Origin of the sequence: Azospirillum picis (assembly GCF_017876115.1) — a bacterium.
Classification (GTDB): Bacteria; Pseudomonadota; Alphaproteobacteria; order Azospirillales; family Azospirillaceae; genus Azospirillum; species Azospirillum picis.
In genome coordinates, this window is sequence record NZ_JAGINO010000003.1 from 339,964 (window position 1) to 396,055 (window position 56,092).

Annotated in this window: 53 protein-coding genes (2 of these 53 running past the window's edge); 26 read left to right on the forward strand and 27 right to left on the reverse strand. The window is 68.7% G+C overall.

The genetic code is table 11. The features are described from left to right. Nucleotides 1–695, reverse strand: the start of a protein-coding gene (locus tag J2850_RS06535; protein WP_209979998.1) for an NADP-dependent isocitrate dehydrogenase. The gene continues 751 nt to the left of window position 1, outside the view; the window shows 695 of its 1,446 coding nt (coding positions 1–695); the start codon lies at nt 693–695; the stop codon falls past the left edge of the window. Nucleotides 696–928: 233 nt separating this feature from the next. Between J2850_RS06535 and J2850_RS06540 the strand changes: the two genes are divergently transcribed. The 4 genes from J2850_RS06540 (at nt 929) to J2850_RS06555 (ending at nt 6,617) form a co-directional block, all read left to right on the forward strand. After that, complete coding sequence (locus tag J2850_RS06540; protein ID WP_246512847.1) at nt 929–3,229, forward strand: SulP family inorganic anion transporter; 2,301 nt, start codon at nt 929–931, stop codon at nt 3,227–3,229. Nucleotides 3,230–3,519: 290 nt separating this feature from the next. Further along, entirely contained in the window at nt 3,520–4,332 is an 813-nt protein-coding gene (locus J2850_RS06545; RefSeq protein ID WP_246512848.1) for a DUF2189 domain-containing protein, read from the forward strand. Between the two features lie 674 nt (nt 4,333–5,006). Continuing rightward, on the forward strand, nt 5,007–5,519 hold the full coding sequence (locus tag J2850_RS06550) for a putative pterin-binding protein (RefSeq protein WP_209980000.1): 513 nt from the start codon (nt 5,007–5,009) through the stop codon (nt 5,517–5,519). After that, nucleotides 5,520–6,617, forward strand: coding sequence for a GGDEF domain-containing protein (locus tag J2850_RS06555; RefSeq protein ID WP_209980002.1), 1,098 nt, complete (start codon nt 5,520–5,522; stop codon nt 6,615–6,617). A gap of 114 nt (nt 6,618–6,731) precedes the next feature. On the opposite strand, the gene J2850_RS06560 is transcribed toward J2850_RS06555, so the two are convergent. Then, nucleotides 6,732–7,925 carry a vWA domain-containing protein gene (locus J2850_RS06560; protein WP_209980003.1) on the reverse strand — a complete coding sequence of 398 codons (1,194 nt, stop codon included), beginning with the start codon at nt 7,923–7,925 and terminating at the stop codon, nt 6,732–6,734. 58 nt (nt 7,926–7,983) lie between these two features. On the opposite strand from J2850_RS06560, the gene J2850_RS06565 reads away from it, so the two are divergent. Then, nucleotides 7,984–8,547: an HD domain-containing protein gene (locus J2850_RS06565; protein ID WP_209980005.1), complete on the forward strand. Its 564-nt coding sequence runs from the start codon at nt 7,984–7,986 to the stop codon at nt 8,545–8,547. A 111-nt stretch (nt 8,548–8,658) separates the two neighbouring features. Next, nucleotides 8,659–10,218: a cytochrome c oxidase accessory protein CcoG gene (ccoG, locus tag J2850_RS06570; RefSeq protein WP_209980007.1), complete on the forward strand. Its 1,560-nt coding sequence runs from the start codon at nt 8,659–8,661 to the stop codon at nt 10,216–10,218. 42 nt (nt 10,219–10,260) lie between these two features. On the opposite strand, the gene J2850_RS06575 is transcribed toward ccoG, so the two are convergent. Continuing rightward, nucleotides 10,261–13,107 (reverse strand): [protein-PII] uridylyltransferase, encoded by a 2,847-nt coding sequence (locus J2850_RS06575; protein ID WP_209980009.1) that lies wholly within the window; start codon nt 13,105–13,107, stop codon nt 10,261–10,263. A 212-nt stretch (nt 13,108–13,319) separates the two neighbouring features. On the opposite strand from J2850_RS06575, the gene J2850_RS06580 reads away from it, so the two are divergent. From J2850_RS06580 to J2850_RS06590, 3 genes are all read left to right on the forward strand, one after another. Then, nucleotides 13,320–13,667 (forward strand): hypothetical protein, encoded by a 348-nt coding sequence (locus J2850_RS06580; protein ID WP_209980010.1) that lies wholly within the window; start codon nt 13,320–13,322, stop codon nt 13,665–13,667. 207 nt (nt 13,668–13,874) lie between these two features. Next, nucleotides 13,875–14,267, forward strand: a complete 393-nt coding sequence (locus J2850_RS06585) for a hypothetical protein (protein ID WP_209980012.1) — start codon at nt 13,875–13,877, stop codon at nt 14,265–14,267. Between the two features lie 138 nt (nt 14,268–14,405). Then, nucleotides 14,406–14,882, forward strand: a complete 477-nt coding sequence (locus J2850_RS06590) for an SRPBCC family protein (protein WP_209980014.1) — start codon at nt 14,406–14,408, stop codon at nt 14,880–14,882. Between the two features lie 134 nt (nt 14,883–15,016). On the opposite strand, the gene J2850_RS06595 is transcribed toward J2850_RS06590, so the two are convergent. Continuing rightward, the gene (locus J2850_RS06595; RefSeq protein ID WP_209980016.1) at nt 15,017–15,535 is read right to left on the reverse strand and encodes a hypothetical protein; all 519 of its coding nucleotides are present in this window, start codon (nt 15,533–15,535) and stop codon (nt 15,017–15,019) included. A 234-nt stretch (nt 15,536–15,769) separates the two neighbouring features. On the opposite strand from J2850_RS06595, the gene mutS reads away from it, so the two are divergent. Further along, on the forward strand, nt 15,770–18,469 hold the full coding sequence (mutS, locus tag J2850_RS06600) for a DNA mismatch repair protein MutS (protein WP_209980017.1): 2,700 nt from the start codon (nt 15,770–15,772) through the stop codon (nt 18,467–18,469). Nucleotides 18,470–18,581: 112 nt separating this feature from the next. Here mutS and J2850_RS06605 read toward each other — a convergent pair whose 3' ends face one another. The 4 genes from J2850_RS06605 to radA all read right to left on the reverse strand — a co-directional run bounded on the left by J2850_RS06605 (nt 18,582) and on the right by radA (nt 23,140). After that, nucleotides 18,582–19,334 (reverse strand): SDR family NAD(P)-dependent oxidoreductase, encoded by a 753-nt coding sequence (locus tag J2850_RS06605; RefSeq protein ID WP_209980019.1) that lies wholly within the window; start codon nt 19,332–19,334, stop codon nt 18,582–18,584. A gap of 78 nt (nt 19,335–19,412) precedes the next feature. After that, complete coding sequence (purF, locus tag J2850_RS06610; RefSeq protein WP_209980022.1) at nt 19,413–20,861, reverse strand: amidophosphoribosyltransferase; 1,449 nt, start codon at nt 20,859–20,861, stop codon at nt 19,413–19,415. Nucleotides 20,862–20,975: 114 nt separating this feature from the next. Further along, on the reverse strand, nt 20,976–21,665 hold the full coding sequence (locus J2850_RS06615) for a CvpA family protein (protein ID WP_209980025.1): 690 nt from the start codon (nt 21,663–21,665) through the stop codon (nt 20,976–20,978). Between the two features lie 53 nt (nt 21,666–21,718). Beyond that, nucleotides 21,719–23,140: a DNA repair protein RadA gene (gene radA / locus J2850_RS06620; protein ID WP_209980027.1), complete on the reverse strand. Its 1,422-nt coding sequence runs from the start codon at nt 23,138–23,140 to the stop codon at nt 21,719–21,721. Between the two features lie 197 nt (nt 23,141–23,337). Here radA and map point away from each other — a divergent pair, with 197 nt between their 5' ends. The 3 genes from map to J2850_RS06635 are packed head-to-tail and all read left to right on the forward strand — an operon-like array spanning nt 23,338 to nt 25,177. Further along, complete coding sequence (map, locus tag J2850_RS06625; protein WP_209980233.1) at nt 23,338–24,147, forward strand: type I methionyl aminopeptidase; 810 nt, start codon at nt 23,338–23,340, stop codon at nt 24,145–24,147. After that, nucleotides 24,144–24,731, forward strand: coding sequence for an NUDIX hydrolase (locus J2850_RS06630; protein WP_209980029.1), 588 nt, complete (start codon nt 24,144–24,146; stop codon nt 24,729–24,731). The genes map and J2850_RS06630 overlap by 4 nt, the downstream gene beginning before the upstream one ends. Then, nucleotides 24,728–25,177 carry a cupin domain-containing protein gene (locus tag J2850_RS06635; protein ID WP_370878906.1) on the forward strand — a complete coding sequence of 150 codons (450 nt, stop codon included), beginning with the start codon at nt 24,728–24,730 and terminating at the stop codon, nt 25,175–25,177. Before J2850_RS06630 ends, J2850_RS06635 begins: the two co-directional genes overlap by 4 nt. 170 nt (nt 25,178–25,347) lie before the next feature. Here the strand turns inward: J2850_RS06635 and der are convergent, their stop codons facing one another. The 4 genes from der to J2850_RS06655 all read right to left on the reverse strand — a co-directional run bounded on the left by der (nt 25,348) and on the right by J2850_RS06655 (nt 29,854). Further along, the gene (der, locus tag J2850_RS06640; protein WP_209980031.1) at nt 25,348–26,742 is read right to left on the reverse strand and encodes a ribosome biogenesis GTPase Der; all 1,395 of its coding nucleotides are present in this window, start codon (nt 26,740–26,742) and stop codon (nt 25,348–25,350) included. Nucleotides 26,743–26,783: 41 nt separating this feature from the next. Further along, on the reverse strand, nt 26,784–28,181 hold the full coding sequence (locus J2850_RS06645) for an outer membrane protein assembly factor BamB family protein (RefSeq protein WP_209980033.1): 1,398 nt from the start codon (nt 28,179–28,181) through the stop codon (nt 26,784–26,786). A 9-nt stretch (nt 28,182–28,190) separates the two neighbouring features. Further along, nucleotides 28,191–28,835, reverse strand: a complete 645-nt coding sequence (locus J2850_RS06650; protein ID WP_209980035.1) for a tetratricopeptide repeat protein — start codon at nt 28,833–28,835, stop codon at nt 28,191–28,193. A 377-nt stretch (nt 28,836–29,212) separates the two neighbouring features. Next, on the reverse strand, nt 29,213–29,854 hold the full coding sequence (locus J2850_RS06655) for a response regulator transcription factor (protein ID WP_209980037.1): 642 nt from the start codon (nt 29,852–29,854) through the stop codon (nt 29,213–29,215). Between the two features lie 911 nt (nt 29,855–30,765). Between J2850_RS06655 and J2850_RS06660 the strand changes: the two genes are divergently transcribed. Next, nucleotides 30,766–31,506 (forward strand): response regulator transcription factor, encoded by a 741-nt coding sequence (locus J2850_RS06660; RefSeq protein WP_246512849.1) that lies wholly within the window; start codon nt 30,766–30,768, stop codon nt 31,504–31,506. A 479-nt stretch (nt 31,507–31,985) separates the two neighbouring features. Here J2850_RS06660 and J2850_RS06665 read toward each other — a convergent pair whose 3' ends face one another. From J2850_RS06665 to J2850_RS06700, 8 genes are all read right to left on the reverse strand, one after another. Next, entirely contained in the window at nt 31,986–32,321 is a 336-nt protein-coding gene (locus J2850_RS06665) for a tRNA-binding protein (protein WP_209980039.1), read from the reverse strand. Between the two features lie 162 nt (nt 32,322–32,483). Beyond that, nucleotides 32,484–32,918 carry a phasin family protein gene (locus tag J2850_RS06670; protein WP_209980041.1) on the reverse strand — a complete coding sequence of 145 codons (435 nt, stop codon included), beginning with the start codon at nt 32,916–32,918 and terminating at the stop codon, nt 32,484–32,486. A 157-nt stretch (nt 32,919–33,075) separates the two neighbouring features. Continuing rightward, nucleotides 33,076–33,738, reverse strand: a complete 663-nt coding sequence (locus J2850_RS06675; protein ID WP_209980043.1) for a TetR family transcriptional regulator — start codon at nt 33,736–33,738, stop codon at nt 33,076–33,078. Between the two features lie 84 nt (nt 33,739–33,822). Continuing rightward, on the reverse strand, nt 33,823–34,305 hold the full coding sequence (locus J2850_RS06680) for a YbaK/EbsC family protein (protein WP_209980044.1): 483 nt from the start codon (nt 34,303–34,305) through the stop codon (nt 33,823–33,825). A 54-nt stretch (nt 34,306–34,359) separates the two neighbouring features. Beyond that, the gene (proC, locus tag J2850_RS06685) at nt 34,360–35,181 is read right to left on the reverse strand and encodes a pyrroline-5-carboxylate reductase (protein WP_209980046.1); all 822 of its coding nucleotides are present in this window, start codon (nt 35,179–35,181) and stop codon (nt 34,360–34,362) included. A 19-nt stretch (nt 35,182–35,200) separates the two neighbouring features. Then, complete coding sequence (locus tag J2850_RS06690; RefSeq protein ID WP_209980049.1) at nt 35,201–35,704, reverse strand: type III secretion system chaperone family protein; 504 nt, start codon at nt 35,702–35,704, stop codon at nt 35,201–35,203. 179 nt (nt 35,705–35,883) lie between these two features. Then, the gene (locus J2850_RS06695) at nt 35,884–36,264 is read right to left on the reverse strand and encodes an accessory factor UbiK family protein (protein ID WP_246512850.1); all 381 of its coding nucleotides are present in this window, start codon (nt 36,262–36,264) and stop codon (nt 35,884–35,886) included. Between the two features lie 129 nt (nt 36,265–36,393). Next, nucleotides 36,394–39,669, reverse strand: coding sequence for an AsmA family protein (locus J2850_RS06700; RefSeq protein ID WP_209980052.1), 3,276 nt, complete (start codon nt 39,667–39,669; stop codon nt 36,394–36,396). A gap of 348 nt (nt 39,670–40,017) precedes the next feature. On the opposite strand from J2850_RS06700, the gene J2850_RS06705 reads away from it, so the two are divergent. Both J2850_RS06705 and J2850_RS06710 read left to right on the forward strand, forming a co-directional pair. Next, nucleotides 40,018–40,200: a DUF4169 family protein gene (locus J2850_RS06705; protein ID WP_209980053.1), complete on the forward strand. Its 183-nt coding sequence runs from the start codon at nt 40,018–40,020 to the stop codon at nt 40,198–40,200. 321 nt (nt 40,201–40,521) lie between these two features. Continuing rightward, on the forward strand, nt 40,522–41,346 hold the full coding sequence (locus J2850_RS06710) for a DUF2189 domain-containing protein (protein ID WP_209980056.1): 825 nt from the start codon (nt 40,522–40,524) through the stop codon (nt 41,344–41,346). Nucleotides 41,347–41,455: 109 nt separating this feature from the next. Here J2850_RS06710 and J2850_RS06715 read toward each other — a convergent pair whose 3' ends face one another. After that, nucleotides 41,456–41,653 (reverse strand): DUF1192 domain-containing protein, encoded by a 198-nt coding sequence (locus J2850_RS06715; protein WP_209980058.1) that lies wholly within the window; start codon nt 41,651–41,653, stop codon nt 41,456–41,458. Between the two features lie 197 nt (nt 41,654–41,850). Between J2850_RS06715 and J2850_RS06720 the strand changes: the two genes are divergently transcribed. The 5 genes from J2850_RS06720 (at nt 41,851) to J2850_RS06740 (ending at nt 45,872) form a co-directional block, all read left to right on the forward strand. After that, complete coding sequence (locus J2850_RS06720) at nt 41,851–42,867, forward strand: NAD(P)H-quinone oxidoreductase (RefSeq protein ID WP_209980060.1); 1,017 nt, start codon at nt 41,851–41,853, stop codon at nt 42,865–42,867. 366 nt (nt 42,868–43,233) lie between these two features. Further along, nucleotides 43,234–43,845, forward strand: coding sequence for a DUF1013 domain-containing protein (locus J2850_RS06725; protein WP_209980236.1), 612 nt, complete (start codon nt 43,234–43,236; stop codon nt 43,843–43,845). A 192-nt stretch (nt 43,846–44,037) separates the two neighbouring features. Beyond that, on the forward strand, nt 44,038–44,634 hold the full coding sequence (locus tag J2850_RS06730) for a UbiX family flavin prenyltransferase (RefSeq protein WP_209980062.1): 597 nt from the start codon (nt 44,038–44,040) through the stop codon (nt 44,632–44,634). A 196-nt stretch (nt 44,635–44,830) separates the two neighbouring features. Beyond that, nucleotides 44,831–45,511, forward strand: coding sequence for a carbonic anhydrase (locus J2850_RS06735; protein ID WP_209980064.1), 681 nt, complete (start codon nt 44,831–44,833; stop codon nt 45,509–45,511). A 103-nt stretch (nt 45,512–45,614) separates the two neighbouring features. After that, entirely contained in the window at nt 45,615–45,872 is a 258-nt protein-coding gene (locus J2850_RS06740) for a hypothetical protein (RefSeq protein WP_209980247.1), read from the forward strand. On the opposite strand, the gene J2850_RS06745 is transcribed toward J2850_RS06740, so the two are convergent. Continuing rightward, a complete protein-coding gene (locus tag J2850_RS06745; RefSeq protein ID WP_209980067.1) occupies nt 45,848–47,671 on the reverse strand; it encodes a tetratricopeptide repeat protein in 1,824 nt (607 codons plus the stop codon). The genes J2850_RS06740 and J2850_RS06745 overlap by 25 nt on opposite strands. Nucleotides 47,672–47,845: 174 nt before the next feature. Here J2850_RS06745 and J2850_RS06750 point away from each other — a divergent pair, with 174 nt between their 5' ends. Next, nucleotides 47,846–48,283: a hypothetical protein gene (locus tag J2850_RS06750; protein WP_209980069.1), complete on the forward strand. Its 438-nt coding sequence runs from the start codon at nt 47,846–47,848 to the stop codon at nt 48,281–48,283. Here the strand turns inward: J2850_RS06750 and J2850_RS06755 are convergent. Next, nucleotides 48,267–48,779, reverse strand: coding sequence for a TIGR02444 family protein (locus J2850_RS06755; protein ID WP_209980071.1), 513 nt, complete (start codon nt 48,777–48,779; stop codon nt 48,267–48,269). The genes J2850_RS06750 and J2850_RS06755 overlap by 17 nt on opposite strands. Nucleotides 48,780–48,804: 25 nt before the next feature. Continuing rightward, nucleotides 48,805–49,899: an ATP-dependent 6-phosphofructokinase gene (locus tag J2850_RS06760; RefSeq protein ID WP_209980073.1), complete on the reverse strand. Its 1,095-nt coding sequence runs from the start codon at nt 49,897–49,899 to the stop codon at nt 48,805–48,807. A 296-nt stretch (nt 49,900–50,195) separates the two neighbouring features. On the opposite strand from J2850_RS06760, the gene J2850_RS06765 reads away from it, so the two are divergent. Continuing rightward, nucleotides 50,196–50,396 (forward strand): YdcH family protein, encoded by a 201-nt coding sequence (locus tag J2850_RS06765; RefSeq protein WP_209980076.1) that lies wholly within the window; start codon nt 50,196–50,198, stop codon nt 50,394–50,396. Nucleotides 50,397–50,530: 134 nt separating this feature from the next. On the opposite strand, the gene J2850_RS06770 is transcribed toward J2850_RS06765, so the two are convergent. Continuing rightward, on the reverse strand, nt 50,531–50,995 hold the full coding sequence (locus J2850_RS06770; RefSeq protein WP_246512851.1) for a group III truncated hemoglobin: 465 nt from the start codon (nt 50,993–50,995) through the stop codon (nt 50,531–50,533). Nucleotides 50,996–51,327: 332 nt separating this feature from the next. Between J2850_RS06770 and purE the strand changes: the two genes are divergently transcribed. The 3 genes from purE to J2850_RS06785 all read left to right on the forward strand — a co-directional run bounded on the left by purE (nt 51,328) and on the right by J2850_RS06785 (nt 54,879). After that, entirely contained in the window at nt 51,328–51,795 is a 468-nt protein-coding gene (gene purE, locus J2850_RS06775; RefSeq protein ID WP_209980238.1) for a 5-(carboxyamino)imidazole ribonucleotide mutase, read from the forward strand. 92 nt (nt 51,796–51,887) lie between these two features. Beyond that, complete coding sequence (locus J2850_RS06780; protein ID WP_209980078.1) at nt 51,888–52,991, forward strand: 5-(carboxyamino)imidazole ribonucleotide synthase; 1,104 nt, start codon at nt 51,888–51,890, stop codon at nt 52,989–52,991. Between the two features lie 175 nt (nt 52,992–53,166). Next, complete coding sequence (locus J2850_RS06785) at nt 53,167–54,879, forward strand: EAL domain-containing protein (protein ID WP_246512852.1); 1,713 nt, start codon at nt 53,167–53,169, stop codon at nt 54,877–54,879. A gap of 222 nt (nt 54,880–55,101) precedes the next feature. Here the strand turns inward: J2850_RS06785 and J2850_RS06790 are convergent, their stop codons facing one another. Continuing rightward, the gene (locus J2850_RS06790) at nt 55,102–55,323 is read right to left on the reverse strand and encodes a hypothetical protein (protein WP_209980080.1); all 222 of its coding nucleotides are present in this window, start codon (nt 55,321–55,323) and stop codon (nt 55,102–55,104) included. Nucleotides 55,324–55,458: 135 nt separating this feature from the next. Continuing rightward, a protein-coding gene (locus tag J2850_RS06795) for a DUF599 domain-containing protein (protein WP_209980082.1) crosses the window boundary here: on the reverse strand, nt 55,459–56,092 show its 3' portion. Its footprint extends 89 nt past the window's final position; 634 of the gene's 723 nt are visible here — the last part of the coding sequence; its start codon lies off the right edge, out of view — the gene reads right to left on this strand; the stop codon is at nt 55,459–55,461.

Here is a 56,092-nt window from a genome sequence, read left to right on the forward strand (position 1 = left end):
TCGCCGTACAGGTTCAGGGTGACGATGACGTCGAAGCGTTCCGGCTGGTCGGCCAGCCGGGCGGCGCCGATGTCGACGATCATGTGGTCGGCCTTGATCTCCGGGTAATCCGCGGCGATCTCGTAGAAGATCTTCAGGAACAGCCCGTCCGTCATCTTCATGACGTTGTCCTTGACGAAGGCCGTCACCTTCTGGCGATGGTTGGACCGGGCGAAATCGAAGGCGTAGCGGACGATGCGCTCCGACCCCGGGCGGGAGATCAGCTTCACCGACTGGATCACGTCGTCGGTCTGCCGGTGCTCGATCCCGGCGTAGAGATCCTCCTCGTTCTCGCGGATGATCACCACGTCCATGCGCGGGTGCCGCGTGCGCACATAGGGATGATAGGACACGCAGGGCCGCACGTTGGCGAACAGCCCGAGCGTGGTGCGGGCGACCACGTTCAGCGACTTGTTGCCGTAGCCCTGCGGCATGGTGATCGGGCCTTTCAGGAAGACCCGGGTGCGGCGGATCGATCCCCAGCCGGCGGCGTCCAGTCCGCCGGGATGGCCGCGCTTGTAGACCGCCTCGCCGGCCGGAACCTCCTCCACCTTGAGCCGCGCGCCTGCCGCGTTCATCACATGCAGCACCGCGTCGGTGATTTCCGGGCCGATGCCGTCGCCTCTCGCGACCGTGATGGGGGTGATGTCACGCATGCACTCACTCCAAGGGGACGCGCGACCGTAGACGGAAACCGGGGGCTTTTTCAATGGTTGGCGGCGGCGGCAAAAAGCGCCGGAAAGCGGCGGCCGGCGCCTTGCGCGGGCAGGCGCCGGACGGGTGGACCGGCCCGCCGCATGTGGTGACCGGATGTTTCTTGCCCTTCGCCGCCAAAACCCGCTCACTGTCCACCCGCCCCCCGCCAGAGACGACGGACCCACGCCCTCCCATGAGCGACGCCGCCTTCGAGAAGACCACGCGCACGCCCTCCCCCGACCATCGGCGCAAGCGGCTGACGGCTTCGCTGATGATCGGGCTGGTCGCCGGCATCGACAATCTCGGCAACGGGCTGGCGATCGCGGCGCTGCTGTTCGCCGGGCCGCTGGCATCGGGCCTCGGCGCCGGGGTCGGCGTGGTGCTGCTCAGTGCCGCCATCCTCGCCCTGCTGGTGGCACTGCGCAGCACCCAGCCGAACTCGGTCGCCCTGGTGCAGGAAACCGGCGTCGCCATCCTGGCCGCCACCGTGGCCGCCATGGCCACCGACCTCGGGGACGCGCCCGACGCGGTCAAGGTGGCGACCGCGCTGGCGATTCTCGGCGGCAGCACGCTGGTCACCGGCGCGTTGTTCTGGCTCGTCGGCCACTTGCGGCTGGGCAAGCTGGTGCGTTTCTTTCCCTATCCGGTCGTCGCGGGCTTCCTCGCCGGGTCGGGCTGGCTGCTGGTGGAGGGCGCGCTGGTCATGATCACCGGCCGGCACGGCCTTGCCGACGGGCTTCCGCGGCTCGCCGATCCGGCCATCGCCGTCACCATGCTGGCGGCGGTCGCGCTGGCCGCCCTGCTGCTGCTGGCGATGCGGCGCAGCGACAGCCCCTTCGCCATGCCGGGCCTGTTGCTCGCCGCCGCGCTGGCCTTCCACGCCCTTCTCCCGGCCTTCGGGCTGACGACGGCGCAGGCACGCGTCTGGGGATGGCTGCCGTCCGTCTCGGAAGGAGCGGCCCTGCGCGTGCCGTTGCCGACGGAGATCCTGGCGCTGGCCGACTGGCACCGCGTGCTGGCGGCGCTGCCGGCCATGCTGTCGGTGGCGGTGCTGGGCATGCTCGGCCTGCTCCTGAACGTCAGCGGCATCGAACTCGCCCAGGGCGAGCACGCGGAAGGGGAGCGCCCTGACGGGGAGCGCGCTGGCGGGGGACAGGGCCGGGGCAGCGATATCGACGCCGATGCCGAACTGCGCTGCACCGGCATCGCCAACCTGCTGGCGGGTGGGATCGGCGGGCCGTCCGGCTATGTCGGGCTGGGGATGACCCTGCTGGCCGGCCGGCTCGGCGCCACCGGCCGCGGCGCCGGGCTTGCCACCGCCGCCACCATCCTGGCCGGCCTGTTCGTCGCCGGCTGGCTGGTGTCGGTGACGCCGGTGTTCCTGACCGCCGGGCTGATCCTGTTTCTCGGCGTCGAGCTGCTTCAGGAATGGCTGTTCGGGGCCCGCCGCCGCCTGCCGCCGGCCGAGTGGCTGATCGTCGCGGCGGTGGTGCTGGCCATCGCCGGGGTCGGCTTCATCGAGGGCCTGGCGCTCGGGCTGGCGGTGTCGCTGGCGATGTTCGTCTACAGCTACTCCCGGCTGCCGGTGATCCGCAGTCGCCACAGCGGCGCCGACCTGCGCAGCCGCGTCGATCGCAGCCCTGCGGCCGGACTGCACCTGACGAACGCCGGCATGGCGATCGAGGCGCTCCAACTCCAGGGCTACCTGTTCTTCGGCACCGCGGAGCAGATCGTCGCCCCGGTCCGCGAGCGGTTGGAGCGGCCGGGCTGGCGGCCTCTGCGCTTCCTCGTCATCGACTTCCGTCACATCAAGGGCATGGACTCGGCCGCCGCCAGCGTCTTCCGCCGCGTCCGCAACCTGCTGGAGGGTGCCGGCGCGGTGCTGGTTCTCAGCGCCCTTCCCCCGGCGGTCGAAACCGCCTTCCGCCGCGGCGGCCTCGATCCCGACCGCGATCCGGCGCTGCGCCGGGCAGCCGACCTCGACCATGCGCTGGAGGCCTGCGAGGACGCGCTGCTGGCCGGCCACGCCGGTTCCGGCAATGGTACGGCCGCCGATGCCCCCCTGCTGCATCACCTGCAGGCGATGACCGGTCCCCACCCGCGCCTTGCCGATGCCGTCGCCGCCCTCGACACCTTGCATCTGCAGCCCGAAGACCTGTTGATCCGCGCCGGCGAGGCGGCCAGCGACGTCTTCATCATCGGGCGCGGCCGGGTGAAGGTGCAGGTCACCCTGCCCGGCGGCCGCCCCTTGCGTCTGCGCACCATGACCGCCGGCGCCGTGGTCGGCGAGATCGCCCTGCTGCTGGGCCAAGCCCGCGGCGCCGACGTGGTGATCGAAACCCCCGCCACCATCCACCGCCTGACCGCCGCGACACTCGCCCGCCTGGAACGCGAGGATCCGGAACTGGCGCTGCTGCTTCATCGCATCCTGGCGACCAACCTGGCAGAGAAGATGACCCAGGCCAACCGCATGATCGAGCAGGCCGCAATCTAGGCACGGCAGTCCCCTCCGCGATCCTGCCCGCCTTGCCGCCCCCTTGCCGGAGAGCAAACACGACACCAGCAAGGCAACAGCCCCCTCTCCCGCGACGCGGGGGAGGGTCGGGGAAGGGGTGAGGCATCGACGCCATTAATACGTATGCCCAGCAATCACCCCGTGCCCTCCGGGTGTAGCCTTCACCATGCGTGTGACCCGATCCGTCCCCCCTGTCCGCCGGATCGAGCCGCCCTGCGACACTACACAGTCCCGCTCCCGTCTCCGGATGGGAAGTAAGGAGTCCGGCCATGGCGCACCGCTGGTACATGCCCGATCATCAAGCCCCGCTGGCCGACATGCTGGTCGTCCCCAGGGACATCCGCATCCGCCCCATCGATGCCGGGATGCTTCTGGATGCCCTGGCGCTCGGCTGGCGCGATTTCCTGGCAGCGCCGACGCAGTTGCTGTTCCTCGGCATCATCTACCCGCTGGTCGGTCTCGTCGCCGCGCGCGTGTCCTTCGGCGGCGATCTCATGCCGCTGTTCTACCCGCTGGTCGCCGGCCTTGCCTTCGTCGGCCCCTTGGCCGCCGTGGGCATCTATGAACTGAGCCGACGCCGCGAGCAGGGCCAGCCGGCTTCCTGGATCAACACGCTGGACGTCCTCCGGTCCAAGGCGATCTGGTCCATCGCGGCGCTCGGGCTGCTGATGCTGACGCTCTATGTGCTGTGGCTGGGGGCGGCGCAGCTCGTCTACGACCATACACTGGGCCGGCTGGAGCCGGACTCGGTTTCCGGATTCACGAACCTGCTGTTCACCACGCCCGAGGGCTGGCAGATGATCGTGCTGGGCAACGCCGTCGGCCTGCTGTCCGCCGTCACCGCCCTGGCGCTGAGCGTGGTGTCGTTCCCGATGATGCTCCACCGCGGTACCGACTGGATCACCGCGATGCAGACTTCGATCCGCGTGGTGATGGCGAACCCCGGCCCGATGATGCTGTGGGGCGCGATCGTGGTGGTGGCGCTGGCACTGGGCTGCCTGCCGGCCTTCGTCGGGCTGGCGGTCGTCATGCCGGTGCTGGGCCACGCGACGTGGCACCTGTACCGGCAGGCGGTGCGTTGACCGCCGCAATCTGATTCTCTGGACGCCTGTCCGGAGGGAACCAGCGATCAATGCGCGACAGGGTCCAGGATTTGCGTGTCGACCGCAGCGATTCAGGGTCGTGGACAGTCAGCCGTTGAGAGCATCTGCCTCCAAGCATCGCAGTTTCGACGTCCGCCAGAAGACCGGCGGGCGCAAAACGCACATTGCGATGGATAGCATTGGCCGATTGCCGATGGTCGACCTGACCACGGCCGACCACTCATTCCGACGGAACGCCGACACTCCCGGGCATCAGGCCCGAGCGTCGTTCTTGGATGCGACCGCCTCGCCGACAGCGTCCATGATCGCAAGAGGTCGATGAACGAGGCCGTGTTCCTTGATGTCCCCGTCGAGCTGGTTCGGCGAGCCGCTTCCGTATCGGGGGGCAAGGCCATGCCCGCGTGCCGGGTGGGTGAGAGGCGTTCGGGTGGGTGAGCTCCTGGAGGCGCCTAGTTCTCGATTACGCAAAGCGGATTGACGTCTCCGACAACGGGTTGCCGCTCGCTATATCCATAGCTTCCACTCCGACGAGCGTACACTTGAAGCAACCGTAAAGCGGACCTGAAAGACTGCACTTATCACATGGTCATATATTCGCCGTCGTGTTATTTCGAATAGTAACGAAATTTCATGGCGAGCGTGGAGAGTCAGCGATGGTGCGTTTTGTCATCACGGCATTTTTCATCGGCGCACTCATGACAAACGTCTCACAAGCCGCCGAAGTTAAAAAGTTATCTACGCCCATACAAATACCGCCGTCGGACGAGGCGGTTCTGATGATCAAGGATTCGGCGGGAAAAACAATATTGACAATGAAGCAGTTGGAAAATTTTCCAATGTATGAAACTCACATGAAAACTTTATGGACACCAGCCAGCACATGGGTTGGCATCAAGTTGGTCGACTTGCTTTCAGCATATGGAGCTCTCTCAAGCGAACGCTTCATTTTTCGAGCTACCAATGAATACAGCATAAGATTGAAACGAGCGGATATCGAGGCCGGCGATCCGATTGTAGCCACGCGCATTAATGGCATGCCTATCGATCCGGAAAATAAAGGGCCCTTGTTCCTCATATGGCCTAAAGTGGCCGAAGAGGTCATGTCCGGGACAGTGGCAGAGTCAGATTGGATATGGTCTCTCAATAAGATCGAGGTCATCCGATAAATGAAAAATAAGGCATTCATAGCTGTTATATTTTATGCCCTGTCATCGTTTTCGATATTGCTTTTTTCTTACCGCAGCATCAATGAAGCAAATAGTATGCGGCCAACGCAACTTTTATCTTTGGTGCATTACGTCGAAAGCCTTGCATCCGATGTTGCACTCTATCGAATAGCCGGCGACCGCATCCCTGCGCAGTCGCCGGGAAGCGTATCATCCATCATCAGAAATACGGAATCGATCAAGTCCGTTCGCGGCGTCTTCCAGTCCTTACCCGATGAACTTCAGAAAGATTTCCAAAGCGTTGAAGAGTATGTTTCACAGCTTCACGATGTCTTGTCTCCCGAGCAGCGGCAGCAAATTGGAGAAGATCTAAATGACTCCGTCAGGCTTCTTGTTGGTTCTATAAATTATTATTCTAACAATGAGGTTGCAAAGCAAACTCGCGAATTGCGACTCTACACGGTCATTTCGGGCACTCTTGCTGCAATCGCCGTTTTGGCGGGTGGAGGCGTTCTTGTTCTCGTCTTTCTTCTGATTAGAAAAAATAAGGAATTGAAAACGCTGGCGACCATGGATGCATTGACGGCATTGCCAAATCGCCGCTCCGCCTACATTCAAGCAGAAACGTTGTTCAAATTGGCGGAGCGAAGCCAAACGGAAGTTTCCGTCGCTGTGGTGGATATAGATCATTTCAAGAAGATCAATGATGGATCAGGGCATCCGGCCGGTGACATGGTCCTGCAGGAAGTTGCACGTATCATTGCGCGGTCTTGCCGCAAAAGCGATGTTGTTGCAAGGCTGGGTGGAGAGGAGTTCCTCATCATCATGCCGGACACCAATAACCTTGGCGCCAATAATTTATGCGAAAAGGTAAGGTCTTCGATCGAGAGTGCACCGATATCTTACTCGGGGACGGCTATACCCGTCACTGTAAGCATCGGCCTTTCAACCAGGGGATCGGAAGACAGAAGCTTCGAAGAATTGTATAAAAACGCCGACAAGGCGCTATACGTCGCTAAAGATGCTGGAAGAAATCGTGTTGTTTCGGCGCAAACCTACACCGGCCTTTCAAGTTTATTGGAGCAAATTACGGTCTGATGGTGGTGAAATTTACATAGCTTCATTTTCCATTTTTTCCTAATAATTCATCATCCTGAAATTTCTGTTTGAAATATATCACGACAGATCGTTGCAACCGGATATTCAGTCCCCTTACCGCACCAACTCGCGCATAGCCCCGTCCAGCCCCTCCAGCGTCAGCGGGAACATCCGTCCGTCCATCAGGCGCTGGATCAGGCGGGTGCTCTCGGTATAGTCCCAGTATTGCTGCTGCGCCGGGTTGAGCCACACCGCCTTGCCATAGACCGACAGCAGGCGCTGCATCCACACCTGCCCAGCCTCCTCGTTCCAATGCTCGACGCTGCCGCCGGGATAGACGATCTCGTAAGGGCTCATGGCAGCGTCGCCGACAAAGACCAGCTTGTAGTCGGCGGGATAGGTGTGCAGGACGTCCCAGGTCGCGATGCGCTCGGCATGGCGGCGTGCGTTGTCGCGCCAGACCCCCTCGTAGACGCAGTTGTGGAAGTAGAAGTGCTCCAGGTGCTTGAATTCGCTGCGCGCCGCTGAGAACAGCTCCTCCACCAGCCGGATGTGGTCGTCCATCGAGCCTCCGACATCGAGGAACAGCAGCACCTTCACCGAGTTGTGCCGCTCCGGCACCATCTTCAGGTCGAGCCAGCCGGCGTTGCTGGCGGTGGCGCGGATGGTGCCGGGCAGGTCGAGTTCGCTGGCCGCCCCGCTGCGGGCGAACCTGCGCAGACGGCGCAGCGCCACCTTGATGTTGCGGGTGCCGATCTCCACCCGGTCGTCCAGGTTCCGGAACTCGCGGCGGTCCCACACCTTGGCGGCGCGGCGGTGGCGGCTCTCCTTCTGCCCGATGCGCACGCCCTCCGGATTGTAGCCGTAGGCGCCGAAGGGCGAGGTGCCGGCGGTGCCGATCCATTTCGATCCGCCCTGGTGGCGGCCCTTCTGCTCGGCCAGCCGCTGCGCCAGCGTCTCCATCAGCTTGTCCCAGCCGCCGAGCGACCGGATCTGCGCCTTCTCCTCCTCGGTCAGGAAGCGTTCGGCCAGCTTGCGCAGCCACTCCTCCGGCAGGTCGGTGACCGGCACCTCCTCGCCGCCCTCCTCCCCTTCGCCGGTCAGGCCCTTGAAGGTGGCGCCGAACACGCGGTCGAAGCGGTCGAGGTTGCGCTCGTCCTTAACCAAGCATGCACGACTGAGGTAATAGAAATCCTCGACGCGGAAGGACGCGGTGCCCCGCTTCATGGCCTCCATGAGCGTCAGGTACTCCGTCAGCGAGACGGGGACGCCGGCCTTGCGCAGATCGAAGAAGAAACTCGTAAACATGAGCGGTCCTTCGCGCGGGTTCTCGGGCGGAGAGTAGCGCCCCAGCCGAGAGAACACCATGAGCCTGCCGAACGCTCCCCTCCTCGACTTCGCCCGCGCGCTGGATTTCGCCGCGCACAAGCACATCGACCAGCGCCGCAAGGGCGTGCGCGCCGAACCCTACGTCAACCACCTGTCGGAAGTGGCGCTGCTGGTGGCGGAGGCGACCGACGGCAAGGACCCGGTCGTCGTCATCGCCGCGCTGCTGCATGACACGCTGGAGGACACCGACGCCAGCTACGAGGAGATCGAGAGGCTGTTCGGGGTCGAAGTTGTCCAGGTCGTCGCCGAGACCACCGACGACAAGCGCATGTCGAAGGCCGAACGCAAGCAGCACCAAATCGACGCCGCCGCCACCGCCTCGCCGCGGGCCAAGCTGGTGAAGCTGGCGGACAAGGTGTCCAACCTGCGCTCGATGGCGCACAGCCCTCCTGCCGATTGGCCGCTGACCCGCAAGGTCGAGTATTTCGAATGGGCGCACGCCGTCGTCGCCGGCCTGCGCGGCACCGATGCGCGGCTGGAGGCGCTGTTCGACCGCGCCTACCACGACGGCCTGGCCGAGCTGCGCGGGCAGACTGCCTGATCCGGAAATCCGGGGCCGATTGACATCGCGCAATGCGGCTCCATCACGGAAGTCTTATGGAGAAGGGACGCAGCAGTATCCAGTGCGCCGTTGCCGGCCAAGGAACACGCCATGTCCCTTCCCCAAGAAGACACCACCCTCACCCATCGCCCGGCCGCGGCGCCGCGTTCCTCGACACCGGGTTCCTCGACACCGGGTTCCTCGCCGCCCGGTTCCTCGCCGCCGGATGGGCATGCGCATGAGGAGCCGGGCCGGCACTGGTACATCGACCGGCCGAAGGTCTATGCCGCCGACGTTCGCGGCCGCTTCCGCCGGATCAAGTGGGCGGTCCTGATCGCCCTGCTGGCGATCTATTACGTCACGCCCTGGATTCGCTGGGACCGCGGGCCGGGCATTCCGGACCAGGCGGTGCTGATCGATATGGTCGGGCGCCGCGCCTATTTCTTCTGGATCGAGATCTGGCCACAGGAGGTCTATTATCTGACCGGCCTGCTGATCCTCGGCGCCTTCGGCATCTTCTTCGCGACCACCTTGTTCGGGCGCGTCTGGTGCGGGTTCGCCTGCCCGCAGACGGTGTGGACCGACCTGTTCATGTGGGTGGAGCGCAAGATCGAGGGGCCGCGCACCCAGCGCATCCGCCTGGACAAGGCCGCGCTCTCCGGGTCGAAGCTGGCGCGCAAGGCCACCAAGCATGCCGCGTGGCTCGCCATCTCGCTGCTGACCGGCGGCGCCTGGGTGTTCTACTTTAACGACGCGCCGACGCTGATGAACGACCTGCTGCACGGCAACCTGACCGGCGGCGTCGCCACCTTCATCGCGCTGTTCAGCTTCACCACCTATTTCTTCGCCGGCTGGGCGCGCGAGCAGATCTGCATCTATGTCTGCCCGTGGCGCAGCTTCCAGTCGGCGATGGTGGACGAGGACACCTTCCTCGTCACCTACGAGGACTGGCGCGGCGAAGGCCGCGGACCGCTGCGCAAGTCGCAGAGCTGGACGGACCGACAGGCCGCCGGCCTCGGCGACTGCATCGACTGCAAGCAATGCGTCCAGGTCTGCCCCACCGGCACCGACATCCGCAAGGGCCAGCAGATCTCCTGCATCGGCTGCGGCCTGTGCGTCGACGCCTGCAACGAGGTCATGGCGCAGATCGGCCGTCCCGGCGACCTGGTCCGCTTCGACACCCAGTCCAACCAGATCGCCAAGATCGACGGCCGGGCGGAACGGGTGAAGCTGGTCCGCCCGCGCACCGTGATCTACTCGCTGATCATGCTGGTGGTGGTCGCCGCCATGGCCATCGCCCTGGTCCTGCGCCCTTCGCTCGACGTCAGCGTGCTTCGCGACCGGGCGCCGCTGTTCGTCACCCTGTCGGACGGCTCGGTGCAGAACGCCTACACCATCAAGGTGCTGAACAAGACCCACGTCGCCCGCAGCTACGCCGTCACCATCGACGGCCTGTCCGGCCCGCAGCTTTCGGTCGCCGGCGACGAGCAGGCCGGGCGCGGCGGCAGCCTGCTGCTGACCGCCGATCCCGACACCGTGGCGACCTACCGGGTCTTCGTGAAGGTGCCGGCGGCATCGGTGACGTCCGGCTCCACCGACATCGCGGTGGTCGCCCGGGACGCAGCGAGCGGCGAAACCGGCAGGCATGCCAGCGTCTTCATGGCGCCCTGATGGCCGGCAAGGCCCTCTGCCCCTGGGCAGAGGGCCTTCCTCTCACGCGCCGCCCGCCTTGACCCGCGTTCGCTTCACGGTCGCGGGCGGCGGCGCCTCGCTGGCCGGATCGTCCAGCGCGTGCAGCAGGCGTTCCCTGATCTTGGCCAGCTTGCCGTCATGCGTGACCTTCAGGCCGAAGACGTCCTTCACATAGAAGACGTCGATCGCCTTCTCGCCGAAGGTCGACACTTTGGCCGAGCTGATCTGCAGCGTCAGGTTCGACAGGGCGCGGGTCAGGTCGTACAGCAGGCCCGGCCGGTCGCGCCCGTTCACCTCGATCACCGTGTGGGTCGTGGAGGCGTTGTTGTCAATCAGCACGCGCGGCGGCACATGGAAGACGCGGGTGCGGCTGGCCTGGCTGGTGCGGCGGGTCGCCAGCTCCTTCAGCGGCTTCAGGTGGCCGGACAGCACCTTCTCGATCATCACCGACAGCTTGGCCAGCTTGTCGCCGCTCTCGAAGGCGCCGCCGCCCGCCGCATCCTGGACCGAGAAGACGTCGAGCGCCATGCCGTTGGTCATGGTGAAGATGCGGGCGTCGACGATGTCGGCCCCGCTGGCCGCCAGCGCCCCGGCCAGCCGCGAGAACAGGCCGCTGTGGTCGGTGGCGTAGATCGTTACCTCCGTCACCGCACGGCTGCGGTCGACGCGGGTGCTGACGGTCAGCGGGCGCTGCTCCCGCTCGGCGTCGCGGACGATGCGGGCCTGATGGGCCAGGGTCTCGGCGTCGAAGGCGAGCCAATAGGCGGGATAGCCGAGAGCGCGGTGATGCTCGAAGGCGGCGTCGTCGAAGTCCGCCAGCTCGGCGCGCAGGGCGGCCTGGGCCGACTGGATGCGGCGGTTGCGCCCCTCCACCATCATGCCGCCGGACATCAGCTCCTCGGAGCGGTTGTACAGCTCGCGCAGCAGCGTCGCCTTCCAGTTGTTCCACCGTTGCGGCCCGACGGCGCGAATGTCGGCGACCGTCAGCACAAGCAGCAGCCGCAGCCGCTCCGGCGACTGGACCAGCGCCACGAAGTCGCGGACGGTCTTGTCGTCCTCCAGGTCGCGCTTGAAGGCGGTGTGCGACATCGCCAGGTGCCAGCGCACCAGCCACGCCACCGTCTCCGTCTCCTCTGCGCTCAACCCCAGACGCGGGCACAGCTTCTCGGCGACGCGGGCGCCCAGGACTGAATGGTCGCCGCCGCGCCCCTTGGCGATGTCGTGTAGCAGCACCGCGACGTAGAGCGCGCGTTTCGAGACGACCTTGTGGATCACCTCGGTCGACAACGGCAGCTCGTCGGCATGCTCGCGCGCCGCGATCTTGTGCAGGATGCCGAGCGCGAACAACGTGTGCTCGTCGACCGTGTAGACATGGTACATGTCGTACTGCATCTGCGCCACGACCCGGCCGAAGTCGGGAATGAAGCGCGCCAGGACGCCCGCCTCGTTCATCCGGCGCAGCGTGATCTCCGGATCCTTGGGGCCGGTCAGGATGTCCAGGAACAGCCGGTTGGCCTCGGGGTCGTTGCGCAGCTTCGGCCCGATGGCCGACAGCGACCGGGTGATGGCGCGCAGCGCCGCCGGGTGGATGTCGATGTCGTTGATCTGCGCGGTGTGGAACAGCCGGATCATGTCGATCGGCTGTTCCTTGAACTGCTTGTCGCTGCGGGCGTTCAGCCGTTCGCCGTCGACGATGAAGCCGTCGACGTCCTTGCGCCGGGCGACCGAGGCCAACCGCAGCAGGTTGAACCGGGGCGGCCGCTTCGATTCCGCCTCCAGCGCCGCGCAGAAGATGCGCGTCAGGTCGCCGACGTCCTTGGCGACCAGGAAATAATGCTTCATGAAGCGTTCGACGCCCTTGGTGCCGGCATGGTCGGTGTAGCCCATGGCGGCGCCGATGGAGGTCTGGACGTCGAAGGTCAGCCGGTCTTCCAGCCGGCCCGCCAGGTAATGCAGGTGGCAACGCGCGGTCCACAGGAAGTTCTGCGCCTTGGCGAAACGCTGCGCCTCCTCCGGGGTCAACACCTTCTTGCCGACCAGCTCGTCGACGTTCTCGACGCGGTACAGGTACTTGGCGATCCAGAACAGCGTCTGCAGGTCGCGCAGCCCGCCCTTGCCGTCCTTCAGGTTGGGTTCCAGCACATAGCGGCTGTCGCCCATCTTCAGGTGCCGGTTGTCGCGCTCAGCCAGCTTGGCCTCGACGAACTCCGGGCCGGTGCCGGCAACGACCTCCTTGTCGTAGCGCTTTCGCAGCTCGGCGAACAGCTTGCCGGGACCCCAGAGATAGCGTGACTCCAGAATGGCGGTGCGAATGGTGACGTCGGCCTTGGACTGGCGGATGCACTCGTCGACGCTGCGCACGGCGTGGCCGACCTTCAGCCCCAGATCCCACAGGATGTAGAGCATGTATTCGACCACCTGCTCCACCCGCGGCGTCCGCTTGTAGGGCAGCAGGAACAGCAGGTCGATGTCCGAGAAGGGCGCCAGCTCGCCACGGCCGTAGCCGCCGGTGGCCGCCACGTCGAACACCTCGCCCGCCGTCGGGTTGGCGGTCGGGAAGATGTGCCGCACGGTAAAGTCGGCCAGCGTTCCGACCAGACGGTCGGCGAGGTAGCAGTTCTCGCGGACGCATTGTTCGCCCGACCCGCCGGCGTCGAAGCGCCGGCGCACCTCCACCCGGCCGTCGGCCAGCGACCGGCGCAGGCAGGCGAGCAGCGCGGGGCGCAGTTTGTCGCCGGTGCCGTGCTCCGCCACCAGCTCCTCGAGCTCCCCCGACAGCTTGCGGCGGGAGATGATGGCACGCTTGTTCGGAATTGCGGGCGGCGGCGCCTCGGGCGGGGCCGGCGCCTTGGTGCGGGCGGACAGCATCGGTGGGGAAAGACCTCGGCATTCGGGCGGTCCGGGCTGGCCGCACCATTCGCACTATAGCTTTAATGCCTTCAGGTAGCACGCCCGCTCTGGAAGACCAGCCCTGCCGCCGCGATACGGCCCCGCATTGGCTGCGGGAGTGACGGCCGTCACAGCCCACCCCCCGCCCCGATGCCACAGTGGCGCGCGCATCCGAAGAGGGGAGACGGATCATGACCACCCGAAACACCAGGGAAACTGCCGCGAACGAGCCGACCGCCAGGGCGCGGCGGGAGCTGGCGGCGCTGAACGACGCGCTGACGCTGGCCGAGCGCGGGCTGCGCCACCAGTCCGCTGCGGCGCTGATGGCGCGCCTGCTGCGCGTGGCCGCGATGTTCCCCAGATCGGTCGACGGCACGCTGATGTGGCAGGTCACCGACCTCGTCGGCGGACGCGAGGTCGCCGACCATGTCAAGCTGACCCTGATCCGCATGGGCTGGGCATCGATCGTCCAGGCACAGTACCGGGCGCACGGATTGCGGCCGGTCGAACGCCGGACGCGGGCACGGGCGGCGGCCTGAGCGACCGGGAAAGGCACGGCGGGAACGGCCCGGCAACAATTGCCGGCCGGCAATGCGGGCGCGGCAATCGCCGCCGCCACCGGTTGCCGGGAATCGGCAAGGCCTTGGATTTCCAGGCTTTCCGATAGCATGAGCTTTGCATCACGGGTCACCGCGACTGCCTGCGGCAGGCCGCGCCACCGCGCAACCGGTCGGACGGACCCAACGATGCAGATCAACGGCTATCAGGCCAATGGCTATGGCCTCTCCAGATTGTTCCAACTCCGCGCAACGCGGAACGGCGCCGCACCCGACGGCGCCGCCGGCCCCGCCGGAACGGATGGGGTGAAGCCGCAACTCGACGTGAGCATGAATGCGACCGGAAAGGCCGATCGCAAGGCGCCCAGCGCCGTCGACAGCTTCCTGGCCGAAGCGAAGAAGACGCCGGCCGAGCGCATCCGCGACGATTGGCTCGCCCGTCACAAGATGACCGAGGACGACCTGAACTCGATGCCGCCCGAACGGCGCGAGGCGATCGAGAAGGAAATCGCCGAGGAACTGAAGCGGAAGCTGACCGGCCAGGATGCCAAGCGTGGCGCGGTGATGAACCTGACCGCCTGACCGGGATTCCGGCGGCTTGCCAGGTCGTGGGGCGAAGTGGTTTGCTGGCCGATCACCCGATCATCGGTTCCGCCCGCTTGCTTGGCAGGCCGGCGTGGACGGGCGGTTCGGGGCACCACGACCGAAGGGACAGCAGGAATGAGCGGGCATCCGAATCCAGACCTCGACCTGACCATCTCCCGGATCATCAAAGCGCCGCGTGCGCTGGTGTGGCGCGCCTGGAGCGATCCAGCCAGCTTCGAACAATGGTGGATCCCGGCCCCGACCATCTGCAAGGTCATCGATCTGGACTTGCGGCCCGGCGGTTCCTTCCTGACCCATAAGAGCGAGGGCGGCGGACCATTCGAGCACCATCTCGCCGGCTGCTTCCTGGAAGTCGTGGACGGGGAGCGGATCGTCTTCACCAACCTGCTGACCGGCGGATGGCGGCCGGCCGAGCAGGGGTTCGTGACCGCGATCATTTCCTTCCGGGACCATCCGGACGGCACCGAATACGGCGCCCACCTCATGCACCGCAACGCCGCCGACCGCCGGATGCACGAGGACCTGGGCTTCTACCAGGGATGGGGGGCGGTCATCTCCCAACTCGCCGCACTGGTCGAGCGCCAGGCCTAGAGTTTTCCCGGTGCTTGTTGAAGCACCAGGCAGACTCTAGGATTTTGGTTATCCGTGTGATTCACGTTTCAAGCGATACCGCTTGAAACGATCACACTCTGGACGCCGCGCCCGCCCGGCGAACGGCCTGCGCATCAGGCGGGCGGCACCGCCTCGCGCGTCGTCACATGGACGTTGCCGCCGCCCTCGCGTGCCAGTATGGCCGATGCCTGCCCTTCCCGCTCGGCCGTGTCGACACGCACCCACAGGATGACGCCCCCGGCTTCCAGCGCGCGGGTGAACTCGTCGGGCTTGGGATGGCTGGTCAGCTCGTCCAGATAGTCCTTGATCGCGGCGCCGCCGACGCCGGCGGCGACCAGGGCGGCCAGCGCCGCCTCGATCGGCCCCCCGACGATGGCGATCAGGCCGGCGGTGGTCAGGGGGAAGGCATATTTCAGCTCGCCCACCAAGCCGGTCAGCGCCTCGTCCCGCGGCTTGCCGTTCTTGCCGACGGCGTCCAGCGAGGCATGGCTGGCCAGCACCGAAAGGTCGGCGCGGTCGAAGCCGGCGGCCAGCAGCGCATCGACCGCGTGATCGAAGCCGGCGCGGGTGGAGAAGAGGGCTACGACCTCCCGCACCTCGGCCGGTGCGGCGTCTCCGTGGATCTGGGTCATGATGGCCGTCTCCCTCGTTTCCTCATTGGGTTTCCCTATTGTAGCGACCGGCGGAGAGCCTCCGTCAATCGCCACGGAGACGCACCCGACGGCTGCCGCCGCTCCGCCCGATTGGTCCCGCCCCATTGTTTCGCGGCCGGCCATGCGGCCTATCCCGCCGCCGCATATCCCGTGATAGGGTGCGCGCCGTAACGCCACCTGCAACCGCCGCACGGCCATCCCTTGTCGAGCACCATGTCCAGCACCCTGCCCAACCCCGCTGCCGAAATCGTCATTCCCGCCGACGCGACCCCGATGATGGCGCAGTACCTGGAGATCAAGCAGGCGCATCCCGACTGCCTGCTGTTCTACCGCATGGGCGACTTCTACGAGATGTTCTTCGAGGATGCGGTGAACGCCGCCGCGGCGCTCGACATCGCGCTGACCAAGCGCGGCCAGCATCTGGGCGAGGACATCCCGATGTGCGGCGTCCCGGTCCACAGCCACGAGAACTACCTGCAGCGCCTGATCCGCCAGGGCTTCCGCGTCGCGATCTGCGAGCAGATGGAGGACCCGGCGGAAGCCAAGAAGCGCGGGTCGAAGTCGGTGGTGAAGCGCGGCGTCATCCGCATCGTCACCCCCGGCACCCTGACCGAGGACAGCCTGCTGGATTCCCGCTCGTCCAACTGGCTGGCGGCGGTGACGGAGGCCGCGGGCGGGCTGGGACTGGCGTGGCTGGAGATGTCCACCGGCGAGCTGGTGGTGCAGCCGGTGGAGCGCACGGGCCTCGGCGCGGCGCTGGGGCGGCTCGACCCGCAGGAGGTGCTGATCTCCGAGAAGCTGTCGCAGCAGCCGGAGCTGTTCGAGCTGTGGGCGGAATGGAAGTCGCGCCTGACCGTCCAGCCCACCCCGCGCTTCGACAGCGAGAACGGCCGGCAGCGCCTGCTGTCGGTCTACGGCGTCGGGACGCTCGACGCCTTCGGCACCTTCAGCCGCGCCGAGGTGGCGGCGGCCGGGGCGCTGGTCGGCTATGTCGAGCTGACGCAGAAGGGGCGCGTTCCCCGCCTGTCGCCGCCGCGCCGGGTCGGGCCGGGCGCGGTGATGGAGATCGACGCTTCCACCGGCCGCAACCTCGAACTGACCCGCACGCTGAACGGTGAACGGCGCGGCAGCCTGCTCGCCACCATCGACCGCACGGTGACGGGGGCCGGCGCCCGCCTGCTGGCAGCCCATCTTTCGGCGCCGCTGACCGACCCGGCGGCCATCGCCCGCCGCCACGACATGGTCGAGTTCGCCCTGTCGGAGGAGCGGCTGCGCGGCGAGCTGCGCCACGCCCTGCGCAGTTGCCCGGACCTGGAGCGGGCGCTGTCGCGCCTGACCCTCGGCCGCGGCGGCCCGCGCGACCTCGCCGCCATCCGCGACGGCCTCACGCAGTCGGCGCTGATCCGGCACCTGCTCGCCGGCGTCGGCGGCCTGCCGGACGGGTTGGCGGCACTGGACCGGCGGCTCGGCGAACACACGGAACTGGTCGGCCAGCTCACCCAGGCGCTGGCGCCGGACCTGCCGCTGCTGGCCCGCGACGGCGGCTTCATCGCCCGCGACTACAGCTATGCCCTGGACGAGCTGGTGACGCTCCGCGACGAGAGCCGCCGGCTGATCGCCGGGCTGCAGAGCAAATACGCCGAGATCGCCGGCGTGCCGGCGCTGAAGATCAAGCACAACAACGTGCTCGGCTACCACATCGAGGTCACCGCCGCCCATGCCGACAAGCTGATGTCGGACAAGGCGCGCGAGGTCTTCATGCACCGCCAGACCATGGCGAACGCCGTGCGCTTCGGCACGGTGGAGCTCTCCGACCTGGAGCGCCGCATCTCCGAGGCGGCCGACAAGGCGCTGGCGGTCGAGCTGGAGCTGTTCGCCGGGCTGGTCGACGCCGTCGCCGCCCAGGCCGACGCCATCGCCCAGGCCGCCCATGCGCTGGCGGCGCTCGACGTCGCGGCGTCGCTGGCCGAACTCGCCGAGGAGCGGCGCTACATCCGGCCGCAGGTCGACGACAGCCTCGCCTTCTCCATCCGCGGCGGCCGCCATCCGGTGGTCGAGGCGGTCCTGGACGCCGCCCATGGCGGCCCCTTCGTCGCCAACGACTGCGACCTCGCGCCGGAAAACCGGCTATGGCTGCTGACCGGTCCCAACATGGCCGGCAAATCGACCTTCCTGCGCCAGAATGCGCTGATCGCCGTGCTGGCCCAGATGGGCAGCTTCGTCCCGGCCGAACGCGCCCATATCGGCGTGGTCGACCGGCTGTACAGCCGCGTCGGCGCCGCCGACGACCTCGCCCGCGGCCGCTCGACCTTCATGGTGGAGATGGTGGAGACCGCCGCGATCCTGAACCAGTCCGGCGCCCGCGCCCTGGTCATCCTGGACGAGATCGGCCGCGGGACCGCCACCTTCGACGGGCTGTCGATCGCCTGGGCCTGCGTCGAGCACCTGCACGACGTCAACCGCTGCCGGGCCCTGTTCGCCACCCATTACCACGAGCTGACGATGCTGGCCTCGAAGCTGCCGGCGCTGTCCTGCCACACGATGCGGATCAAGGAATGGCAGGGCGACGTGGTGTTCCTGCACGAGGTGACCGCCGGTGCCGCCGACCGCAGCTACGGCATCCACGTCGCCAAGCTGGCCGGGCTGCCGCCGCCGGTGGTCGGGCGGGCCGAAGAGGTGCTGAAGCTGCTGGAATCGGGCGACCAGAACGCGACCATCCACCGCCTGGCCGAGGATCTGCCGCTGTTCAGCGCCGCGCTGAAGCGCCCCGCCCCGAAGGCTCAGGCGACGGAGGCCGTCCCCGCGGGGCCGTCGCCGCTGGAGGAGGCGCTGAAGGCGGTCGATCCCGACAGCCTGACGCCGCGCCAGGCGCTGGAGGAACTGTACCGGCTGCGGGGACTGCTGAAGGGGTGAGGCGTCGGCTCCGACGCCCCCCGCCGACGCGGGAGAGTGCCTTCTGTGAAGAGGCGGCAGTTCCCTCTCCCGCGGATCGGACGGCCCCCGGTCCACCGAGAGCGGCGGAGGGTCAGGGAGGGGGCAGCGCCAGTGTCGGCCGCCCACCTTCCAAACTCGCTGCGCCGGAAACCAGCTCGCCATGCAGGGTGCAGGCGGCCTCGGCCAGTTCGACGAAACGCTCGGTGACGTCGTCGGGTTGGGCGATCCTCGTCGGGTCCTCGCCGGGGAACGCCTGGGTGCGCAGCTTGGTCGCCACCACTCCGGGATCGATCAGGTTGGCGCGCACCGACGAGCCGGCGACCTCCAGCGCGTAGGTCTTGACGATCATCTCCAGCGCCGCCTTGCTGGCGCCGTAGGGCATCCAGTAGTGGTGCGGCGCCTTGGCGGCGGCGGAGGTCACGAAGATGGCGCGGCCACTGCCCGATGCGCGCAGCAGCGGATCCATCGAGCGGATCAGCCGGTAGTTGGCCGTCACGTTCAGGTCCATCACGCGCGACCACAGCTTCGGGTCATACTGGGCGACCGGACCCAGCGCCTCCAGGGCGCCGGCATTGCCGACCACCACGTCGAGCTTGCCGAAGCGCTGGTACAGCGCGTGGCCGAGCTGGTCGATCTTGTCGTAGTCGCGCAGGTCCATCGGCACCAGGGTCGCCGACTGGCCGGAGATCTTCTGGATGGCGTCGTCGGTTTCCTCAAGCCCGCCGACGGTGCGGGCGACCAGCACCAGATGGGCGCCTTCGGCGGCGAAACGCTTGGCGACGGCGGCGCCGATGCCGCGCGAGGCACCGGTGACGAGGGCGATGCGGCCGGAGAGACGGGACATGGGGACGACTCGTTTCCTGAGATTATTGTTCGTTCACATATGAAAAACCCTCCCCCGTGGCCGGGGGAGGGATGATCGTCAGGCGCGGACGGCGACGTTCGCTTCGACCGGCGGGCTCTCCAGCGCGTCGGTCAGCGGGATCGGATAGTCGCCGGTGAAGCAGGCGTCGCAATACCGGATCTTCGCCGGGTCGCGCTTCTCCTCGCCCATCGCCCGGTAGAGGCCGTCGAGCGAGATGAAGGCCAGGCTGTCGGCCTGGATGAACTCGCGCATCTGCTCGACCGTCATCCGGTGGGCCAGCAGCTTGCCCTGCTCCGGCGTGTCGATGCCGTAGAAGCAGGGGTGCGAGGTCGGCGGGCTGGAGATGCGCATGTGCACCTCGGCGGCCCCGGCGGCGCGCACCATCTCGACGATCTTCTTCGAGGTCGTGCCGCGCACGATCGAATCATCGACCAGCACGACCCGCTTGCCTTCGATCATGGCGCGGTTGGCGTTGTGCTTCAGCTTGACGCCCAGATGGCGGATCTGGTCGGTCGGCTCGATGAAGGTGCGGCCGACATAGTGGTTGCGGATGATGCCCAGGTCGAAGGGCACGCCGCTCTCCAGCGCATAGCCGAGCGCCGCCGGCACGCCGCTGTCGGGCACCGGCACCACGACGTCGGCGGGGACGCCGGCCTCGCGGGCCAGCTCGCGGCCGATACGCTGGCGCGCCTGGTAGACGCTGGTCCCCTCCATCACGCTGTCGGGGCGGGCGAAGTAGATGTACTCGAAGATGCAGAAACGGCGGGTCTGCGGCTGGAACGGATGCAGGCTGTGCACGCCGCCGCCGTCGATCACCACCATCTCGCCCGGCTCGACGTCGCGGACATACTCGGCACCGACGATGTCGAACGCGCAGGTCTCGCTCGCCAGGATGTAGGTGTCGCCCAGCTTGCCCAGCACCAGGGGCCGCACGCCGAGCGGATCGCGAACGCCGATCACCTCCTTGGAGGTCAGCGCGACCAGCGAGAAGGCGCCTTCGACCTGGCGGACCGCCTCGATCAGCCGGTCGACCGGCGAGCCGCCGCGGGCGGTCGCCATCAGGTGGACGATGACCTCGGTGTCGGTGGAGGACTGGAACAGGCAGCCGCGACGGACGAGCTGCCGACGCAGCGACTGGGCGTTGGTCAGGTTGCCGTTATGGGCGAGCGCGAAACCGCCGAACTCGAAGTCGGCGTAGAGCGGCTGGACATTGCGGATCGAGGTGTCGCCGGTCGTGGCATAGCGGACATGGCCGATGGCGGACGCACCCTTCAGCTTGGCGATCACCGCCTCGGAACTGAAATGGTCGCCGACCAGACCCAGCGTGTGCTGGAGATGGAAGCGCCCGCCGTCGAAGCTGACGATGCCGGCCGCCTCCTGCCCGCGATGCTGCAGGGCGTGCAGGCCCAGCGCCGTGATGGCTCCCGCCTGCGGGTTGCCGTAGATGCCGAACACGCCGCACTCTTCGCGCAGCTTGTCGTCGTCGAACGGATGCGTGGTCAGCATCACCAGGAGTCCTTCGTCCAAGAGGCGCGTGAGAGCGCGTCAGCACACAGCGGAAAACAAGGCGAAAAAACGAAACGGCAAGCGTCGATCGCAAACGGCGATCGCGCCGAAAACTCAGCGGGCGTTGTTCTGCATAAGCCTTTCGAGGTCGGCGCGGTCGCGGTCCTTATAGCCGGTATCGGGTGCCGGTGCACCCCCGGTCTTCGCGGGGCTGGGCACCGGTGTCGACAGGCGGTCGAGCGCCTGCTTGGCCTCCATCGCCTGGCGCGCACGGTCGCGCGCCATGTCCATCTGGCCCAGCCCCTCCTTGCGCAGCGGCTCGGGCACGAAGCCGTAGATCATCTCGGCACCGGCGGCCAGGAACGGGCGCGTCTTCGCCTCCTGCAGCCAGGCCGGCTGTTCGGCCGGGTTCGGCACCAGCCACAGGAAGAAGAGATAGGCGACCGACACCAGGATGCCGCCCTTCACCAGCCCGAACAGGAAGCCGAGCGTGCGGTCCAGCGCCGAAAGGCCCGATGCCTGCACCCCGCGGGACAGGCTGCGGCCCAGCAGCGTCAGCATGATCAGCGACACGATGAACAGCCCGACCGCGGCGGCCGCATAGGCCAGCATCTCGAAACGGATATAGAGCTGCACGTAGGGAAGCACATGGGGCAGCGCGTAAAGCGTCACCACGGCGGCCCCCGCCCAGGCGGCGACCGACAGCACCTCCGCAACCATGCCGCGGCTGAAGGCGAGCAGGGCCGCCAGGAGCAGCACCGCGATGACGACGATGTCGACCGGATTCACTGGTAGATTGTCCATGGCCCCACGCCAGTTCCCAAAAGCCCGTTCACAGGTACCGGCGGCTGCCGGCCTCAGATGTACTCGTCGTCCCGCCGCGGCCGTCCACCCCGGCCACCGGCATCCCGGCCGGCCTGGAACAGCGGCATCAGTTCGCCGAGATGATGGAGTTCGACCGTCTTCAGGCCGTTGTCGCCGCGGCCGCCCTTCCCGCCCGTCCGTCTAGCCGGAAAGATGGCGGAGGAAAAGCCCAGTTTGGCCGCCTCCTTCAGGCGGGTGTCGCTCTGGCCGACCGCCCGCACCTCGCCCGACAGGCCGAGCTCGCCGAACACCACGGCATCGGCGGGAACCGGCTCGCCGGTCAGCGAGGATACCAGCGCCGCGGCGACCGCCAGGTCGGCGGCCGGTTCGGTGATGCGCAGGCCGCCGGCGACGTTCAGGTAGACGTCGTTGGCGCCGATCTGCACGCCGCAGCGCGCCTCCAGCACCGCCAGCACCATGGCGAGCCGCGCCGAATCCCAGCCAACCACCGCCCGGCGCGGCGTGCCGAGCGGCGACGGCGCCACCAGGGCCTGCACCTCGACCAGGACCGGCCGCGTCCCTTCCATGCCGGCGAAGACCGCGGCGCCGGAAACGTCGCCGCGCCGTTCCGCCAGGAACAGGGCCGACGGGTTGGCGACCTCGCCCAGCCCGCCGTCGCCCATCTCGAACACGCCGATCTCGTCGGTCGGGCCGAAGCGGTTCTTCACGGCGCGCAGGATGCGGAACTGGTGCCCGCGCTCGCCTTCGAAATAGAGGACCGTGTCCACCATGTGCTCCAGCACGCGGGGACCGGCGATCATGCCTTCCTTGGTGACGTGGCCGACCAGCAGCAGAACGACGCCGCGCCGCTTGGCCGCGCGGATCAGCTCCTGCGCGCTGGCGCGGACCTGGGCGACGGTGCCGGGGGCGCTGTCCAGATTGTCCATGTACATGGTCTGGATCGAGTCGATGACGATCACCTCGGGACCGCGCGGCTCGTCGAGCGACGCCACGATGTCGCGCACGCTTGTCGCGGAGGCGAGATCGACCGGCGCCGCGGCGCAGCCCAGCCGCTGGGCGCGCAGCCGAACCTGGTCGACCGCCTCCTCGCCCGAGACGTAGGCGCAGCGATGGTCCTGCGCCAGCCGCGCCATCGCCTGCAGCAGCAGGGTCGACTTGCCGATGCCGGGATCGCCGCCGATCAGGATGGCGGAACCGGGAACCAGCCCGCCGCCGCAGACGCGGTCGAACTCGGCGATGCCGGTCATGCGGCGGGGCGGCGCCTCGCTGCTGCCCTGCAGGCCGACGAAGTCGATCCGGCGGCCGCGGGCCGATCCCAGCCCCTTGGGGGCGCTGTCGGGCGCCGCTTCCTCGACCAGACTGTTCCATTCGCCGCAGGCATCGCATCGTCCCGCCCATTTGGGGAAGGAAGCGCCGCAGGCTTGGCAGACATAACGGGTGGTAGGCTTCGCCAAAGGTCTGGTAGTCCGATGGGGATAGGTCCCGCCACATATAGCAAGCCACCCCGGCGAATCCTATGCTCTGCGGCGCAAAAGGCGGGGGCTTTTTTCGGCCGTCCCCCATGCTACCTTGTCGGTCACCCCCACCCCTGCCCTCCGGCCGGGCGCGGGAGGCCGAGAAGGTTGAGGTTTTCGTGACGGATGACGTGGTGATGGACAAGGAAGGCAAGCGCATCGTCCTGCATGGCCCCGAAGGGTTCGAGGCGATGCGCAAGGCAGGACGGCTGGCCGCCGAGACGCTGGACTACATCGGTCCCTTCGTGACGCCGGGCGTCAGCACGGGCCGGCTCGACAAGTTGATCGAGGAGTTCCAGCGCGACCGTGGCGGCATTCCCGCCACCCTGGGCTACCACGGCTATCCGGCGTCGAGCTGCATCTCGCCCAACCACGTGGTCAATCACGGCATCCCCAGCGACGACAAGAAGCTGGTGGAGGGCGACATCGTCAACATCGACGTCACCGTGATCCTCGACGGCTGGTACGGCGACAGCAGCCGCATGTATTTCGTCGGCGGGAAGATCGGGGTGAAGGCGCGCAAGCTGGTCGACCTCACCTACCGCTGCATGATGGCCGGGATCGCCCAGGCCAAGCCCGGCAACCATCTCGGCGACATCGGCCACGCCATCCAGACGATGGCGGAGGCTGCACGCTGCTCGGTGGTGCGCGACTTCGGCGGCCATGGCATCGGCCAGGTGTTCCACGACGCGCCGCACGTCGACCATTACGGCAAGCCGGGCACCGGGGTGGAGCTGCGGCCCGGCATGGTCTTCACCGTGGAGCCGATGATCAATGCCGGCCGCCACGAGGTGAAGATCCTGTCCGACGGCTGGACGACGGTCACCCGCGACCGCTCGCTGTCGGCCCAGTTCGAGCACCAGATCGGCATCACCGAGGACGGCTGCGAGATCTTCACCCTCTCCCCGGCCGGCTACACCCAGCCGCCCTACGGCGACGCCGCATGAGCGACGAGCTGAAGCCCTGGACGGTGCTGGACAGCCGCGAGCTGCTCGACGCCAGCCCCTACCTGAAACTTCGCGCAGAGACGGTGCGCCTGCCCGACGGCCGCACCGTCGACGGCTTCTATCAGCTCGACCAGCCGGACTTTGCCCTGATGTTCGTCGAGACCGAGGACGGGCGGGTGGTGATGCTGCGGACCTACAAGCATGGTCCCCGCCGCGTCAGCCTGACCTTCCCGGCCGGCGCCATCGAACCCGGCGAGGAGCCGCTGGACGCCGCCAAACGCGAGCTGCTGGAGGAGACCGGCTATGCCGCCGACGACTGGACGCCGCTCGGCGGCTACGTGGTCGGCGCCAACATCCGCGGCAGCACCTGCCACATGTTCCACGCCAGGGGCGCCCGCAAGGTCGCCGAGCCGGACAACGGCGACCTGGAGGACATGCGGATCGAGCTTCACACCATCGGCGGGCTGATCGAGGCCGCCGCCAATGGCGACTATGCGGTGCTGCCGGTGATCGGCATGCTGGGCGTGGCGCTGGCGCCGGCGCTGCGCGATGGCCTGGCCATGGCGGCACGGAAGGCGCGATGATGAGCGGCCCTCATTCCCTCAACGCCGAGCGGCTGATCGGATTGCTGGGTCTGCGACCGCATCCGGAGGGCGGCTGCTACGTCGAGACCTACCGGGCTCCCGCGGACGGGCGCGGCGCCGTCACGGCGATCTACTTCCTGCTGCGGACCGGAGAGCAATCGCGCTGGCACACGGTCGATGCCGTGGAGATCTGGCTTTGGCACGGCGGCGCGCCGCTGGAGCTGTCCGTCTATGACGAGGCGGCCGGCGACGGCATCGAACGGCACCGGCTGGGGCTGGACATCGAAGGCGGCGAGCGGCCGCAGGCGGTGGTGCCAGTCGGCGCCTGGCAGTCGGCGCGCAGCCTGGGCGACTGGTCCCTGGTGAGCTGTACGGTGGCGCCGGCCTTTGAATTCGCGGGATTCAGGATGGCGCCCGAGGGGTGGGAACCGCTGGCAGGCGGATAGCCGTCACTCCCTCCCTGACCCTCCCCCGCTCTCGGCCGACCGAAGGTCGGTCCGATCGCGGGGGAGGGAAGAAAATGCCTTCCTCCGCTCAGCGGGGGAAGGAGGGATCCATGCGGAGCATGGGGAGGATGGGGGCGTCGTCAGCCGCGGCTCAGCCAGTGCCCCTCCCCTCAGTCGTCCGCGTAGGGGTTCTTGCCCTTGCGAAGCAGCAGGCGCACCGGCACACCCGGCATGTCGAAGCTTTCGCGCAGGTGGGTGGTCAGGTAGCGCTGGTAGCTCTCCGGCAGGTCGAGCGGCTTGTTCACGAACAGAGCGAAGGTGGGCGGCCGCGTCTTCACCTGGGTGACGTAGCGGATCTTCACCCGGCGGCCCTCGATCAGGGGCGGCGGATGATGATCGAGGACGCCCTCGATCCAGCGGTTGAGCTGTGCGGTCGGGATGCGGCGGTTCCAGACGGCGTAGGTTTCCAGCACGCCGTCCAGCAGCGTGTCCAGCTTGTGCCCCTTCAGCGCCGAAATGGTGACGACCTTCACGCCCTTGATGTAGCCCAGCGCCGCCTGCAGCTTGTCCTCGACCTGCCGCAGGGCCATGGCGCGGTCTTCCACCGCATCCCACTTGTTGACGGCGATGACGAGCGCGCGGCCTTCGGAGATCACCAGCCGGGCGATGGTGAGGTCCTGCTTGTCCAGGATGGCGCCGGCATCGACCACCAGCACCACCACGTTGGCCATGCGGATGACGCGCAGGCTGTCGGCGACGGCAAGCTTTTCCACCTTCTCGTCGACGCGGGCGCGGCGGCGCATGCCGGCGGTGTCCACCAGCTTGAAGCGCCGGTCGCGCCATTCCCAGTCGACGGCGATGGCGTCGCGCGTCATGCCGGCCTCCGGGCCGGTCAGCACCCGGTCCTCGCCGAGCAGGCTGTTCAGCAGCGTCGACTTGCCGACGTTCGGGCGGCCGACGATCGCGATCTGGATCGGCTTGCTGCGGTCCTCTTCCGGCTCCGGCTGGTCGCCGATCGGGATGCTCGGGTCGAAGCCGGCATCGGCCTCCTCCTCGCCCTCGCCCTCCTCGGGCGGCGCGTAGGGCAGCAGGGCCTCGACCAGGTCGGCCATGCCCTCACCATGCTCGGCCGACAGTGGGATCGGATCGCCCAGGCCCAGTTCGTAGGATTCGAACAAGCCGGGCTGGCTGGCCTTGCCCTCGGTCTTGTTGGCGACCAGAAGGACCGGGGTCTTGCCCTTGCGCAGCAGAGTGGCGAAGTGCCGGTCGAGCGGCGTCACGCCGGCGCGGGCGTCGATGATGAACAGCGCGACGTCGGCGCGGGCGAGCGCCTGCTCGGTCTGGCGGCGCATGCGCGCCTCCAGGCTGTCGTCGGTGACATCCTCCAGGCCGGCGGTATCGACCACCGTGAAGGAGAGGCCGCCGACATGGGCCGGGGCCGAGCGCCAGTCACGGGTGACGCCCGGCGTATCGTCCACCAGGGCCAGCTTCTTGCCGGCCAGACGGTTGAACAGGGTCGATTTGCCGACATTCGGCCGACCGACGAGGACCACGGTGAACGACATGGGGCCGAAGGCCTTTCACAACAGACAGAGATAATCCGCGATCAGCGGAACGCGACCAGCGTTCCGTTGTCGCACAGCACATAGAGAGTGTTGTTTGCCGCGACCGGCGGCAAGTAGGACGATGTCGGAAGCGAGCGGGTCACCTCCACCCTGCCGTCCGCCGGCGACAGGCCGAGCAGCTTGCCGTCGGAGCTGGCAACCCACAGCCGGCTGCCGGCCAGGACCGGGCCCGACCAGACGATCGGCCCCTTCTTGTCCTCGGGATCCTTGAAACGGTCGAGTTGGGACACCCAGCGGATGCGTCCGGTCTGGCGGGCGACCGCCACCAGTTCCTGGTCGTTGGTCACGACGAACAGGAAGTCGCCGGCCGCCCAGGGAGTCTGGACTCCGCCGATCTCGGTTTCCCAGATGCGGCTGCCGATCCGCTCGTCGATCGCGACCATGCGGCCGGAATGGCCGATGGCATAGACGACGCCGCGGTCGATCACCGGCAGGCCACGGATATCGGCGAGATTGCTCAGCGCCCCGGTGCGCCGGACCGCCGCCAGGCTTTCCTGCCAGCCGACGCGGCCGTTCTCCGGCCGCAGGCCGTAGAGCTCGCCGGACGAATAGGGTGCCACCACCAGCGTCGACGTCGCCGCCGGGCTGGCGGCACCCAGGAGGCCCGCGGTCTCCAGGATGCCCTGGTGCGACCACTGCACAGCGCCGTCATCGACGGACAGGGCGACGAGCTGGTTGTCCAGCGTCACCACCATGACGCGCCCGCCCGAAACCGTCGGGGCGCCGCGCACCGGACCGGCGATCCGCTTGCGCCACAGCACCTTGCCGCTGCCGGCTTCCAGCGCCAGCACCTCGGCAAAGCCGGTGGCGGCATAGACGCGGCCGTCGGCATAGGCGACGCCGCCGCCGGTGGCCGACCCCCGCTCCTGCTCCGGCCGGGTGTCGACCCGCCACAGCGACTGGCCGTTGCGCTCGTTGAAGGCCGACACATGGGAATCGGCGTCCATGGCGTAGATGCGCCCATCGGCGATCACCGGCGTGGCGAGCAGCGCACGCGAGCTGCTGGAGCCGGCGCCGACATCCGTCCGCCACGCTTCCGCCGGGTTCGCCGACAGGGCGAGGTTCCCCATGGCATGCTCCGGCGTGCCGCCGGGTTGCGCCCAGGCGGCGTTGGCCGCCTGCTCCGGCACCACCACCGAGACGGAGGCGAGCTGCGGATCGGGTTCCACCTTGCGCTCGCGCTGCAGGATGGAGACGCGGTTTCCCGGCAGGGGCGGTTCGGGCGTCTTGCCGAACCAGTCGCCGACGGTGTCGCAGCCGCCGAGCAGCAGCGCCAGGAGCGAACCCGACACGAGAGCGGCGCGGCGGATGGTGCGGGCGGTGGTCGCGGTCGCCGCGCTGGCGGCGGGCAGCCGGGTGACAGCCTTCTGAGTGGTCATGGCCTTGGATCAGCCCTTGCCGTAGAGGGACGCGAGGTCGGCGGCGCGGGTCCGCAGGCCGGATGGCGTCTGGGGATCGTCGGCCAACTGCTTGTAGAGCGTGCCGGCCTTTTCGGTGTCGCCGGAGCGGACCGCCAGCAGCGCGGTCAGTTCCCGCGCGCTGAAGCGCCAGGGGCTGGCGTCGGCGGTCAGCGGCTGCAACTGCGCCGAGAGCTGCGCGGGGTCGCCGCTTTCGGTGCGCTGCATGGCGGCAAGCAGCGTGGCGAGATCGCGGTAGGCGGCCGGGACCCCGGCGTTGCGGGCGATGCCGTCATAGATCGTCGCGGCTTCGGCCGCCTTGTTCTGGCGGATCAGCAGGGCCGCGGCATTGAACTGGGCAACGGCGGCCAGGCTGGGATCGGCCGTTCCGGCAAAGGCCGCCAGCGCGTCCACGCCCTTTTCCGGCCCCTGGGCCGTCTGGGAGAGGGCGGCGACCAGGGCGGCGGTCTGCTCCTGCCGCTTCTGCTCCTTCCAGTGGCGCCAGAAGCTGTAGCCGCCGGTACCGGCAACCACCAGCACGACGGCAGCGATCATGGCGCCGCCATACTTCTTGAAAAGCTGCTCCGCGCGGTCCCGGCGCAGATCCTCGTCGACTTCGCGGAAAATATCGCTCATGGCGCTGCGGTGGCGTCCCTGCGGTGGCATCGTCGCGCATGGCCCGCGAGCGGGCGGCGCTGATCGGTCGGTTCGCGCGGATCGGTCCGGCCGGTTGGCCGGCGGACGGCCCGCGCAGGATCAAGAGGGGCGGATAGCATCGCCCCGCCCGCGCGGTCAAGAGCAAGGGCGTCGCGGCCGCCGCCGGAGCCGGACTTTGATGGCCTTTTCCGGAGGCGGGCGCCACCGGCAGGCGGCGACGGCGTGCAGGTGGAAACGACTGCGGGCTGCGGAGGGCATCCCTCCGCAGCCCGCATTACGCCCAGGCTGTCGCCGGGTTCGTCGCGATCGATGGCATGTGGCCCGGATCAGGTCGATCTGGATCAGGCCGATCTGGATCAGGCCGACATGGCCGCGGCGGCGATGACCGCCTGGGTCCGGTTCTTCACGCCGAGCGACTTGAAGATCGCCGTCACGTGGATCTTCACCGTGCCCTCGGACAGACCCAGCTCATAGGCGATCTGCTTGTTCGACTTGCCCAGCCGTAGGCATTCCAGCACCTCGCGCTGGCGCTGGGTCAGTCCGTAGCCGGCATTCCGGTCGGAAACCTCGCTCGCCCGGCGGCGCGGCGCGGCATCCATGGATGCGGTGAGCGCGCCCGGCGGCAGGTAGATGCCGCCCGAGAACACGAGGTTCAGGGCACCCATCATCACCTTGACGCTGCTCGATTTCGGGATGTAGCCGGTCGCGCCGTGGTCGAGGGCGCCGCGGATGTCGCCCAGCGCTTCGGATGCGGAGATCACCACCACCGGCACGCCCGGCTGCAGCGCCTGGATTTCGCGCAGCCCGTCGAAGCCCGGCCAGCTCGGCATGTGCAGGTCCATCAGGATGATATCGAACGTGCCGCTGGTCCGGCAGTGGTCCAGCACTTCGTCGAACGTCCCGGCCTCTACGAAGGTGGAGTCACCCTGCAACTGTTCGAGCAACCGCCGCAGGCCTTCCCGGAACAGCAGATGGTCGTCTCCGATCAGAATCTTCATGGTCCCCGTCATCCTCGCTCGCCGGCCCCGTCGGGGCTCCTGATCCATTCTCGCCCGATGCGCCCCCGCGGCACCCGGGTCATACCACGCGCCTCGATTGTATCGAGTCTTCTGCTTGGTGGTCGACTGCACGCCATCGGCCTTACTTCAGCCCGGCCTTAAGGCCGTGTTCCGTAGTTGGCCGCTCTTCACTGTCTTGGGTACCTGATACCACGATCGGAAGAGCACATGTATCCGGACAAGGGCCATAGGTCATTTGAGGCCGGCATCTTCATGCGAAATGCCATTGGTCATGCGACACACAAGCATTGTCTCCGACGAAGGTCATAGATGGCTCTACGGTCGCGAAGGGAGTTATGAGATACAGCCATTGGAATCATTCGAAATGGCGCCTGTTGTCTCCATCAGGAACGGGAAATTTCTTGGAACCTTGCCATCTTTGCGACGTTCGTGTGGCAGGGACTCGGATAATCCCGAATCGACCGCGCGAACGGGGAAGGAAAAGCGGCGACCAAACCGATCGGGTCACTCTGAAGGATGCCTGTACCAACGCGCATTCCCGTGTGACCCGTCCAGCACACATCATTCCATAGGTGTTACCGTTCCGAAACCTAAGGCGACCTACAAGGAGACGGCAAGCGATCTTGGCTTATCATCCATCGCCTGATTTACGCGGAGCACGGTTCATTTCTAAATCAGCCGGTGCAACCAGGATTTCCCTCCGGCGGTTTTCCACCAGGGGAATATGCAGTTGTTCTGAAATACTTCGATACCTGTGCAGGATTTTCCTCAACGTGCCTTTCGACCACGTGCCTGGGCCAACCGGCCGGCTTCATTTCAACCCTTTGACGCAGGCGGCGATGCCCCCAGCAGGGCCGGCCGTGGATGCCTCCTCCAGACAGAGCTGACCCATGCACACACACCATGAGTACGCCAATGAGAAAGCATCTCACCAGACCCGCAACGCGGTGACTCCCATGCATGTCTGCCTGATCCTCGACAACAATGCGCTCACCGAGACGGTGGTGCAGCAGCTCGACCGCGGCGGGCGTCACCGGGTCACGGTGCTGCACGACATCGGCGAGCTGACCCAGAGCGCATTGACGCCGGACGCCATTCTGATCGGCCTTCAGCAGTTCACCGCGCTGCGCGAGAACGAGCCGATGGTCTATCTCCGGCTGTCCCGCCGGTCGCGGATCGTCGTGGTGCTGTCCTCGCGCGAGCTGCTGGACGCCGCCCACATCCTGGCCTTCGCCGATGCATGGGTCTTCGAGGATCTCAATGTCGACCGCATCAACGAGCTGCTGGACCTCGGGCTGGAAGGCCATTGCCTGATGCCCAAGCAGTTCCTGTCGCGCCTCGGGGTCGACGAGATCCGCCTGACGCTGCTGCCGCGGTTGTCCGATCCCGAATTCGAGACCCTTCGCCTGCTTGGAGAAGGGATGAACAACCGCACCATCGCCAACGCGCTCGACCTCTCGGAGGCGGTCATCAAGTCGATGGTGCGCAGCGTGCTGTCCAAACTGCATTTCCGCAACCGCACGGAAGCCGGCGTCTTCGCCGCGCGGCAACAGGGGGCTCTGGAGCAGGCGCGTTCGGGCATGACGCCGCCCCACATGCACGCCGCCCAGCAGCGCCGCGCCGGGCTGTGAGACCGCGCTTCACCCGGTGACGCGATGCGGGGGCGCCGTCTGCCCGAAACGGCCGGGGCGAGCGTTAAACGGCGACGGAAGACCGAGCCGGCCGAACAACAGCGTACCGCCTCCCCCTACGGCGTCCGCCTCCCCCAGGGCGGCGCCCGGGCGGGATGCGTCGAGCCGGCGGACGCCCGTCCGCCCTCCGCTTCCCTCCACCCTGCGGAAAGCGTCCGTCCGATAGCGCGGGATGTGCCAACAGCCCACGGCCCCGGCCGCTGTCCTGACGGCACGCACCAGAATATGCATCAGGTCGTCGGTGCCGTGGGTGAGTTCCGAAGCGCCTCGGCGCTGTTCGTCCGCGCGCCGTTCCGCGACGCTCGCCTCGCGCGACACCTCGTCGATGCGGACAGAGACGTCGATGGCAGCCGCCGCGGTCCTGCAGATCGCCCCGCCTTCATGATGGCGACATGGGGGATGCCGACCAGTGGCATTGCTCAGAACAGTCGTGCGCCGTCCGGCACCGATCGGTCCGGCCCGACGAGCACCACCGCACCGTCGGCATCGGGAAGTCCCAGGCAAAGGACCTCGCTGGTAAACGGCCCGATTCTCTTCGCAGGGAAATTGACGACCGCCAGCACCTGCCGGCCCACCAGGTCATCGGCGGCATAGTGGCTGGTGATCTGGGCGGAACTGCGCCGGGTCCCGATCTCGCCCCCGAAATCGATGGTCAGCTTGTAGGCCGGCTTGCGCGCCTCGGGGAAAGGCTCGGCGGCGCGGATGGTGCCGACGCGGATGTCGACCTTGGTAAAGTCGTCGTAGCTGATGGTCATCGCAGGCTCCGTCCGGTTGAAACGTTGCCGGCAAGGTAGCGCGTGCCGCCGCCCACCGGAACCCGGCGTCTCGCGATCAGCAAAACAGAAAGGGGCCGCCGATGGCGACCCCCAGCCCCTGAGGCCGCGCGAGGAGCGCGAACCCCCGGTATGCGGACTCTCTTACTTCTGCACCTTGGCGATGGCGACCTTGATCTCGTCCAGGCTCTCCGAAACGCGCTTGGCCAGAATGTCGGCCGCTTCGGTGTTGGACTTGGCGACCATCTCGGTCAGCTCACGGATGTTGGCCAGCGACCTCTCAAAGGCGGTCTTGACGAGATCGGCCTGCTTGGCGGCCTTCTCCTCCGGCGTGCCGGCGACGGTCAGTTCGCCGACGGCGCGGTTGACGTCCTCGGTGACGGTGCGCAGGACCTCGGCCTGGCGGCGCAGGACGGCCTGGAAACCCTCATAGGCAAGCTGGTTGGCGGCGGTGACCGCCTCGATGTTCTTGCGCTGGCTGGCGATGATGGACTCGACATCCAGGCCCGGCATCTTCAAGTCACCCATCAGCTTGGACGGATCGAACTCGAGGAAGGGGTTACCGCTCATCTTGGCCATGTTTCTCATCCCCAAATCGGTGATTGGGCCCGCTTGCTGTCCGGGCATGTTGCGGCGCAACATTCAGAGGGCGACTATGCAGAGTGCTGAAAACTTAGTCAACGCGGTTTTGGCGCCGCAGCATAGCCCTGACGGGAGCAGCGGCGTCGCTCCCGGATCAAGCGGCTGAGGCCGTGGGATTTTCCGCCGCAGCCCGCCGCCTGCCGGTCCAGCGGCAGAAGGTCGCGCCCCAGCGCTCGGCACCGCGCAGGGCGTTGTCGAGCGCGGCCATCGTCCGGGACAGGTCGGCGCTGTCGTCGTCGAGGAAGACGCGCATCACCCGCGCATGGACCGTGCCGAGCCCGGCGACCAGCGCGGCGCCGCCGCGGCGGTCGGGATCGATGCCGGCGGCACGCAGCATCCAGGCCATGGAGCGGCCGAAACTGCAGGAGAAGGCCAGCGAGGTCACCGGCTCGGTCGGAAGATCGCGGATCACCGCACGCAATCCCTCGCGGTACGGGCGCAACGCATCGAACCGCCGCATCATCACGTCGAACAGCCTGTCGCGCTCCGCCTCCGCCGGATCGGGCGTCAGGTCGGCGGCCAGCACCGTGGCGTCGGCCACGCGCGAGACGGCCGCCAGCAGGTCGGCCCGCCCACGGAAGCGGTGATGGAATCGTGACAGCGGCACGCCTGCGGCCTTGGCGACGTCAAGCAGGCCGACGCGTCGCCAGCCCTTCTCGGCCGCCAGCCGCATCGCCGCCGCCGCGACCGTGCGGTCCAGGGCGTCCGGATCCAGCGGATCGGTGCGGAAGCTGCTGTCTTCGGGCGTATCGGACATCGCACCACCTCACACGATAGGAAACCGCTTCATAAGGTGGTGTGTCCGTGGCCGCGCGTCACCCGCAAGGCCGACAATAAGGCATCAGGCCTTGCGCAGGGTCGCGACCCGGCCGCCCGTCATGCTGGCGAGGTCGGCGGGCGTCAGGCGGAACACGGCATTGGGCGTGCCGGCGGCGGCCCAGATCACCTCCAGCCGCATCAGGTCCTCGTCGATCAGCACCAGCGGCGGCACCGCGTGGCCGATCGGGGAAACGCCGCCGATGGCGAACCCGGTCGCCTCGCGGACGAAATCGGGATCGGCCCGCTCGATCCTCTCGCCGATCAGGCGGCCGACCGCCTTCTCGTCGACCCGGTTCGCGCCGCTGGCAACCACCAGCACCGGCCTGCCGGTCTCCCGCGCACGGAAGATCAGGGACTTGGCGATCTGCGCGACACTGCAGCCGACGGCCGCCGCAGCCTCCTCCGAGGTGCGGGTGCTGCCCTGGTGCTCGACGACGCGGTGGCCGAGGCCAATCGCATCCAGCAGGTCCTGGACGCGCTGCGCCGAGGGGCTCAGTCCCGTCATCCCGTCCTCCGTCCTTGGCCGCTTGGCCGCTCCTTCGCTGGCGCCCTGCCGCTCTCAGCCGGCCAGTTCACGCGACCGACGCGCGGCGGCGGCGATGGCGGCGGTCATCACCGGCTGCATCCCGTCCGCGGCCATCAGCACTTCGAGTGCGGCCTGGGTGGTGCCGTTCGGGCTGGTCACCGCCTTGCGCAGGTCGGCAGCCTGCTGCGGCGAGGCATCGAGCAGCGCGCCGGCGCCGGACACGGTGGCGCGGGCCAGGCGCATCGCCAGATCGGCGGGCAGCCCGGCGGCCTCGCCGGCCTTGGCCATCGCCTCCACCAGGAAGAAGACGTAGGCCGGACCGCTGCCGGACACCGCGGTGACCGGGTCGAGCAGGCCTTCATCCTCGACCCAGGCGACGTCGCCGACGGCCCGCAGCAACCGGTCGGACAGCTCGCGCTGGGCGGCGGTGACGCGGGAATTGGGAACGGCGACCGTCATGCCGCGGCCGATGGCGGCCGGCGTGTTGGGCATGGAGCGGACGACGACCGCCCCCTCCCCCAGCAGCCGCTCGAAATAGGCGATGGTCTTGCCGGCGGCGATCGACAGGAAAACGGTGCCAGGCCGAACGAGGGTACGGTAGGACGGCAGCGCCCCGTCCATCACCTGCGGCTTGACCGCCAGCACGACCACGTCGGGAACGAAGCCGTCCGGCAGCGCGTCGGCGCCGGACGCCAGGGCCACCAGCGGGTTGCCCGCCACCGACTCCGGCAGCCCGGCCTGGTCGACCACGACGACGCGCGACGCCATCCCGGCCGCCAGCCAGCCGTCGAGCATCGCCCCGCCCATCTTCCCGCAGCCCACCAGCAGCAGCGCCGCCCCAGTCCCTTCGGTCATGGCCCGATCGCCCCTTCGCTTACGCTTCGCCCATGGTGTCGAGGATGGCGGCCGACACCGCCTCCGGCGCGGATTTCCCGCCCCAGATCACGAACTGGAAGGCCGGATAGAAGCGCTCGCACTCCGACAGCGCGATCTCCACCAGATCCTCGAGCTGTTCCACCGCCGCCCCGCGCGATCCGCGCAGCAGCATGGTCTGGCGGAACATCGGCGTGTGCTCCTCCGAGCAGACGTCGAAATGCCCCAGCCACATGCGGCCATTGACCTCGGCCAGCAGCTCGGCGACGGCGGTCCGGCGGGCGGCCTGGACCTTCATGTCGAACTGGCAGGAGAACTGCATCGCGCTGACGTCGGGCTGCCAGACGAAATACAGGCGGTAGTCGCACCAGCGCCCGCCGATCTCGACGACCAGCTCATCCTCGCTGGCACGGTCGAACGGCCACTCGTTGGCGGTGACGATCTCCTCGACGACATCGAGCGGGTTGTGGGAGGGGGTGGTGGTTTCGACGGCGACTGCCGACATGTCAGCGTCCTCCTATGAAGGCGCAATGGGCGGTACCGTGCGGCCGGGCGGGTTGTAGGGCTTACCCGGGCCAATACCCTGGGAAATGGAGAAAAGGCGGCTGCAAGCCGCCGATGCGGCCGCGGCTTACGGCTGCATGAGCGGCTGCATCGGCGCGGCGGCGCCGGCCGGAAGGACGGTCAGGACGCGGAAACGCCCGCGCTGCCGCTGCCTTCGGTCCCTTGCGGCCGCGTCTGGCCCTCGACCGCTTGGCCTTCGACCTTGGCCGGCAGGCCGGGTTCGGGGACCGGAACCGGCACACGGGCGGCGGTCAGCGACGCGACGGTGGCCTCCAGTGCGGCCAGCCGCTCGGCCATCGCCTCCTGCTCCTCGCGCGCCTTGGCGGCCATCGCACGGACAGCCTCGTGCTCTTCGCGGCTGACCACGTCCATCCGCGACAGCACGCGCTCGAGTTGGGCACGAAGCTGGCCCTCGGCCTCTTCGCGCAAGGACGAAAAGGCGCCGAGCGCGCCACCCGCCACACGGGCGAGATCGTCCAGAATCCTATTATCCACCTGCATCGGCTCTGACTTCCGGTTACCGTCCCGTCATTATGGACGGCGGGAGCGGCGACTTCAACGCCCTTGGCCGTCCGCCCCCCGACGAAACTGGGCATCCGCAGCATGCCGGCGCCAGGACCGGGTGCGCCGTCAGGGCCTTGCGGCATCCTGGCCGAAACGCTCCCGCAGGGCCGCGAGGTCGAGGGTCTGGGTCGGGGCGTCCCACGGCCCGGCCATGCGCAGGGTCAGCGGCGGCAGGACGCCACCGGCCTTGACGGTCACCGCCAGCCCCAGGTCGACGCGCTCGTCGGGAAGCGAGATGGTCCCGGTCAGCGTCCCGTCGGCGGGAGCGGTGGTCAGCCGGGCGCCGTCCACACGGACGACGCCGCCGTCGATGGTGAAGCGGCCGTCCAGCCGGTCCAGCTTCGTCTCCCCGCCCTGAAGGGCGCCGGCCACGGCCCCCACCACGTCCTGCGTCCGCTCGGCCGCCGACAGGCGGCCACGCAGGGCGGCGAGGTCGATGCCGCGCAGCACGCCGCCGGTGGCGACGGCACGGCCGCGCCCCTGCAGGCTCTGCACCAGGGCCTTGCCGTGGCCACGCCCGGACAGGGCCATGTCGAGATCCAGCGCCCCGCCCTCCAGCCCCATGCCGCCGATGCCCGACAGCGCGGAGCCGAGCGCCGCCTTGATCACCGTGACGTCGGCGTCGATGGCCGGCTCCTGGCCCTGCGGGGCGGACAGCCGGCCGGTCATGCCGATCTGGCCGCCCTGCCATTCCCCGTCGAGTTGCTCCAGCGTCGCGGTCCCGCCGGCCAGCGTCATGCGCAACGCCGGCCGCTGCAGGCGCTGGCCGCCGAGCGTCAGCGAGGTCGAGGTGAGCGCCAGGCGCCCGTCCATCCAGCGCAGCCAACCGAGATCGGCCAGCGCGTCGGCCAGCGCATCCGGGGACGAGCCGGCCGCCGCACCGGGCATGCCGGGCTGGCCCGGCCGCTGGACGCCGTCCCCGACCAGCGGGGCGTTGCGCAGCCGGTCGAAATCGAGGTCGCCGGTCTGGAGCTCGGCCTCGAAGGCCGGGCGCTCGCCCCGGCGGTCGAGCAGCAGCTTGCCGCGCACGGGCACGCCGGCCAGCAGCCCCTGGATGTTGCCGAGCGTCGGCGACACCGCCGTTCCGGTCAGCTCGCCGTAGAGGTCGAGCGACCCGAACGCCCGTGCGAGCCCGCCGTCGGCGAACAGCGCGGCGACCCGTCCCGGCTCGGGATGGATCACGCGCAGCTTCAGGTCGGCGCTCGGCTTGCGGTCGATGGCGAGGATGGCGCCTCCGGCCTCGATGCTGCCGCCCAGCAGCCCCGCCGTCGCCTCGACGGCCATGCGGTCGCCGTCGCCGGCCAGCCGGGCCTTGGCACTGAGGGCGCCGAGCCGCTCCGGCGCCGGCAGCCCCGGCGGCCAGGCGACGGCGCGGGGCAGCCCGCCCAGGGACTCCGCCTCGGCGGTCAGCGACAGGTTGACCCCCTTCAGCGGCGACAGGCTGGCGATCTGGCCGTCGAGCCGCGCGTTCAGACCGGCGACATCCTCCACCTTCGCCTCGCGCACGGTCAGCGCGCCGCCCGCGATGGTGGCGTCCAGATGCATGCCCTTCACCGGCAGGCCCCCGGCCGTGAGCTGCCCGACGCTCAGGTCCAGGTTCGCGTCCGCCACGCCGAGCAGGCGTTGCGCCGACAGGCCCGAATCGGTGGTCGTCGTGCCGCTGCGCGGGCCGCGCGGCGCGGTGACCTGGGCGGGAGCCTGGGTGGGGGACTGGGCCGGCTGGCCGGCCGTGCCCTGCCCCGGCTGGCCGGTCCCGGCTGCTGCCGTCTGGTCGCCCGGCAGGTAGCCGTCGAGGTTGAGGCGGTCGAGCTCCAGCCTGGCCCCGAAGGCCGGCCGGCCGCGATCGACATAGGCGACGGCGCCGCTGAGGCGGCTGCTGTCGAAGCGGAAGTCGAGCCCGGACAGCTCGAACCGGTCGGCATGGCCCTGCAGCCGCGCCGACAGCGAGGCGCGGCGCAGGCGGTCGGCGGGGATCGCCGCCATGTCGAGCTTCGCCCACTCCAGCACCGCCCTCAAATTGTCGGCGTTCGCCTCCATCCGAAGGTCGACGGTGGGCTGGCCGCCCGGGGCGGTGACCTCTCCAGCCGCGACGAAGTCCGAGCCGCCGGGCAGCAGCGCGCTGATGCGGTCGATGTTCAGCCGGCCGCCGGACAGGCTGGCTTCGACGCGGCCCTGGCGCACCACGCCGCCGTTGTAGCCCATGGCGTCGATCGCGACGTCCAGCTTGGCCTCGACGCCGGTCGGCAGCACCACCGACGCCGGCGCCAGCCCGGCGGTCGAGCCTGCCGGCGGCGATGCCGGGGTAGAGGTCGACGCCGTGCCGGCCGCCGAGCCGCGCGACAGCCAGGAATCGAGGTCGAGGCGGTTGATCGCCAGCGTCAGTTCGGTGCGCGGGTCTTCCCGCCTGGCGGGATCGCCGACGCGGTAGGTGGCGTTGCCGGTGGCGCGGGTGTCCCCCAGTTGGGCTTCCAGGCCGGAGAAGGTGGCGAGGCTGGTTCCGGCCTCCACCGTCGCCCGCAGGCTGTAGGGCTGGGCCAGCGCCGCCGGAACGCGGGCATCCAGCAGCTTGGCGAAATCGCCGCCCTCCGCCCGCAGGTCGCCCTGCAGCTTCGATTCGGAACCGCCGGTCAGGATACCGGCGAAGCGCAGCGTTGCATCGGTTTGCGGCATCGACAGCGTCGCGCGCACCGGCACCGCCGCGCCCTCGGTGAAGCGGCCGGCGGTCGCCTCGCCGTGCAGCGGCAGCCCGCGCAGCCGGAAATCGCCCTGGAACTGGAAGGGGCCGGTCAGGCTGCCAGCGGCGATCCGGGCGCTCAGCGCCTCCACCGTCTCGGTGCGGCCGTTGCGGTCGTCACGGTAGATGACGGTGCCGTTGTCGATCATCACCTCGTCGAAGCTGACCGCCGACACCAAGTTCTCCGCCGCCCCGAGCCCGTCGTCGGCCCTGGCCCCGGCAATCGCGAGGTCCCAGTTGATCCGGCCGTCCTTCATCACCTCGACCACGAAGGTCGGGTCGACCAGGGTGATGCTCTCGACCTGGATGTGGCCGCCCAGCAGCGGCCCGAGCGCCACCCGGGCGTCGAGCTTCTTCAGCCGCACCATGTCGGCCTCCGCGGCGCCGGGGGCGTTGGCGAGCCGGGCGTCGCGCACCGTCAGCGCCGGGGACGGCAGGAGGGTGAAGCCGACGTCGCCGCGCAGCTCGACCTTGCGGCCGGTCGCCAGCGACATCCGGTCGGCAATCGCGCCCCGGTAGCTGTTCCAGTCGATCAGGCTGGGTGCCGCCAGAAGCAATCCGGCCAGCACCACCAGCCCGGCCAGGGCAACGATCAGAATCTTCTTCACCGGGTTTTTCCGCCTTCCCTGCGACCGGCCTTGTTGTCGGCCGCGCCCCTTTTTCCCATGTCAATGCCGTCGCCGACGCCGATGCCAGCCGCCCGCTCCGGCAACCGGGACGGGACCGTCCGTACCCCGCCCCGCCGGCGGACCGCCGGGGCCATGGATGCGGCTTCGGTACCAACCGGCTTCCGACCGGCCCCATCCTTCGGTAAGCTAGCGCCCGCAGAAGAAACAAGCAATTTGGGCAATCCCACGGCGACTCGACCGCCGGCTCAAATTTTCACCGCCCCGCGGACCGGCCGATGGCGGCCCGCGGCGTCCGATCGCAACAGATCCGCCAACGGAGACCGTGCCATGGGCGACGTGGTCAACCTCAACCGCTTCCGCAAGAGCCGCGACCGGGCCGAACGCACAAAGGAAGCCGACGCGAATCGGGTCCGATTCGGCCGCACCAAGGCCGAGAAGGACCGTGACCGGCTGGAGGCCGACCGGCGGGCCAGGACCCTGGACGGACAGAAGCTGGACGACCCGGCCTGAGAGCGGCTGCGGGCGCATGTCGGCGGCCCCGGCCGGGATATATGCCGGTTCGGCTTAGGTAAGCGGAAACCGGACTGTTGGTGGGGCCGATCACCGCGATCTTGTGACCATTGGACGTACAAACAGTTAATTATTGCGACGATCACGCCACCTGTGTGAGAGTTTCCCCATGAGCGCCGGCGGGCGCACGCCACGGTGGTCATCAAGGTGGTCTTCACGGTGGTCGCATCGGGTCCCCGATCATAGGGACAGGGCGGCAGGCGGCCATCTTGGGCCACATTCCATGGACTATGGCCATGGCTTATGGGGAGGGCCGTCATCATGGTCGACATGACGTCGTTTCGCGGTTCGGTTGACAAGCCTCAGGCGCATGCCTCCGCAGCGCCGGTTCCCGCCTACCTGCCGTCGATCCGGGTGGTCGAGGCCGACCGGCCCTGGGTCTGGCTGTCCGCCGCCTGGCGCGACATGACCGCGGCCCCCGCCATCAGCGCCGCCTACGGCGCGCTGGCGGTGATTTCCAGCTTCATCCTGGTGGTCGGACTGGCGACGCTGGAGATGGAATATCTCCTGTTGCCGCTCGCCGCCGGCTTCATGCTGATCGGCCCGGTGCTGGCGGTCGGGCTCTATGAAACCAGCCGGCTGCTGGAACTCGGCGAGCGGCCGAGCTTCGGCAAGGTGGCGGCCGCCTACCGGCGCAACGGCGTGCAGATCGCCGGCATCGGCCTGGTCATGATGCTGGCGATGCTGGCCTGGATCCGCGTCGCCTTCCTGATCTTCGCGCTGTTCTTCTCCGGCGAGCCTCCGGCGCTGGACCAGTTGGTCGACCGGATTTTCTTCTCCGCGGAGACGCTTCCCTTCCTGCTGACCGGCACGCTGTTCGGCGGCGTCATCGCCACGGCCGTCTTCTCGGTCGCCGTCGTATCGATCCCCATGCTGCTGGACCGCGACACCGACGTGTTCACCGCGATGGCGACGAGCGTCGCCGTGGTTCGGGCGAACGCCCGTCCCATGCTCACCTGGGCCTTCCTGATCGCCCTGTTCACCAGCGCCGGAATGGTCACCGGCTTCCTCGGCATGGCGCTGGCGCTGCCGCTGATCGGCCACGCGTCGTGGCATTGCTACCGCGACCTCGTGGGCCGCGGCTGATCCATCCGGCGGCTGATCCATCCGGACGATCGCGCCGGCACGGGCAGTGCCAAAGGCAGCGGCAAGGCGGGCGTCCTCCCGGCGGGAGGGCGCCCGCGCCGTTTCCCGGTCATCCCTTCCTGAAGAACGCCTCCGCCGCCGACTTCTGTGCCTCCTTGGCGGCGATGGCGGCCCGTGCCCGCTCGATCTCGGCCTCCAGCGAGGCGATGTAGCCCTGGAGTTCGGCGACCCCCATCACGGTAAGGTCCTTGGGCGCAGGCTTGGCCTTGCGCGGCTCCAGGTCGTCGAAGCGGTCATCGATCGTCATGTCGTCCTCCTGTCGGCCGGATCGGGCGGCCGGCGAGGTCGGAGCCTCGCGCCTTGCCAGTCCCGTGCGATAAACCTACCTTTCCGGGTCGAACGAATCCAACCTGACGGCTTCAGGGCCGCAATCGGCCTACCGGCCTCCGGGCCGCTCCCGGCCTGCCGGCCGCCCCCGGAATGAACGCAAAGAGGGAAAACGCCATGGGCCTCGCCTTGCCGGACAGCATGCGCTGCGTCGAGATCTCCCAGCCCGGGGGACCGGACGTGCTCCAAGCCACCCGCCGCCCGGCGCCCGTTCCCGGTCCGGGCGAGATCCTGGTGGAGGTGGCGGCGGCCGGCGTCAACCGCCCCGACACGCTGCAGCGCCAGGGGCGCTACGACCCGCCGCCCGGCGCCTCGGACCTCCCGGGGCTGGAACTGGCCGGCACCGTCATCGCCATCGGCGAGGGCGTGAGCGGCTGGGCCACCGGCGACCGCGTCTGCGCCCTGGTTGCCGGCGGCGCCTATGCCGAATATTGCGCCGTCCCGGCGGTGCAGGCCCTGCCCGTGCCGGAAGGCCTGACGATGGTCGAGGCGGCGGCCGTGCCGGAAACCTTCTTCACCGTCTGGACCAACGTGTTCGAGCGCGGCGCCCTCCAGCGCGGCGAGACGCTGCTGATCCATGGCGGGTCGAGCGGCATCGGCACCACGGCCATCCAGCTCGCCAAATCCTTCGGCGCCACCGTCTTCACCACCGCCGGCAGCGACGACAAGTGCCGGGCCTGCGAGGATCTCGGTGCCGACCGCGCCATCAACTACAAGACCGAGGACTTCGCCGCGGTGATCCGCGAGGCGACCGGCGGACGCGGCGTCGACGTGGTGCTGGACATGGTCGGCGGAGACTACATCGCCCGCGACGTCGAGGTCATGGCGCCGGACGGCCGCCACGTCTCGATCGCCTTCCTGCAGGGGGCCAAGGTGTCGCTGAACATGTACCCGGTGATGACCAAGCGGCTGACGCTCACCGGGTCCACGCTGCGCGCCCGCCCGGTGCCGGAGAAGGGCCGGATCGCCGCCGCCCTGCGCCAGCAGGTGTGGCCGCTGCTGGCGGCCGGCACCGTCAAGCCGCAGATCCACGCCACCTTCCCGCTGGAGGAGGCTGCCGAAGCCCATCGCCTGATGGAAAGCAGCACCCACATCGGCAAGATCGTGCTGACGGTCGGACCGGACGCCGCCTGACCCAGCCCCCCTGCCCTTGCCCCCTGATCCTGCGCCCCCAACCCGGCGGACGGCCGGGCCGGGGGCGCGATCCGGACCGGATTTTTGCTTTTCTCGGCCGATCCGCGCCGTCGGGCTTGCCTTGCACGGGCAAGACGGGTTAGCAGAGGCGAGCGGGCGGCCGGGATTTCCCGGTGCGCCTGCGCAAGCATGCTTACGCGGACCGGTTTCCGCCCTATATCGTGGTGACGGGATATCGTGGTCACGAGACGCCCCGTCGCCCGGGGCGGGGATGGCTCCGTGGTCCGACCAGCGCAATCTTAATTGAACGGCCGGTCGCCCCACCCGCCAGCGGGAGGGGCCGGTGAAGAGTTGTCAGGAGGGATGATGGCACTGCCCTTGATGCCGAAAGCGACGGCCGTCTGGCTGGTCGAGAACACGTCCTTGTCCTTCGAGCAGATCGCCGCCTTCTGCGGCATGCATTCGCTGGAAGTCCAGGCCATCGCCGACGGCGAGGTCGCGGTGGGCATGGTGGGCCTCGACCCGATCGCCAACGGCCAGTTGACCAAGGCCGAGATCGAGCGGTGCGAGAAGAACCAGGATCTGCGACTGAAGCTGCTGGTCGCCGACCTGCCGCAGGTCGCCTCGCGCTCCAAGGGTCCGCGCTACACCCCGATCACCAAGCGCGGCGACAAGCCCGACGCCATCGCCTGGCTGCTGAAGCACCATCCGGAGCTGTCGGATGCGCAGGTCTGCCGCCTGATCGGCACCACCAAGCCGACCATCGCTGCGGTGCGCGACCGCACCCACTGGAACGTCGCCAACATCAAGCCGCGCAGCCCGGTCATGCTCGGCCTGTGCTCGCAGCGTGAGCTGGAAGAGGCCCTCGCCCTGGCGATCCGCCGCGGCGGTGTCCCGCGGTCGCCGGAAGACGTCGCCGAGGACGATTATTACGAAGGCCGCGGCGACGACTATTCCGACCGCGAAGACGCCCGCTGACCATCCTGGCCGGATACGGCCGACCCCGCCGGGAAAAGCTGCCATGACCGGCGGGGCGGCCGCTTTCGCTGCCCCCGCCCGCGACGGGAGAGGGCGGCTGCCGCCGCGTCTCCGGCCTTGTCTCCCGCCCCGTCCTCCGGGCGCCGCCCATTTCCCGGCACGCACGCCGGGATCAACCGTGGTCGCCATGCCATGAGCAGTTCCACCGCCACCCCGCCCCCCCGCCTCGTCGTCGGGATCAGCGGCGCATCGGGCGTCGTCTACGGCATCCGCATGCTGCAGGCCCTGCGGCGCATCGCGGTGGAATCGCACCTGGTGATCAGCCGATCGGCCGAAGTGACGCTGGCTCACGAGACCGACATGAAGGTGGCCGAGCTGCGGGCGCTGGCCGACGTCAGCTATGCCGCCGCCGACATCGGCGCCGCGATCTCCAGCGGCAGTTTCCGCACGCTGGGCATGGTCGTCGCCCCCTGCTCCGTCCGCAGCATGAGCGAGATCGCCAGCGGCGTCACCTCGACGCTGCTGACCCGCGCCGCCGACGTCGTGCTGAAGGAGCGGCGCCGGCTGGTGCTCATGGTGCGGGAAACGCCGCTGCATCTCGGGCACCTCCGCACCATGACGGCGCTGGCGGAGATGGGCGCGGTGATCGCCCCTCCCGTCCCGGCCTTCTACGCCGGGCCCGAGAGCATCGACGACATCGTCGACCATTCCGTCGGCCGGGTGCTGGATCTGTTCGGGCTGGATACCGGCACCCTGCGCCGCTGGGGCGAGACGTCCGGGCCGGGCTGAGCCGGCGCGATCCGCCCTCCATCCGCCCTCCGGCACCCGCCCCGCCCCGCCCCTCCCGCCGCCCGCTCCGTCTTCCGGAGGCACCCGCTCAACAGGTGGCTTGGAGAGCGGACATAATGCCGCTATACCGCTTGTGACATAATGTGACGCGGGCACGGCCGTTTCGCCGGCCTGCAGGATCAGGGACAGCCCGACCATGCCCTTCAGCAGCAAACCCACCGAGCCGATCCGCCAGCTCCTGGCAGGCATCAAGGCCTTCCGTGCCCGTTACTACGAGCGCCGCCCCGACAGCATGCGACAGCTCGTGACGGAGGGCCAGCATCCCGAAGTTCTGCTGATCGGCTGCTCGGACAGCCGGGTCGACCCGGCGCTGCTGACCATGGCGGAGCCGGGCGAACTGTTCGTCGTCCGCAACGTCGCCAACCTCGTGCCGCCCTATCAGCCCGACGGCAGCTACCACGGCACCTCCGCCGCCATCGAGTATGCGGTGAAGTCGCTGAAGGTGACGGAGATCATCGTCCTCGGCCACGCGCAGTGCGGCGGCATCCGCGGCCTGATCCGGCTGCGCGCAGGACAGAAGGGCGACGACGACTTCGTCTCCCCCTGGGTGTCGATCGCCGGCTCGGCACTCGACCCCTATGTCGGGCCGGAGGGATCGGAGCAGGGACGGGCCGATGCGGAAAAGCTGCAGGAGACGCCGGCGATCATCGAGCGGGCGGCCGTGCGGGCCTCGGTCGACAACCTGATGACCTTCCCCTTCGTCCGCGAACGGGTCGAGGACGGGACGCTCAACATCCATGGCTGGTGGTTCGACCTGGAGTCGGGCGAGATGTGGGCGATCAACCCCGCGACCCGGCTGTTCCAGCCGGTGGAGTAAGGATAAGGCGTCGAACGCCGGATCGGGGGAAACCCAGGCGCCCCTCCGTTGTTAGGTGCTCAGAACAATCCGTTCTTCGCACCCTGACAGGGAATGAGACGCCATGAAGACGCCACTCAGGTTCGTGATCCTCGCCGCCGCCCCGCTCGCCCTCGCCGCCTGCAACCAGACCAGCAGCGGAAACGGCGGGCTGTTCGGCGGCAGCGGCGGCGGGCTGTTCGGGTCGGGCAGCTCCGACTCGCCCTATGCCCGCAACGGCCGCTGCGACGACCCGCGCTACAACACCTCGAACGGTGGACGCGCCGAAGCAGGCACCGACGATTATGACTGCTCCCGCTACGGTGACGGCGTGAAGCGCTGAACCGCCAAGGCAAGTTCGGCAGCCATCCGCCCGGCGACCGAAGACCAGTCGCCGGGCGACGGCTGGCGGAACAGCTTGGCCGTCGGGTACCAGGGGCTGTCGTCCCTCGCAAGAAGCCAGCGCCAGTCGGGCGAGAAGGGCAAGGCGACCCACAACGGCACGCCCAGTGCTCCGGCGAGGTGGGCCGGCCCGGTGCAGGACGACACCACGAGGTCGAGCGCCGTCATGATGGCGGCTGTGTCGGCGAAATCGGCGATGTCCGGGCCAAGGTCGATGAAGCCCGGGTCGGTGGCGCTCGACGGCATCGCGGTCTCGGCGAGGTCGGATCGCCCTGGCCCCATCTGAAGCCCGTAGAAGCGGCAGCCCGGCACGCCGAACAGGGCACGCAGGCCGGACAGCCGGGGCGAGCGCAGGCCGTCCCCGGGGAAGCGCGGATTCCCGGCCCAGACCACGCCGACGCGCAGCGGCCGCCGCCGCCCCTCGACGCCCGGCACGGACCGTGCGTCCTCGGCCAGCCGGTCGCGCCAACGGGCGGCGCGCAGCGGGTCGGGCACGATATAGGGAACCGCCGCCGGAACCCGGTCGAGCGTCGTGCCGAAGGCGCGCGGCAGGCTCATCAGCGGACATTCCAGGTCGAACTGCGGCAGCGGGTCGCCGCGCGCGATGACCCGCGCGGCCCCTTCCAGCCCCGCCGCCAGCGGCAGCAGCGGCCGTTGGACCTCCAGGATCACCGTCGCTCCGCGGGCGGCGACCAGCGGAACGTAGCGCAGGAACTGCAGGGTGTCGCCAAGCCCCTGTTCGGCGTAGAGCAGGATGGTTCGCCCCGCGAGCGGTTCGCCGCGCCAGGTCGGTCGGTCCAGGCGCCGCCAGGGCGGTTCGGCACGGTCGTCGTGGCGCCGCCAGTCAAACTCCGGCCACCCTCCTTCATAATCGCCGGCCAGGAGGCGGGCGAAGCCGCGGTTCCAATGCAGGCCGGCATCCTGAGGACGCGCCGCCAGGGCACGGTCGAAATCGGCCAGGGCCTCGCGCGGCTTGGCCATCGCGACCAGCGCCGTGCCGCGGGCCGCCCAGAGCGCCGGGCCTGAACGCAGCCGCTCCGCGGCGGCGAAGGCATCGAGGGAGTCGGGGAAGCGGCCAAGCTTTGCCAGGACCGCGCCGAGCAGCTCCCACGCGTCTGCCAGGCCGCGGTCGGATGCGAGGGCGGCGCGGGCCGAAGCCTCGGCCTCCGTCCAGCGGCGCCCCGCGGCCAGCGCCGCCGCCAGTGCAGCATGCGCCGCCGCCGACCGCGGGTTGAGGCGCAGGGCCCGCCGCGCGCAGCGCTCGGCCGCGGCGGCATCACCACCGGCCAGCAGCGCGCCGGCACGGTTGGTCAGAGCGTCCGCATGGGTGGGCGCCAGCGCCAGCGCCCGTTCCCCGGCGGCCAAGGCCGGACCGTTGCGGTCGAGCGCCCGCAACGCGGCACAGCGCCCGGCATGGGCGTCTGCCAGGTCGGGCATCAGCCGCAAGGCCCGCCCGTAAAGGCGAAACGCCTCGGCGGCATCCCCCGCCGATTGTCGGAGGCCGGCCAGGTTGGACACGCCCCCCGGGCCGTCGGGCCGCAACGCCACCGCAAGGCGCAGCAGCCGGCCGGCCCTGTCGAGGCCGCCGGCCTGCGCCGACAGCACGCCCAGCAGTTGCATCGCATCGGCATGCTCCGGATCGGCGGCGAGGATGCGGCGGTACAGTTCCTCCGCTTCCGCCGTCCGCCCGGCCTGGTGGTGGTCGAGCGCGATCAGCAGGGCCTGCGACAGGGTTACCATCAGGACTCGCGAAAGGAGTGGCGGGATCGTCGCGATCATGCCCCGCGACGGCCGGGCCGGTCCAGACGGACGAGGCAACCGATGTCGCAAACCGTCACGAATTGCGGGGCTTACCCGGATTGCCACCCTCCGGTCCGGCCTATATCCTCCGGCCCGATCAACAAGGAGCGGACCATGACCTCCCGCCCGTCCCGGGCTCGTTTCCCGGCCGTCCCCGGCCGGCCCACCGCCGCCACTGCCCTCCTGCCGGCCGCCTTCGTGCTGGCCGCCGGCCTTCTCGCTGCCGGCCCGGTGCTCGCCAACGAGGGCGCCAAGTCCAACGGCTGCCCCTGGGCGCAGGACGTGACCCTGGAAATCAACGGGAAGACGCTGACGCTGGCGCAGGCGGTCTTCACCACCACCAGCGCGGACCCGGTGGAGATCGACAGGTACAAGATCTACCCGCTGATCGATCAGTTGAAGCTGCGGATCGTCGGGCCGAAGGGGCGCGAGTGGGAAGCGGCGCTGACCCGGCTGGTCGGCGGCAAACGGTGCAGCGCCTTCTACGCCGGCAAGCCGGTGCTGGTTTCCAGCGTCGCGCGTGATCCGAACGAGCTCATCCTGAACCGCTGAGCGGCCTGCCGCCCGGCGGCGGGCCATCCCCCTCATCCGGCGTCGTGACCAGCGCCGCGATCAGCGCCGCCAGCGCCGGATCACCATCCGGCACCAGCAGCGCCATGTTCGCCGCTGCCAACTCCAGCGTGCCGCCCGGCCGCGGACGCCGCCCGGCCGCGGTGAACAGCCGGTCCTGCTGGACGCGTTCCGCCTCCAGTTCCGCCGCCTTCATCCGGCGGTACAACTCCTCGTCCTCGCCCTTGCTCCGCCGCCGGATGGCCCGCAGCGGGCGCACGACCTCGTCCCGCCAGCCGGCGACGGCCGCATCGGCCCTCCCGAGCTCCTCGGCCGACAGCCGCTCGGCGCAGGCCAACCCGGTCCAGGCGGCGAACAGCAGGACATTCACGTCCACCCCCCGGCGGTCCTGCAGGGCGAGGCAGGCGGCCGGAACGCCCGGCCGGCCGTAGACGGCCAGGGAGAAGTCCCAGAAGGGATTGCCCCCGGCCCGCGGCACCGTCGGCCCGCCGCCCGCCACCCGGTCAGTCGCCGAAGCTGATGCTGAGGCCGCGTGCCGTCTTGACCAGCGCGCCGTCCAGCTCGACGCAGGAGTAATGCTCGATGGCTTCGGTGATCGGCACGTCGATGACCCCGCGGTTGGACCAGGCGACCATGCGGTTGAACTTGCCCTCGGCGATCAGGTCGACTGCGTGCACGCCGAACGCCGAGGCGATCAGCCGGTCGCGCGGGCTCGGCATGCTGCCGCGCTGGACATGCCCCAGCACGGTGACGCGGGTCTCGGCGCCGGTCGCGTCGGCGATCTTCTCGCCGATATAGTCGCCGATGCCGCCATACCGCTTCTCGCCACCCTGCAGCACCTTCTTGACGCCGCTCCCCTCCAGGGTCTTCACGGCCTCCGACACCACCACCAGGGCGAAGTTGCGGCCGGAGTTGCGGACCTCCTGGATCTTGGCGGCGATGCTCTCGATCGAATAGGCGATTTCCGGGATCAGGATGACGTCCGCACCGCCGGCGATGCCGGCTGCCAGCGCGATATGCCCGGCGTCGCGTCCCATCACCTCCAGCACCATGACGCGGTGATGGCTGGCGGCGGTCGGCTGCAGCCGGTCGAGCGCCTCCACCGCGACGGCGACGGCGGTGTCGTAGCCGACCGAAACCTCGGTCTTGCCCAGGTCATTGTCGATGGTCTTGGGGACTCCGACCATCGGGAAGCCGCCCTTCTGCGCCAGCTTGTGCAGGATGGCGAAGCTGCCGTCGCCGCCGATGCCGATCAGCGCGTCCAGCCCGAGCTCGCGGTAGCCGCCGATGATCTCGTCGGACCGGTCCTTCACCGTCCCGTCGGGCATCGGATAGGCGAAGGGATCGCCCCTGTTGGTGGTGCCGAGGATGGTGCCGCCCTGCCGCATCATGTGGCCGTCGACGCTGCCGAGGTCGAGCGTCTGGTATTGCACCGGGCGCTGCAGCAGCCCCTGGGTGCCTTCCTTGATGCCGAGCACCTGCCAGCCGTATCCCGTCGCGCGGTGGACCACCGCGCGGATCACCGCGTTCAATCCGGCACAGTCGCCGCCGCTGGTCAGTATGCCGATACGTTTCCCGGCTTTCTTTGGGGCAGTCATTGAGTTTCCCGTCCCGTTCGCCTGTTTGTTGAAATGGACCACCATGTTACCCGAACAATCATTTCCCGCAATCGTTGCCGGCCGTCGATGGTGCGGGTGCATCACCGCCGCGGGTTTCCTCCGTTCGCCTGCGAACATTTCCCGTACGGCACGGGGAAGAGCAGACCGGTTTCGCGCTGCCGCTTTGCCGGAAATCTGATATAGTCCCGGCGCCCAGACAACGGGCCAGAAACAGCGGTCCACCCGCAGGAGCACCCCCGGATCAACGGGGCAACGGCCATTCCCGAACGGGCGCGATGAACGAACAAGAGATTCTGAAGGAAAAACTGGCGAGCTTGCGCAGCGAGCACCGCGACCTGGACGACGTCATCGCCCGGCTGGCCGAACGTGCGCCTTACGACCAGCTCCAGATGCAGCGGCTGAAGAAGCGCAAGCTGATGCTGAAGGACCAGATCACCCTCCTGGAGAGCCGTCTGCTGCCGGACATCATCGCATGACGGTGCCTGGGCACTGACCGCGGCAAGCTGCCCCCGTCCCGCTCCCCCGTCCCCGCACCCCTGCCGGGACGCGGGCGCGCCCGGTCAGGGAAGCGGGGCGCGTCGTGCGGACAGCCCGACACGCCCGGACGGGGTCACTCCTTCCTCGGCACCGTGAAGAACTGGATGCCCATCTGGAAGCTGCGGGCGATGTTCTCCGCCTTGCCGATCAGGAAGGCGGCACCGTCGGCCGGAAAGAGTTCCTTCGCCGTCTCGCGGAAAAGGCCGAGCCAGCGCTCGAAATGCGGCGGCTCCAGCCCCAGCGTGATATGGACGGGCATCGGCCTGCCTTCGTACCGCTGGGTCAGCAGGGCGATCGACGACCAGAAGTCCGTCATCTTGCGCAGGTGGGGCTCCCAGTCGGTGATGGCCCGGCCGAAGATCGGCCCCAGCACCTCGTCCTTCATGATCTTGCCGTAGAAGGTGCGGACCAGCCGCTCGATCGCCGCCTCGTCGATGCCGACGGCGGCCATGCGCTCCTGCGCCATCGCCGTGCGGATGTCGCCGCGCGCGCTCCTCGGTTCGGTATCCTGGTCGTCATTGCGGGCGTGGTCGGTCATGCGGCGGATCCGTCAGGTCGGTGATGGTGCGAACTATGTGTAGGCATATAGACCTGTACCATAGGACGGCCCATGCCGTGCAGGAAGGGCCGGAATGTCGCAGATCCGGCCTGCGAATTCGGTTCCGTGCCCGACCGTCCGGCACCGGCTCTGGACTCGCGCCCGACTCTTCCTATAATGCGCCGCTTTCCGGACCTCAAGGAAAGCGCCCGCCCGTGTCCGCCGATACCGTCCCGCCCCCCTCGGCGAACGCCGCCGCTCCCGCCGCCAGTCCCGCCCCCATTTCCGCTACGGTCCCCGGCAACGGCCTCCAGCCGCTCGTCGGCATCATCATGGGCAGCCAGTCGGACTGGACGACCATGAAGCATGCCGCGGACACGCTGGCCGCGCTGGGCGTCGGGCATGAGGTCCGCATCGTCTCCGCCCACCGCACGCCCCACCGGCTGGTCGAGTACGCGACCACGGCCAAGGCGCGCGGCCTGAAGGTGGTGATCGCCGGTGCCGGCGGCGCCGCCCATCTCCCCGGAATGGCTGCATCGATGACGCCGTTGCCGGTGTTCGGCGTGCCGGTCGAGAGCCATGCGCTGAAGGGCATGGACAGCCTGCTCTCGATCGTGCAGATGCCGGGCGGCGTTCCCGTCGGAACGCTGGCGATCGGCAAGGCCGGAGCCATCAACGCCGCCCTCCTGGCCGCGTCGGTGATCGCCCTGCTGGATCCCGCGGTCGCCGGGGCGCTGGACGGCTGGCGCGCCCGCCAGACCGCCGCCGTCGCCGAGGCGCCGGTCGACGACCCCGCCTGACCTCCGGCCCCCGGCATCGGGACCTCCGGCCCAAGTGCCGGTGCCGTTGCCGGTGACCACACCAGAGTGACCACACAGAAGGCTGCATCGCCATGACCGGCCCCTCCCTCCCCCGCCTCGCGCCCGGTTCGACCATCGGCATGCTGGGCGCAGGCCAGCTCGGTCGCATGACGGCTCTGGCGGCCGCGCGGCTTGGCTACAAGACCCATGTCTTCGCCCCCGACGCCGCCGGCAGCCCCGCCGCGCAGGTGAGCGCGTCGGCCACGGTCGCCGACTGGAACGACCTGGGGGCGCTGGAGCGCTTCGCACGCTCGGTCGACGTGGTCACCTTGGAGTGGGAGAACGTGCCGGTCGCGACCGTGGAGCATCTGCGCCGGTTCACCGGCGTGCATCCCGGCCCGAACCTGCTCTCGGTCGCCCAGGACCGGATCGCCGAGAAGAGCTTCGTCAACGGCCTCGGCATCGCCACCGCACCCTGGAGGCCGGCCAACGACGCCGGGGAGGTCGCGCGCGCCGCGGCCGAGATCGGGCCGCGCTGCGTGCTCAAGTCGACCAGGCTCGGCTATGACGGCAAGGGGCAGGCACGCCTTGACGAGGGCAGCGATCCCGCCGCGGCCTGGAGCGCGATCGGCGGCGGCAAGCCCGGCGTCGCCGGGATCGTCGAGGGGTTCGTGACCTTCGCCTGCGAGGTGTCGGTGATCGTCGCCCGCGGCGCCGACGGCGCGATGGTCGCCTACCCGGCGGTCGAGAACCGCCACAAGGACGGCATCCTCGACGTCACCATCGCCCCGGCACAGGTCTCTGCGGCGACGGCGGCGGAGGCGGACCGCATCGCGCGCCGCATCGCGGAGGCGTTGGACCTTGTCGGCGTCCTCGCCGTCGAGATGTTCGTCACGCCCGACGGTGCCGTCCTGGTCAACGAAATGGCCCCCCGTCCGCACAATTCAGGCCACTGGACCATGGACGCCTGCGCCACCTGCCAGTTCGAGCAGCTCGTGCGTGCGGTCTGCGGCCTGCCGCTGGGCTCGGTGGAACGGCTGGCGGACGCGGAGATGACCAACCTGATCGGCGACGACGTCGACCGCTGGCCGGACCTGCTCGCCGAACCCGGTGTCCGCCTGCACCTGTACGGCAAGGCCGAGGCGCGCCCCGGACGCAAGATGGGACACGTCAACCGGCTGCTGCCCCGCCGCTGACTTCCTCCCCTGCCCGGCGGCCCGCGGCGATGGCCTCCGAACGCTATCCCCGGAGACACTCATAGCGCGAGGATCCGGCTGCCGGGATCGCCGGCCTTCCTGTGCACGGGGTTTTCGGTTAGCCTTGGATGCATCGACCGTTAAACCCGACAACACCGATGCAGTCAGCGGACGCATGATGACCCCGGTGCAGGACGGCACAGGATCGGCCACCCCCACCGCGCCCGCCGGCGGCCAGCGGCGGACGCAATCCGTCCAGGACCGCGACCGTTTCGTCGGCTTCGCCTTCGCCGCCGCCGACCTGCTGATCGAGACCGACCTGACCGGCACAATCCTGTTCTCCGCCGGCGCGCGCTGCCGCCTGACCAACGACGAGGTGGGGCGGCTGGTGGGGACGAACCTGCTGGACCTCGTGATCCCCGGAGATCGCAAATACGTCCGGGTTCTGTTCGGGCGGATCGGGGAAAAGGCGCGGATCAAGCCGTCGCGCGTCCTGTTCCGGTCGGTCGACGGCCAGGAATTCCCGGCGCTGCTCGGCGGCTGCCGGCTCGACTCCTGTCCGAACTCCCTCTTCCTGACCATCTTGCTCGCCGATCCGTCCAGGACGGCCATCCCGGCCGGCGGCGAACTGCCGGACGGCCGCGGTTTCGCCGACATGCTGGAAGACCGCGTTCTCGCGGCCTACGAGAAGGGCACCGACGAGGGCCTGACGCTGCTGCTGGTCGACGGGCTTCAGGCAATGGTGGAGTCGATGCCGGAAGGAGCGGCGAGCGAGGTTCGCGACGGCATCGATGCCTATCTGCGCGGCATCTCCACCGACGGCGACAGCGCCGGACAGCTCACCGGCGACCGCTATGGCATCCTGCACGCCGCCGACGTCGACGGCCGGGAGGTGCGCGACCACATCGGCCGCATCATCGAGACGGCGGGCGGCACATTGCCGGGAGGCATCCGCACCTGGACGCTCGACATGGCCGACGATGCCCTGGACGCCACCGACGCCGCCCGGGCGCTCGTCTACACCGTCCAGGCCTTCGCCTCCGCCCAGGGTGGGGAGTTCACCATCTCCAGTCTGGAGGACGGGGCCAATCGCCTGATGGCCGGCGCGGTCGAGCGGATCGGCCGGCTGCGCGCCACCATCGAGAACAGGGACTTCACCGTCGTCTACCAGCCGATCGTCGACGTCGCCAGCGGTGCCGTCCACCACCTGGAGGCGCTGACCAGGGTGGATGGGATGAGTTCGCCCACGGACTTCATCACCTTCGCCGAGGATGTCGGGCTGATCTACGACTTCGATCTGCTGCTCGCCCAATCCGTCCTCGACACGCTGCGGCAGTTCCGCAAGGAGCCCCGCCTGCCGGAGGTCGCGATCAATCTGTCGGCGAAGACGCTGATGAGCCCCCTCTTCCTCAAGCAGTTCCTGTCGGTGACCGAGCCCTATGGCGACCTCGCCGGCAAGCTGCTCATCGAGGTGACCGAGACGGTGGTCGTCACCGACATCGCCAAGCTGAACGGCGTGCTGCAGAGGTTGCGCCAGGCGGGGTACCGGATTTGCCTGGACGATGTCGGCGCCGGTTCGACCTCCTTCCAGTCGCTGTACGGGATCCAGGCCGACTACGCCAAGATCGATGGCCAGTTCGTCCGCGGCGCGGCGGCCAACCCCCGCGATCTGGCGATGCTGCGGTCGATGGTCGACGTCTGCCGCCAGCTCGGCATGGCCCTCATCGGCGAGCAGGTGGAGGAACAGGCGCATGCCGACCTGCTGGCGGAACTGGGAGTGACGCTGGCCCAGGGCTTCCTGTTCGGCCGGCCGTCGCGCGACTTCTCCTATTTCGCGAAGGACTGGTCCAAGGTGCGCGGCGGCGGCAGAGTGGTCCTCAAGCGCTGAGCCGTCGCGGCGGTGCCGCTTCCATTTCGGCGTTGCTTCCATCCGCCTTGTCGGGGTCACCGGCCAGCCGGATCAGGCGAGGCCAAGTCCCTCCTCTCTATCCGGCCGAACTGGTCATCGAGCATATCGCGGTCTCATCGGGCGGGGCGCCCGAGGTGGGACGGGCAACCGGAAGCGCCCTCGTCCTGCGGCCGCCGCTGGCTGGTGCCGTCCTTTACCCGGTCAGGCTGGCGCCATGCGGAGGCTGGCGGCGCCCGCCCCGTCCATCTCCCCCATGGCATGGACGAGGTCCAGGCGGCAGCGCGCGGCATTCAGGAGCGCACGGTTCCGGTCCAGTGCGCCGTGCCCGGCATCGCCGTCGTGCAACCGCATGCGACGCAGCAGCTCCTCGGCCTCATCCAGGGATTCCATGATGCTCAGAGCGGTATCGGCGTCCATCATCATCCTCTTCAATCCGGCAACGCCACGGCATGCGTTGGTGTGTTGCAGCGCAATACAAAGACACTGAAACATCGAACAACCCGGACAGGTAGAGGATATTTAGTCGCATCTCTCGGAAAAAGGGTGGCTTTTTAGATGCTATTTTCCGATGGTTGAGGAATTTCTCTCAAGCCAGTCGGCTTGAACCCGGATGACCTTCTCCGTGGCCGAGAATGCCTGGCGGCGGGTCAGGACCACGATGACGCCGGTGGCGGCGAGGATGAAGGGAAGCGGCCCGATGATCCAGGCGAGAGCCGCCATCGCGAAGTAATAAGCGCGTATTCCACCATTGAGCGCCGTGATGGCAAGGGTCAAAGCCTGACCGATCGTGTCGGCGATCATCTCCCGTTCGGCCGGCGGCAATGGCGCAGCAGGCGCCGAGCCGATCAGGGCACAACAGTAATTGTATTGACGGAGCGCCCAGGTGAACTTGAAGAAGCCGAAGGTGAAGATCATCACCATCAGCAGCATCTTCACTTCGAAGAGCTGGCGCGAGGTCCGGACGGTGAAGGACAGGCTGGAGACAAGTTCCTGCGCGTGCTCCATGGCCCCGAAGGATCCCACGAGCCCGGCCAGCACGAGCATGTTCGTGGAGGCGAAGAAGGTGCAACTGTGCATCGTATGGCCGACGAGCTGCGAATCCATGATCCGGTTGTCGCGGTCCAGCATCCGTTCCATCCAGTGGCGGCGCACCACCCTCAGGTGATGGTTCACCATGGGCCGCTTCGTCTTC

Coding starts and splice junctions, on each gene's coding strand:
- J2850_RS06720 (WP_209980060.1), top strand. CDS start 41,851: ATGGGCCTCGCCTTGCCGGACAGCATGCGCTGCGTCGAGATCTCCCAG.
- J2850_RS06785 (WP_246512852.1), top strand. CDS start 53,167: ATGATGACCCCGGTGCAGGACGGCACAGGATCGGCCACCCCCACCGCG.
- J2850_RS06770 (WP_246512851.1), bottom strand. CDS start 50,995: ATGACCGACCACGCCCGCAATGACGACCAGGATACCGAACCGAGGAGC.
- J2850_RS06575 (WP_209980009.1), bottom strand. CDS start 13,107: ATGCTGTCCGCCCGCACCAAGGCGCCGGCCCCGCCCGAGGCGCCGCCG.
- J2850_RS06645 (WP_209980033.1), bottom strand. CDS start 28,181: ATGACCACTCAGAAGGCTGTCACCCGGCTGCCCGCCGCCAGCGCGGCG.
- J2850_RS06780 (WP_209980078.1), top strand. CDS start 51,888: ATGACCGGCCCCTCCCTCCCCCGCCTCGCGCCCGGTTCGACCATCGGC.
- J2850_RS06630 (WP_209980029.1), top strand. CDS start 24,144: ATGAGCGACGAGCTGAAGCCCTGGACGGTGCTGGACAGCCGCGAGCTG.
- J2850_RS06605 (WP_209980019.1), bottom strand. CDS start 19,334: ATGTCCCGTCTCTCCGGCCGCATCGCCCTCGTCACCGGTGCCTCGCGC.
- J2850_RS06705 (WP_209980053.1), top strand. CDS start 40,018: ATGGGCGACGTGGTCAACCTCAACCGCTTCCGCAAGAGCCGCGACCGG.
- J2850_RS06560 (WP_209980003.1), bottom strand. CDS start 7,925: ATGTTTACGAGTTTCTTCTTCGATCTGCGCAAGGCCGGCGTCCCCGTC.
- J2850_RS06740 (WP_209980247.1), top strand. CDS start 45,615: ATGAAGACGCCACTCAGGTTCGTGATCCTCGCCGCCGCCCCGCTCGCC.
- der (WP_209980031.1), bottom strand. CDS start 26,742: ATGTCGTTCACCGTGGTCCTCGTCGGTCGGCCGAATGTCGGCAAATCG.
- J2850_RS06690 (WP_209980049.1), bottom strand. CDS start 35,704: ATGTCGGCAGTCGCCGTCGAAACCACCACCCCCTCCCACAACCCGCTC.
- J2850_RS06660 (WP_246512849.1), top strand. CDS start 30,766: ATGCACACACACCATGAGTACGCCAATGAGAAAGCATCTCACCAGACC.
- J2850_RS06715 (WP_209980058.1), bottom strand. CDS start 41,653: ATGACGATCGATGACCGCTTCGACGACCTGGAGCCGCGCAAGGCCAAG.
- J2850_RS06710 (WP_209980056.1), top strand. CDS start 40,522: ATGGTCGACATGACGTCGTTTCGCGGTTCGGTTGACAAGCCTCAGGCG.
- J2850_RS06555 (WP_209980002.1), top strand. CDS start 5,520: ATGAAAAATAAGGCATTCATAGCTGTTATATTTTATGCCCTGTCATCG.
- J2850_RS06590 (WP_209980014.1), top strand. CDS start 14,406: ATGAGCGGGCATCCGAATCCAGACCTCGACCTGACCATCTCCCGGATC.
- proC (WP_209980046.1), bottom strand. CDS start 35,181: ATGACCGAAGGGACTGGGGCGGCGCTGCTGCTGGTGGGCTGCGGGAAG.
- J2850_RS06765 (WP_209980076.1), top strand. CDS start 50,196: ATGAACGAACAAGAGATTCTGAAGGAAAAACTGGCGAGCTTGCGCAGC.
- J2850_RS06760 (WP_209980073.1), bottom strand. CDS start 49,899: ATGACTGCCCCAAAGAAAGCCGGGAAACGTATCGGCATACTGACCAGC.
- J2850_RS06790 (WP_209980080.1), bottom strand. CDS start 55,323: ATGATGATGGACGCCGATACCGCTCTGAGCATCATGGAATCCCTGGAT.
- J2850_RS06730 (WP_209980062.1), top strand. CDS start 44,038: ATGAGCAGTTCCACCGCCACCCCGCCCCCCCGCCTCGTCGTCGGGATC.
- purF (WP_209980022.1), bottom strand. CDS start 20,861: ATGCTGACCACGCATCCGTTCGACGACGACAAGCTGCGCGAAGAGTGC.
- J2850_RS06750 (WP_209980069.1), top strand. CDS start 47,846: ATGACCTCCCGCCCGTCCCGGGCTCGTTTCCCGGCCGTCCCCGGCCGG.
- J2850_RS06670 (WP_209980041.1), bottom strand. CDS start 32,918: ATGGCCAAGATGAGCGGTAACCCCTTCCTCGAGTTCGATCCGTCCAAG.
- purE (WP_209980238.1), top strand. CDS start 51,328: ATGGGCAGCCAGTCGGACTGGACGACCATGAAGCATGCCGCGGACACG.
- mutS (WP_209980017.1), top strand. CDS start 15,770: ATGTCCAGCACCCTGCCCAACCCCGCTGCCGAAATCGTCATTCCCGCC.
- J2850_RS06635 (WP_370878906.1), top strand. CDS start 24,728: ATGATGAGCGGCCCTCATTCCCTCAACGCCGAGCGGCTGATCGGATTG.
- J2850_RS06550 (WP_209980000.1), top strand. CDS start 5,007: ATGGTGCGTTTTGTCATCACGGCATTTTTCATCGGCGCACTCATGACA.
- J2850_RS06650 (WP_209980035.1), bottom strand. CDS start 28,835: ATGAGCGATATTTTCCGCGAAGTCGACGAGGATCTGCGCCGGGACCGC.
- J2850_RS06585 (WP_209980012.1), top strand. CDS start 13,875: ATGCAGATCAACGGCTATCAGGCCAATGGCTATGGCCTCTCCAGATTG.
- J2850_RS06545 (WP_246512848.1), top strand. CDS start 3,520: ATGGCGCACCGCTGGTACATGCCCGATCATCAAGCCCCGCTGGCCGAC.
- J2850_RS06665 (WP_209980039.1), bottom strand. CDS start 32,321: ATGACCATCAGCTACGACGACTTTACCAAGGTCGACATCCGCGTCGGC.
- J2850_RS06580 (WP_209980010.1), top strand. CDS start 13,320: ATGACCACCCGAAACACCAGGGAAACTGCCGCGAACGAGCCGACCGCC.
- ccoG (WP_209980007.1), top strand. CDS start 8,659: ATGTCCCTTCCCCAAGAAGACACCACCCTCACCCATCGCCCGGCCGCG.
- J2850_RS06675 (WP_209980043.1), bottom strand. CDS start 33,738: ATGTCCGATACGCCCGAAGACAGCAGCTTCCGCACCGATCCGCTGGAT.
- J2850_RS06725 (WP_209980236.1), top strand. CDS start 43,234: ATGGCACTGCCCTTGATGCCGAAAGCGACGGCCGTCTGGCTGGTCGAG.
- J2850_RS06615 (WP_209980025.1), bottom strand. CDS start 21,665: ATGGACAATCTACCAGTGAATCCGGTCGACATCGTCGTCATCGCGGTG.
- J2850_RS06595 (WP_209980016.1), bottom strand. CDS start 15,535: ATGACCCAGATCCACGGAGACGCCGCACCGGCCGAGGTGCGGGAGGTC.
- J2850_RS06695 (WP_246512850.1), bottom strand. CDS start 36,264: ATGCAGGTGGATAATAGGATTCTGGACGATCTCGCCCGTGTGGCGGGT.
- J2850_RS06565 (WP_209980005.1), top strand. CDS start 7,984: ATGAGCCTGCCGAACGCTCCCCTCCTCGACTTCGCCCGCGCGCTGGAT.
- map (WP_209980233.1), top strand. CDS start 23,338: ATGGACAAGGAAGGCAAGCGCATCGTCCTGCATGGCCCCGAAGGGTTC.
- J2850_RS06735 (WP_209980064.1), top strand. CDS start 44,831: ATGCCCTTCAGCAGCAAACCCACCGAGCCGATCCGCCAGCTCCTGGCA.
- J2850_RS06680 (WP_209980044.1), bottom strand. CDS start 34,305: ATGACGGGACTGAGCCCCTCGGCGCAGCGCGTCCAGGACCTGCTGGAT.
- J2850_RS06655 (WP_209980037.1), bottom strand. CDS start 29,854: ATGAAGATTCTGATCGGAGACGACCATCTGCTGTTCCGGGAAGGCCTG.
- J2850_RS06745 (WP_209980067.1), bottom strand. CDS start 47,671: ATGGTAACCCTGTCGCAGGCCCTGCTGATCGCGCTCGACCACCACCAG.
- J2850_RS06540 (WP_246512847.1), top strand. CDS start 929: ATGAGCGACGCCGCCTTCGAGAAGACCACGCGCACGCCCTCCCCCGAC.